Source organism: Limosilactobacillus antri DSM 16041 (assembly GCF_000160835.1).
Lineage (GTDB): Bacteria > Bacillota > Bacilli > Lactobacillales > Lactobacillaceae > Limosilactobacillus > Limosilactobacillus antri.
This window is the reverse complement of record NZ_GG700733.1, coordinates 74,476-122,872: the sequence shown is the minus strand read 5'-3', so window position 1 is coordinate 122,872 and position 48,397 is coordinate 74,476. Positions and strand designations below refer to the sequence as shown.

Sequence of the window (48,397 nt, the reverse complement as noted above, 5' to 3'; positions counted from 1 at the left end):
TTTTTGTTCCATGTGAAACAGCGCGCTTTTCCCCTTGCTTTAAAGGCCGTGATCCGCAATAATTGGTGTAAGGGTTTGCAACGTGAAAACGTGGATGTGTGATTTGGATTGAATTGATGGAGGAATTAATATGAGCAAGATTTTTGCGTTCAGTATCCGGAAAGATGAAGAACCATACTTGAAAGAATGGGCTGCGGCGCACCCAGATGTTGAGGTTGATTATACAGATCAACTGCTGACACCAGACACGGCCGCATTAGCCAAGGGTGCCGACGGAGTGGTCGTATACCAGCAATTAGATTACACTCCAGAAACCTTGCAGGCACTGGCCGACCAGGGAATCACCAAGATGTCGCTGCGGAATGTCGGGGTCGACAACATCGATATGGCTAAGGCCAAGGAATTGGGCTTTGAAATCACCAATGTCCCGGTGTACTCACCTAACGCCATTGCAGAACACGCGGTAATCCAGACGGCACGGGTCTTACGGCAGGCTAAGCGGATGGACGAAAAGATGGCCCACGGTGACCTTCGCTGGGCACCAACGATTGGCCGGGAAGTCCGCGACCAAACCGTTGGGGTAATCGGTACGGGTCACATTGGCCGGGTCTTCATGCAGATTATGGAAGGCTTTGGTGCCAAGGTAATTACTTATGACGTTCGTAAGAAGCCAGAATTGGAAGAAAAGGGTTACTACGTGGACTCCTTGGATGACTTGTACAAGCAGGCGGACGTTGTTTCCCTCCACATCCCGGCGACGAAGAGCAACTACCATATGATTGACGCCGAAGTAATTGCTAAAATGAAGGACGATGCTGTCCTGGTCAACGTTTCGCGGGGACCGTTGGTGGACACTGCCGCGGTTGCTAAGGCGCTGGATGACGGGAAATTGTTTGGCTTCGTGATGGACACCTACGAAGATGAGGTCGGGGTCTTTAACGAAGACTGGACGGACAAGGACTTCCCAGACCCGCTGCTGAAGGACCTGATTGACCGGCCAAACGTTCTGGTAACGCCACATACCGCCTTCTATACCACCCACGCCGTTCGCAACATGGTGGTCAAGGCCTTTGATAACAACCTGGCACTGGTTGAAGGGCAAGAACCAGATACACCGGTGGAAGTTGGCTAAGGAAACGCTGATTTGTCAGCAATTGAACAGCTAGCTACTGCGTTGTATCATTATCAGCTTTAAAATATTCAAACTAAAATGGGGGCCTGCGGCAAAACATAGTTTTGTCACAGGCCCCCCGTTTTTTGTATTTATTTCCGGCTTACCATTGGCCGCATGAAGTCATTGTTGACGTGGTACTCGACCGGCAGGCTATTGGTTGGCAGGTTGAGCTCGTAGGCGAGCCGCGCGGGATCAATTTGATCCTCCACGTTCACCGTGCCCCGGTACTGGAAGTCAAACTTCTGTGCGACCGCCTGCATGGCCTTATTGAGCCGGTGGGTATCGATCCGGAAGTTAGTATAGCCGCGTTCCTGGCCGATAGTGAGCAGGTTGGAAAAGAGGAAGGTGCTGAGGTGCTGGCCCTGGTACTGGCTATTAATCGCCACCCGGTGGATAGTTAGGTAGGGGTTATCATCGTCGTTCCATGTTCCCCCTTGGAGGTCTTGGTAGCTCTTTTCGGGACCGGGCAGCAGGGTGGCGACGCCGACCACTTGCTTATCAATTACGAGGGCCCAGGAAAGATGGTGGGTGATGTCGTTAATAATGGTACGTTGGTCAGGGTGCCCATCTTGCCATTGCGGGCTGCCGGCAGCTTTTAACGCGTCTTTGGCGTCCTTAATAATACGGTTAATGGCAGGCAAGTCCCGCATGTAGGTCCGTCGTAAGTAAATCGTGCTCAATTAAGTCACCTCGTTAGGTATTACTATTGTTATTATCGTTAAATTATGCTGAAGAATCAAGAGCCAGTGTTGGTTCCTGAAATTAGTTTGCGGTAAAATAAAAACCAGGATTGAGAAAGAGGGGGATTAGTGCGATGGGGTTAACCTGGGAAATTACGCGTTGGGTTCTGCTGGCAGTGATTGTCATTAACGAACTGGCGGCCATCTTTACCGTCTTTCGGGAAAAACGAGATATTGCGGCCACTTGGGCCTGGCTACTGGTTCTGACCCTGATTCCGGTAATTGGGTTTATCATCTACGCTTTCCTGGGCCGAAAGCCAACTCACAACCGTTTGAACCGGATTAAGTCGCAGACCCGGCTTAAACTGAAGGAGGCGGTAGAACGGCAGCGAAGGCAGTTTCGCAACCTGCCCAAGCCGAAATATTCGGTGACCCAAATCTACCGGCGGACGATCATGCTCTTCCAGAGTATCGATGAATCCTTCCTCAGTCGGCACAACCGGGTCGCGGTCTTTACCGATGGCCAGCGGCTCTTCAAGCAGCTGTTTGACGACATTGCTGCGGCCAAGGAGAGCATCCACATCGAGTTTTACACCATCTACAATGACCAGATTGGGAACCAGTTGCGGACCCTGCTTGAGCAAAAGGCGGCCGAGGGCGTCGAAGTACGGGTGCTTTACGATTCCTGGGGTTCGATGGGGGTCAAGCCGAGCTTCTATGATAACCTTCGTGACCTAGGCGGCTACGCGACGCCATTTCTGATGACCCGGAGCAACTTCTTTGACTTCCGGATCAACTACCGGGACCACCGGAAAATCGTGGTGGTCGACGGAAAAATCGGCTACGTCGGCGGCTTTAACGTTGGGGACCAGTACCTCGGCCGGGTCGCTAAGTTTGGCCCGTGGCGGGATACCCATCTGCGGGTCGTTGGCGGGGCCATCTTCGGGATGCAGCGGCAGTTTATTGCCGACTGGAACGCTTCGGTGAAGAAGCCCGAATCGCGGATTGAGCACTACCACCCCTACTTCCCCGAAATTGAAGTGCAGGGCGGAACCACGGCGATGCAGACGGTTGCGAGCGGACCCGAGGGAGAATTGGAAAAAATCAAGATGGGCTACCTGCGGCTGATTAACGCGGCCCAGGACCACATCTGGATTCAGACGCCCTACCTCATCCCGGATGACAGTATCCTGGACGCGCTCCGGGTGGCGGCCCATTCGGGAATTGACGTCCGGATCATGATTCCCTGCAAGCCGGACCACCCCTTTGTTTACCGGGCAACCCAGTATTATGCCCAGTCGCTGGCGGCCCAGGGGGTTACGATTTATACCTATCAGAAGGGCTTTTTGCATTCCAAGACGATCACGATTGATGGCCGGATGGCGTCGGTCGGGTCGGCCAACTTGGATTTCCGCAGCTTCAAGCTCAACTTTGAAATTAACGCCTTTATCTATGACTTCAAGCTGACGGACCAGCTTGAGCAGATTTTCGTCAACGACATTCGGGACTGCCGGGTGATGACTGCCGAGCGCTTTGCCCAACAATCGCGGTGGCTGAAATTCAAGCAGTATTTTTCCCGCCTGTTGTCACCGATTTTATAAAGAACAAACCCGCTCTGGCGTCATTGACGCCGGGGCGGGTTTTGTAATAGTTAAGTCATAATTTAAAATACCAGTTGTAAACCCATTGCAAGTTGATGGGCGGCCGGTCGCTGTTGCTTTTTAATTCTGCTTGGACCGCATTTAAGACCCGCCGCAGTCGTGGGGGAACCCTTTGTCCCTGGGAAAGCGTGCCGTCAGGGTCAAAATCGATGTATTTTCTCTTATAATCGTTAAACTCTTCTTTGGAGTAAGCGTAGGACAGCTGGTCACTAGCGATTTCCAGGTAGTCGCCAGGCTGGAAGACGTTCTCTTTGGTAATGGTGGCGTTATGAAAACCATGCAAGCCTTCTTTGGAGAAATTTTGAACATGGTAATTAGGGAGGTCGCCGGCATATTAGTCCGCGCCAGGGCATCGACAAACGGGTATTGATTTTGGGGATGCTTCATGTGAGTGGCGTAGTAATAGTTGTATCTGACGATGTTGTACGCACTATAAGACGGGATGACCATGCTAAGGGCGATACAAAGAAGCGCTATGCCAACCTGAACTTTTGTTTTCATGACTGTTTCCTCCTCAAAAGTGTCGCTTAGAAAAGGGGAGAACGAAACTTGCAGTTTTAATTCTTGCCATTCCTAGTGTTGCTATAACGGGTGACCGCAGCCTAAAACTTTTTCTGATATAGCCAGTTAAAGTACCAGTTATAAATTTTTTGCAGGTTAATCAGTGGTTTTTTACTATTACGCTTTAGTTCGGTTTGAATATCACTGAAGACTTGAAGAAGACCTTTACCCAAATCTTTTTTAGCATAAGGTTCAATGGTTCCATCAGCTGTTGGTCCTGCTAATGCCGTGACCTCGCTATTATCAAAGTTCTTTTTAGAAGTAGCATATGAAATATAGGATGGCCGGATCATTAGATAATCACCTTTTTTAAGCACACTTTGTTTAGTGAGAGTATTATACTCAATATCTTTTTTCTTAAAATATTCAATATGATACTCAGGAAGGTATTTGGAGGGCAGCTTTGACAATTTTAGTGCAGCTAGAAAGGTATATTGGTCACTTTTATGCTTCATATGGGTGGCGTAGTAATAGTTATACTCTTCCAGGTTATAAGGAATGTACATAATTGCCCATAAGCCGAGCAAGGTAAGAATGCTGATGGCAATCCAGAGTTTCTTTTTCATGGACATCACCCTAACTTTTTACGAATTTAGCCAATTAAAATACCAATTATAAATCCACTGTAAGTTAATCAGTGGTCGGTCGCTGTTGCGTTTGAGCTCATCTTGCATATTATTCAGAGTACTGTAAAGGTTTTGGCCCATTTTTTTCTTTTCTGAAGAAGAAAGATGACCATCTTCACTGAAGTCAATAGTAATTCCGTCATAGTCAATCTGGCTTCCTTTGAAAAATTGCGCTTTGGAGAAAGCATATGAAATACCGTTCCTTGTAAGCATTAAATAATCGCCATGCTTAATAACATTCCCTTTTTCAACTGAGATAACAGATAGAGGCTTTTTACTACCATTTAAGATTTTATAATTTGGCAAATAACTTTTAGGCATATTAGTCATACCTAAGGCTGGAATAAATGGATATTGATCCTCAGGGTGTTGCATATGAGTGGCATAATAAAAATTGTATTTGCCTAGATTGTTTGCCCCATAGGAAAATGCCCCGACGATTAGAATAAGGCTAAGGAGGGTCCAAAACCATGTTTTTAATTTCATAATTATCTCCAATTAGTTAGGTCCAGTGTGAATATTAATCGCTGCTTATCGTTTTAAAGTACCAATTGTAAATCCACTGTAAGTTAATTAGCGGTCGGTCGCTGTTACGCTTGAGCTCATCTTGCATATTATTTAAAGTACGGTAAAGCGTTGGGCCCATTTTTTTCTTTTCTGTTTTGGGAAGGTAACCGTCTTCACTAAATTCTATATAGTATGTTCCTCCTGTCTTTTCATATTGAGTTTTAGAATTTGCATAAATGAGGATGCCAGGAATAGCTTCTAAGAAGTCCCCTTGTTTTTTTACATTGCTGATTTCAATCCCTCCGACCCCTTGCTTATTCATATCACCATTATCGACAACATAGCTAGGCAGATAGCTCTGTGGCATAGTAGTCAATGCTAATGCAGTCATAAATGGATATTGATCCTTAGGGTGTTTCATGTGGGTGGCGTAATAAAAATTGTATTTACCTAGATTGTTTGCTCCATAGGAAAATACGCCGACGATTAGAATAAGGCTAAGGAGGGTCCAAAACCATGTTCTTAATTTCATAATTATCTCCAATTAGTTAGGTCCAGGTCGATCCCCGACAAGGTCTTCCCAATATAGGTGATTCGACCGGAATCGCCCCGGTTAAAGGAATAGGCGGTTACGGGTTCGCTTGGATTTTCTTTACCCCAATATGTTCCCTCGTTGATAATGCCGACCGCGTGGCCCTTGATGGGGATAATCTCGGTATCTTCTGTCCAGCCCAGACCGTCCTTGGTCAGCAGGTTATCGTTCGTGAAGTGGTCGGTCTTCACCGTTACCTGAACCGGGTCAAAAACCTCAATCCCGGTAGTGTTGACGTCAGGCTCGCCGTCTACTTTGGTGCTGACGACCTTTGGCGGCTGCTTTTCAGCTGGTGCAGTCGTTGCCGCCGCAGTGGACTGAGCGTTGGTTGCTGGTGCAGTATTATCATCTGCTTGGGCAGAACTTACAAGAAACGATGGTTGTAGGGAAAGATTCTCCTCCTTTTTTGCTGAAATAAGTGTGATATACAGCAGCGCAGTAGCTGGCTGGCAGTTCAAACGCTGATGAATCAGCGCTTGACCGACCCCAAATAGGCTTGCTGCGCGGCGTAGCCATCCTTGCGGAGGTGAGGAGACGAACTCTCATCGCTGGAATTCCTCCCAAATTTCAGTGGTGTTTTTTAGCAAAAATGATTATATCCTAACCGAAATCTCATGTAAATATTAAGATTTGCTAATTTTTCTTCGGGCGAAAATCTGTTCGCCTAGTATGATAAAATGTGGATAGGATTTTTACGCAAAGGGGCGGATTATTGTGGGTAGACTTGGCTTTGTGATTGGTACGGCGGCGAAGGACCACCAGGCGGTCTTAGTTGACCAGCTGGCCGACCAGCTGCGGACGGCACCGGCGGCAGACACCTTCTTTTACATCGTGCCGAACCACATTAAGTTTCAGACAGAAATTACGGTATTAGACCAGCTGCGGGCCCGGGAAGGGAAGGGGAGTGCTGATCGCTTTGCGGCCTCCCGGGTCCAAGTCCTTTCCCTGAGCCGGCTAGCCTGGTACCTCCTGCGTGATACCCCGGCCCTGCAGCGGCCCCGCCTGTCGAAAATTGGCCTGACGATGCTGGTCGCCAAGGTGGTCCAGGACCACGCGGCCGACCTCCAACTCTTTGCCAGCGAAGCCCAGCAGCCCGGCTTTATCCAGAAACTGACCGACCAGCTGACCGAACTAGCCAACGCCAACGTCAGCGCTGACGACTTAACAGCCCTCCTCCAGCAGGCGCAACACGACGAAAATGCCGGCATCAACCAGGCCTGGCTGGCGAAGATGCACGACGTCGAGCTGATTTACCACGCCTATGAAGAACGGGTCCAGGGCAGGTTTTTGGGAAACACCGAGCTCTACCAGCAGCTGGCCCAGTTCCTGCAATCCCAACCGGCGGCCAAGCAAATGCACTTTTTTATTGACCGCTTTGCTCAGTTTACCCCCGGTGAACAGCAGGTGGTCGACGCCATGATCTTAAACGGGGCTTCAACGACCGTTTCCTTTGTCCTTGACCGGGGCTACCCTGACCAGTCCCACCCCGACCAAAGTGCGTTGCCTGGTTCGACGGACCTCTTTTACCCCGCCGCGATGCAGTACCACCGCCTCTGGGACTTTGCCCGCCAGCACCCACAGGAAGTCGACCTGGTACCAAACGTCCTAGTTGCGACCAAGGACCGGGTGAGCCCAACCTTGACGGCAGTCGACCGCTTCTTCGCTGATTATATTAAAAAACCATTAGATTTAACGAGCAGCGATCAACAGGTCGATCCCGCCGACCTGCAGTTCATTACGACGGTCAACCGGCGGACCGAGCTGGAACGGGTGGCGACGATGATTCACCAGCTGGTGGCGACCAAGGGCTACCGCTACCGAGACTTTTTGGTGCTGAGCCGGCACTTGGATAAGTACCAGACCCTACTGGCCCCGATCTTTGCGGCCCACCAGATTCCCGTCTTCAATGACCACGAACGGCGGATGGACAACCACCCCCTGGTGACCCTCCTGACGGCGCTATTTAACCTGCCGCTCTACCGCTACCGGACCGCGGACATCATGCAGCTGCTCAAGACCTGGCTTCTGGCGGAATACAACCCGGAGACCGGCGACTACCAGGCCCTGGACCAGGACGTCGTCTTCGCGACCGAAAATTGGTGCCTCAAGCGGGCGATTGAGGGCCAGCGAGCTTGGGTGGACGCCGCATCGCCATTCTGGCAGGTCGGCGACTCTACGGCTGCCCCGGTGAACCAGTTGCAAGAACAGCTGGAACACGTCCGCACATTCGTGGCCGACCGGATCATTACCTTCTTTGCCGACCTCAAGACGGTAACGACGGGCCGGGAATTGGCGGCCAGGACCTACCAGTTCCTGGTTGATAACGGGGTCGTCAAGCGGCTGACGGACTGGCAAAAGTACCAGAGCAGCCGGAACTTGGACCTCGCCCGCCAGCCCCAGCAGGTCTGGGGGACCTTCTGCCAAATTTTGGACGAATACGTTCAATTGTTGGGTGACACCCCGGTTAACGCCGATAACTTTACCGCCACGTTGACCAACTTTAGCGAACTGCTCCAGGCGGGCTTCGCGGCGGCCCAGTATTCACAAATCCCGGCGACCCTCGACCAGGTGGTGGTTTCCGAAACGGGAATTGTCCAAAACCAGGACCGCAAGATTGTCTTCCTAATTGGCTCGACCGACGACGTCATGCCCGAGGTCCAGCAGCAGGAAAGCCTGCTGACCGACCAGGATAAGGAACTATTGGCTAATTATTTGGACCCGGCGACCCAGTACCTGCCAGCCGGACCGCGCGACCAGCTGCGGACCGAACCGTTTCTCCACTACTCCGGGATGCTGACCGGGACCGAGAAGTTGATTATGATGGCGCCGACCGCCAGTGATGATGACCAGCCGCTGACCCCATCGGCTTACCTGACTGACATGGCCCGCTACTTTGCTCAGCCGGTGACGGCCGTTCCATTAGTTGCCAGTCCGGCCGGCCAGCAGCGGGTGCCGGATTACGTCAGCACCCCCGCGGCGACCCTGAGCCAGCTGGTCCAGGTCGAACGCCAGGCCCGGAATGACCAGCCCAAGGGCCCGATCGTGCTGGCCCCTGGCTGGCAGGCCGTGCGCCAGGCCCTGGTGGATGAAATTGCCCGCCTGCGTCAGGCACCGCAGGCCGCTGACCAGCGCGCCGGCCGGGAATTAGCAGCGCGGCTTAAGTTGGTGGCCGCCGGGTTTAACTACCACAACCAGGTTGATGATCTGGGGGAGCAGCTGGCGGCCGCCCTCTACCTCCGCCACAAGCACGACCAACAGATCCTGTACTCGTCAATTTCCCAACTGCAGGACTACTATGTTAACCCGTACGAGTACTTCTTGAAGTACGGCTTGGGCCTGAAAAAGCGGGATCAGCTGACGATGTCGGTCGACCGGATCGGCACCTTCTTCCACAAGGCGATGGAGTGGTTCGTCAGCGCGGTCAACGCTGACCAGCAGTTGTCTTTTGCCGGCTTGGCTGAAAACCCGGCCCAACTCAACGCCTTCATCACCCGGGCGTTGGCGGCTGCCAAGGACGACCAGCCGGACCTGGCGATTTTAACGGCCAGCTCCCACCAGGCTGCTTTCCAGTACCAGCAGCTGACCGGGATCGTCCGCACCATGCTGACGATTCTCTGCTGGCAGGCGAAGTACACGGCTGCCCGGCCCCTCGACACGGAAATTCGCTTTGGCCGGCTGGGGGCGGCTAGAGAGGACGATCTGCAGCCCCTTGAGTACCCGCTGCAACCCGCCAATACCCACGTTTATCTGCGGGGACGGATTGACAGGATCGACCAGCTCAGCCAGGACAACAAGGATTACCTGACGGTCGTCGACTACAAGTCCGGCAACCGGAGCTTTGACCTGACCACGGCCTACTACGGCCTGTCCCTGCAATTGCTGGCTTACCTGAATGCGATCAGCAGCAACCGTCAGCAGCTGCCGGCCCAACTCAATCCAGCGGCCGCGGACCTGCAACTGGCCGGGGCCCTCTACCTGCACCTGAGCAACCCGGTGATCAACGCCGCCAAGCTCAAAGCCGGCACGGACCTGGATACGGTGCGGATGCAGCAGCACCAGTACAAGGGCCTGCTGCTCAATGATCCAGCACTCTTGAAGCAGCTTGATAAGAACCTCGACCAGCGCCAGTCGCTCCTGTACCCGCTCCGGGAACGGGGAGACAAGATTGTGGGCAATAAGGACGCTCTCCTAGTCACTCCTGACCAGCTCGCCTGGTTGCAAGACCGTAACAAGCAGCTGATTATCGGTGCTGGCAACGCCATTGTTGCGGGGAAGGTGGCCCTGAAACCGTACCGGCTGCTGACCGGGAGCAGCTGGCAAACCGGCCTCGATTACACCGACTTTAGTGATATCTACCAGTTTGATAATATGCTCGACCAGCAGAACTACCGGCAGCTGGACCCCCGCCTGGCCCAGGACGAGTTCGACCGGCTGGCCGCCGATGACGAAGAGAAAGGAGACAAGTAATGGCAGACTTTAAGCCCACCCCGGCCCAGCAGCAGGCCATTAGCGACCGGGACCGGAACATCATCGTATCCGCGTCGGCCGGCTCCGGAAAGACGGCGGTCCTGGTCAACCGGGCCGTGGCCCTCATCAAAGAGGGCCGCGCGACGGTCGACCGGATGCTGCTGGTGACCTTTACCGACGCGGCCGCCAAGAATATGCGGGATAAGATCCGTCAGCGGTTGCAGGAGGTGGCCCAGGCTGAACCGCGGCTGCGGGACCTGATGAACGAGCAGGTCAACCGGCTGGCGGTCGCCGACATCAGCACGATCCACGCCTTCTGTTTGAAGCTAATCAAGCGCTACTACTTCCTGATTGGCCTGGACCCGCAATTCCGCCTGCTGACCGATGATACCGAGCGGCTCCTCCTCCAGGAAGACGTCCTTCGCCAGGTCAACGAGCAGTTTTACGCGTCCGCCGATGAGGAAAGTGACGATGCCGCCTCCTTCGGTCAGCTGGTCCTCAACTTTTCCAGCGACCGGGATGACCAGGGGCTCAATGACCTGGTCCTCAAACTCATGGAAATCGCTAACGCCCAGCCGAACCCGGAGCAGTGGTTAGCCCAGCTGCCAACCAGCTACCAGCTGAATGGCCCAGTGCTGGCCTCGGCCTTTTACCGCGACCAGCTCCGTCCCCTCGTTTTGCAGCAGCTGGCCCAACTCCAGCACGACTTTGCGGAATTGGCCCAGCGGGCTGACCAGGAGGGGCTGAGCAAGGCCCGGGAAGTCTTAGAAGATGACCAGGCGGTCCTGACCCGGCTCCAGGCGGCGCTCGACCCTGCTAACCTTGACGGCGACCAGCTTCAAGCGGTCCTCGGCGGGGTAACGTTCGGCAGTTTTAGCGGGCGGCCGCAAAAGGGGGCCGCTGGCTACGATGAATTTAAGGCCCTTAACCAGGAACGCAACCAGCTAAAGAAAGAGTGGCCGGCCGTGGCCGCAACGGTGGCGGACAAGGAGACCGCCCTGGCCCGGTTGGATCAATTTAGCGCCCGGTTCCAAGAGTTACGGGACCGGGCCGCGGCCGCCCAGCTTGACGGTAAGACCTTGGCGTCCTTAGATAAGGACCTCCAGCAGTTTGCCCAGGCCCGCCGCCTGCTCGTCCCGGATACCTGGAACGCGGTTCGGGCAATCATTCGTGGCGCTAAGTTTCGGACGATGGCGGGGAAGCCCAAGGGCGACCCGGTGGCGGCCGAAGTCTACGCGACCCTGACTGCTTCCCGTCAGGCGCTGAAGAAGCAGCTGACCGGCATTCAGGATAGTTATTTTGCCTACGACGAGGACCAGTTCCAGGAAATTTCCCACCAGTCCCAACGCCTGCTGACCAAGCTCAGCAAGGTAACGGTGGCCTTCCGTCGGGCCTACCAGCAGGCCAAGCTGAGCCGGCACGTCTTGGAATTTAGCGACCTCGAACACTACGCCTACCAGATCTTGACCCCGCCCGCGGACCAACCCGACTGGCAGGAGCTAGTGGCAAACTTGCAACGGCATTACCAGGAAATCATGGTGGATGAGTACCAGGACACCAACCGTTTGCAGGAAGCAATCCTGACCCGGCTGACCAACCCGGACCAGCATAATCTGTTTATGGTCGGCGACGTCAAGCAGTCCATTTACCGCTTCCGCCAGGCCGATCCATCGCTCTTCCTGCACAAGTACCAGCGTTACCAGCAGCCGGGGGCGGGGGACGAAGCGATCGTTCTCGGCGAAAACTTCCGCTCGATGAGCAACGTGACCGACTTTACCAACCTCCTCTTTGCCCAGCTGATGGGGGCGGACGTTGGTGAAATTGAATACGACCAGGCGGCCCACCTGAAATACGCGGCCACCTATTACGAAACGGCCGACAACCAGCCCCAGCCGACGGAGGTCATGCTCTATGACGCCAACGCCGACCAGGCCGCCATCAAGGAGTCACCGGACCAGCACGAGGATGATAAGCTGGCCGGGGAACTGAAGATGGTTGGGATGCGGATCAAGCAGATGGTTGCGAACGAGGAACGGATTTTTGACCCCGCGACCAAACAGCTGCGGCCGGTTAACTATGGCGACATTGTCCTCCTGGAACGGACCAAGAGCATTAACAACACCTTAATGGAGGAATTCAGCAAACTGGAAATTCCCCTGACCGTCCACGACGTCGAAAGCTACTTCCAGGCGACCGAGGTTCGGGTAATGATGGCTCTCCTCCGGCTGATTGACAACCCCCACCAGGACATTCCGCTGGTGGCCGTGCTGCGGTCGCCACTGGTCAGCCTGTCGACCAAGGAACTGGCCTTCATCCGCCTGCAAAACCGGACGGCCGATTACTATGGAGCCCTGCAAAGCTTTAAGAGCAACTACGCCAACGCTGACCGGCACCTGATTAAGCCGGAGCTGTTAAACGCCACGGCGACAGATGACCAGCCCGACCCGGTGGCGGCTCTCTATGACAAGGTCAGCCACTTTTTGGACCAGCTGGCGACCTTCCGCCAAACGGCCCAGCAGCAGTCACTGGTGGACCTGATTTGGCAGATTTACAACGAGACCGGCTACCTGGACTACGTGGGCGCGATGCCCGGCGGCGCTCAGCGGCAGGCGAACCTGCACGCCTTTTACCAGCGGGCCCATGATTATGAGCAGAGCAGCTTCAAGGGGCTCTACCAGTTCATCCGCTTTATTGAAAAGATGCAGGAACACGATAAGGACCTGGGGGTGGCACCGACCCAGCTGGTCAAGAATACCGTCAACGTGATGACGATTCACGGCAGCAAGGGCCTGCAATTCCCGATCGTCTTCCTAATTGACGCGACCCACGGCTTTAACCAGCAGGCGACCCGGGAGACCGCGGTGGTCGATGCGGTCAACAAGGTCGGGATTGAATACACCGACCAGGAGCACGTCCGTTACGACACCCCCCAGCGGCAGGCGATCATTAACGCCGTTCAGCAGGGGGAGCGGGCGGAAGACCTCCGGGTACTGTATGTTGCCCTGACCCGGGCCGAACAGCGCTTGGTCATCACCGGCTCCTTTAATGAAGAAAACCGGCGACAAAACCTCGCCAGCGCCTGGGCACGGTGGCAGAAGGCCTTCCAGTCACCGGCAATCCTGCTTGGTCCCCAGCTCCGGGTCACCGCCCGGTCCTTTATGGACTGGATTGGCCTGGCGTTGGCCCGGTCGGCGGCATTTCGGGCGAAACAGGTGGCGCCAGCAAGGATGGAGCTGGATGAGAGTGCCATGGCTGACTATCAGCACTACCAATCGCTCTTTACCGGCCAGCGCTTTACGGTTGCCAGCTACACCGCCGCGGACGTGGCCCAGCAGCTGGCCGGCCTGCAGGCCCAGCAGGCAGCCCCCGTGGTAACGGATCAGACCGCAATCGATCAGCAGGAGCTGGCCCGGATTAAACAACTACTGGGAGCCCGCTACCCGTATCCGGTCGCGACCAAGACCACGGCTTACCAGTCGGTGACCGACGTCAAACGGCTCTTTGAATACCCCGATAACGCGGTTGAAGCCCAGTGGGACTATGAACAGCAGCAACGGGAAAAGCAGGCGCAGGGGATCTACTTTAACCAGCACTTTGCGGAACCGGCCTTCATCAAACAGGCGGATGAGCAGCCGGCGGCAACGACCATCGGGACCGCGACCCACTTGGTCTTCCAAAAGCTGCCCCTGACCGCGGGACCGGTGACCCCCGCCAGTGTTCAAGCGGAAGTCCAGCGGCTCGTCGACCAGGGGCTGCTGACCCCGGCGGTGGCGGCCAAGATCAACGTCACCGGGGTTGCCGGGTTCTTCCAGACAGCCGTGGGCCAGCAGATCCTGGCGGCCCCTGAGCATTACCACCGGGAAGAGCCCTTTGCGATGGTGATGAACGGTGCGGAATTGTTTAAGGAGATCAAGACCAGCAATAATGAACAGGTCCTCCTTCACGGGATTATTGACGGCTACCTTGAAACGCCGACCGGCATTATCCTGGTGGATTATAAGACCGACCACCTGCGTCCGGGCTTTGGTGTAGCGGAAATTGTTGCCCGCTACCGGGGCCAGCTCAACCTCTATCAAGAGGCGTTGAGCCTGATGAAACCACTTCCGGTTGTTCAAAAGGGCTTATATCTGGTAGAATCAGAACAGTTCATAACAATTTGATTATTAGTGGTGGGGGTAGTTTACTTGTCAACAATTAAAGACATTGCGCAAGCCGCGGGGGTATCAGTTTCGACCGCTTCTCGGGCGTTAAATAACAACCCGCGGATCAGCCTCAAGACCCGGCAGCGGGTAAAGGAGATTGCCGATCAGCTGGGCTATCTGCCGAACTATAACGCGCAGAACCTGACCCGGGGGGAATCGAATATGGTCGGTCTGGTCTTTCCGGTTACCAGCGACACGGCGCCCGCCAACCCCTTTCACATTGACCTGATGCGGGGAATTAGCGTGGCCCTAAAGCCGCTCCACTACGAGATGGTGGTCGCGATCGCACCAACGGCGGCGGAACTGCTGGAGAGTGTCCAGTCGATGGTCAACCAGTCAAAGGTCCATAACTTCCTGGTCTTCTACACGGTCGAAAACGATCCGGTGACGAACTACCTGCGTCAGCACCAGCTGAACTTTGTGGTTATCGGTCACCCGACGGCCCACCACCCTGACCGCTACGTCGATAATGATAACGTGGCGGCGGGGAAAGAGGCGACGGCCCACCTGCTGGATAACCACCCGGTCAGCCACCCGGCCTTTCTGCAATCGACTGATGACTGGGTTTATGAGCACTCCCGGCGGCTCGGTTACGAAGCCTGCTTGGAGGAGCGGGGGCTGCCTGCGTATACCTGGCGCTACCAAGATGCGGGCGCGTCGGTGCTTGACTTCTTAGCGGCCCACCCGGAAGTTGATTCGCTGGTCTGCGCCGACGACCTGCTATTGGTGCGGATCAATGACCAGTTGCAGTCAACTGGCTTTCCGGTCGTCTGCTTTAACAACAGCCGGCTGGTGGGAATGCTGCTTCGCGACAACGAACGGATTGATATGCAGCCGCGGAAATTAGGCCAGGCGGCGGTCAACCTGCTCTTTGACCCGGTGGCCGACCATGAGATTGTTGATTTTACGATCTATGATTAGTCGGGAGGGTGGCCGCGTTTGGCCACCGCTTATGCTAAAATACTAATGATAATTTAATAACCAATGACGTCCGTTGTGGGCAATTGTCCGCAACAGCACGGGGAGTATGGGGGCAGCTATCATTGCGATAGTTGCCCCTTTTTTCGTGGCTAATTACAAGGAGGAAATACTTATGAAACATCCAGCAGATACCATCGAGCCATGGGTAATCGTAGCAATCATTGCGGCCGGGATCATGTCCTTTGCCGGGGTGGTTGTCGAGACGGCCGTCAACATTTCCTTTCCGACCCTGATGCGTGAATTCGGCGTTTCTACCAGCCTGGTCCAGTGGATGACGACAATCTGCCTGCTGACCATTTCACTGACGGTCCCGCTCTCGGCCTACCTTAAACGCCGCTTTAAGACCAAGCACCTCTTTATCTTCGCCAACCTGGCCTTTACCGCTGGCCTGCTGATTGACATCCTGGTCCCGAGCTTCTGGCTGCTCTTGCTCGGCCGCTTAGTGCAGGGGATCGGGACCGGGGTTGCGCTGCCCTTAATGTTCAACATCATTCTCGACTGGGCCCCGCAAAACCGGGTGGGGACGATGATGGGGGTCGGCACGATGATCACGGGAATTGCCCCGGCGATTGGCCCGACTTACGGTGGTCTCTTGGTCAATAACCTCGGCTGGCGGTGGATTTTCATCTTCCTGCTCCCCTTGTTGGTCGCCTCGCTTGTGATGGGGACGCTTACGATTCGCCAGCAGGGTTCGCTGATCCGGCCCCGCTTTGACTGGTGGGGACTGGGCAGCCTGGTTCTGATGTTCGTCGGTCTCACCCTCGGCTTCGCCAACATGGGCAGTCAGCCGTTTTGGTCACTGCCAGTCGGAGGCAGTTTCGTCCTCGGCTTGCTGGGCGCAGGGGTATTCGTGCGGCGGTCATTAGCCGTTGCTGTACCGATCATCAACCTGCGCATTTTCCGGAACCGCCGCTTTGCGCGCTTGGCGGTCGGCTTTCTGCTCTTCCAGCTCGCCGCCCTGGGACTGTCCTTCTTGCTTCCCAATTACATTCAGCTTAGCAACCACGCGACGGCCATGGCAGCGGGCTTGATTGTCCTGCCCGGCGCCGCCCTGGGCGCCATCACCGGGCCGTTTGGCGGCCGGCTGCTTGACCAGTATGGGGCCCGTAAGCCAATCCTACTGGGTTCGGGGCTGAGCCTGCTGGCGGTCATTGGCATGGCGTGGCTGGCGGCGGGAGGCCTTAGTAACGGCCTGATTATTGTCCTCTACACCGGCTTCATGCTGGGGATTGGCCTTTCCTTTGGCAACATTATGACCAGCGCCCTCGCCAACCTGCCGGAGGAGGAAAACGGCGACGGTAATGCCATTTTGAACACCCTCCAACAGTTTTCCGGCGCGGTCGGAACGTCGATTGTATCCGCGATTGTGGCGGCTAGCCAGGCCCACCGCCAGCTTTCCCTGGCCCAAACGACCGCGACCGGGACCCAGCACGCCCTGCTGGTCCTCAGTGTGGTCCTAACGGTCGAATTAATAATCGTGGCACTGACCCTCCCCCGGACTCGCCGGGCCTAATTATTAAGAATTTCTCCAGATCAGGTGAAGGATTTGCAGTTCCAGCGGTAAATCGGTAAACTTTCCTTGTATGAGATCACCTGTGCTTGGAGGAAGAGATTGATGGAAGAAGTATACATTGTGGCAGCTCAGCGGACCCCGATTGGCAAATTTGGCGGGGCCCTGGCAGCCCTGCCGGCAGTTCAGCTCGGGGCGGCAGCGATTAAGGGGGCCCTGACGACCAGCGGTTTGGCGCCGGAACAGGTTGACCAGGTCCTGATGGGCAACGTCGTCCAGGCGGGCAGCGGCCAGAACCCTGCCCGGCAGTCCGCCATCGCAGCGGGCATCCCACAAGCAGTTCCGGCAATCACGGTTAACGACGTGTGCGCATCGGGGATGTCCAGTATCAGCCTGGGGGCGAGCCTGATCCAATCCGGTCAGGCTACCGTAGTTGTGGCTGGCGGGATGGAAAGTATGTCGAATGCACCCTACCTCCTGCAGCGGGCCCGGCAGGGTTACCGGTTCGGGGATGGGCAGCTCATCGATGCCTTGCAGCGTGACGGCCTCAGCGATGCCTGGGGCGGCTACTCAATGGGAATCACCGCTGAAAACGTCGCCGACCGCTACCAGGTCAGCCGCCAAGAACAGGACGAATTTGCCTTAGCCAGCCACCAACGGGCGGTGGCGGCCCAACGCCAGCACGCCTTTGATGAAGAGATTGTCCCAGTAACGGTGCGGACCCGGAAGCAGACCGTGGTGGTGGACCAAGACGAAGCGCCGCGCCCGGACACTTCTCTGGCGGCGTTAGGCAAGCTCAAGCCGGCCTTTAAGCCCGACGGGTCGGTAACCGCCGGGAACTCCTCCGGGCTCAATGACGGGGGGGCCGCCGTTATTCTGGCCTCGCGGACGGCGGTTGAGAAGTACCAGCTCCGCCCGTTGGCCCGGTGGCGGGCTTCCTCCCTGATTGGCTTAGACCCGCAGCTGATGGGGCTGGGCCCCTACTACGCCGTCAATAAGCTCTTCCAGACGACCGGCTTGGCGGCCCAAGACGTTGATATTTTTGAATTAAACGAGGCCTTCGCCAGTCAGACAATTGTCTGCCAGCGCCTCCTTAAACTCCCCGCTGCCAAGGTGAACCCGTATGGCGGGGCCATCGCCCTGGGCCACCCCCTGGGTTGTTCCGGTGCCCGGATTATCGTCACCCTGGTCCACCAGTTGCGCACTTTAAGCAAACGGGTAGGGGTTGCCAGCCTGTGTGTCGGTGGCGGAATGGGGGCCGCAACGCTAATCGAACGTTAAAAAATTGCCGTGGTTCAAACTTGATGACCACGGCTTTTTCTTCGCTTTCATAATGGAAACGGTTCAATCTTTTTTGCGCAAACGGTTGCGCAACCCAAACTTATCTGGTATATTATTATTGCAATTTGACATGAAGCGTTTTCAAAAACGCGTGATAGTTAGGAATTGTTGTATAAAGGAGTTGTTTAGTAATGAGTGAAAAGTCTACTGCGGCTGGATTACCTGCGCTCTCTAAGTCAACCATCTGGATGATTAACTTCGGGTTCTTGGGGGTTCAAACCGCCTTCACTTTGCAAAGTTCGCAAATGAGCCGGATTTTCCAAACCATTGGTGCCGACCCGAACAACCTGGGCTGGTTCTTCATCCTGCCGCCATTGATGGGGCTGGTTGTTCAGCCAATCGTCGGTTACTACTCTGACCGGACCTGGGCACCGAAGCTCGGGGGACGGCGGCTGCCATACCTGCTGCTCGGGATGATCGTAGCCGTAATCGTAATGCTGCTGCTGCCAAACTCCGGGAGCTTCGGCTTTGGTTACGGGTCACTAGCGGCCCTCTGGTTCGGTGCGATCACTGTGGCCTTCCTGGACCTGTCATCAAACGTTGCCATGCAGCCATTCAAGATGATGGTCGGGGACATGGTCAACGATGACCAAAAGAGTTACGCCTACGGGATCCAGAGTTTCCTATCCAACACGGGGGCCGTTTTGGCTGCCATCTTCCCGTTCCTGTTCACCTGGTTCGGGGTTAAGAACATCGCGCCGAAGGGGGTTGTCCCGGACTCAGTTAAGGTGGCCTTCTACGTTGGGGCCGCTCTGCTGGTCATCACTAGTCTCTTCACCGTTTTCCGGGTTCACGAATACGACCCTGCTACTTACGCGAAGTACCACGGGATTTCCGAAGACGACAACAAGGAAGGCGGGAACTGGTTCACCCTGCTGAAGCACGCGCCAAAGGCCTTCTGGACGGTTACCCTGGTTCAATTCTTCTGCTGGTTTGCCTTCCAATACCTCTGGACTTACTCCGCTGGTGCGATTGCCCAGAACGTCTGGCACACCACTAACGCTACTTCTGCCGGCTACCAGGCCGCTGGTAACTGGTACGGGGTCTTAGCTGCCGTTCAATCCATCGCGGCCGTTATTTGGTCCTACGTATTGGCGAAGGTGCCAAACAAGTACCACAAGTTTGGTTACTCCGGCAGTCTGCTGCTTGGGGCCCTCGGCTTCCTGTCAGTCTTCTTCATCCACGACCAATGGACACTGATCCTTTCCTACACCCTGGTTGGGATCGCCTGGGCTGGGATGAACACCTACCCACTGACCATCGTTACGAACGCCCTGACTGGTAAGCACATGGGTACTTACCTGGGTCTCTTCAACGGCTCAATCTGCCTTCCACAAATCGTGGCTTCACTGCTGAGTTTTGCACTGTTCCCACTGCTGGGCGCTTCCCAAGTCAACATGTTCATCGTTGGTGCGGTTGTCATGGCCTTGGCTGCCCTTTCGGTTGGTACGATTAAGGAAACTTACGCCGTATAAGATTAATTTTAGTTGAAAACACGTTATAATGGGGGCGAGACAGAATTCAGTCGGAATCCTGCCTTGTCCACTGTCGAATCAAAAAGACTTGAGAGGTTGAGCTAGTTCCCAGCCTCTTTTGATAGAGAAAGGACTTGAATTGAATGAAACGGACTTTTGACATTGCGCCATGGCACGTTGCCACTAAGAACTGGGATCCCCAAGACAAGCGTCTCCAGGAATCAATGACCAGCCTGGCAAACGAAAACCTTGGGATGCGGGGCTTCTTTGAAGAAGGTTACTCCGGCGACTGCATGGAAGGGGTCTACCTTGGCGGGGTTTGGTTCCCTGACAAGACCCGTGTTGGTTGGTGGAAGAACGGTTACCCGAAGTACTTCGGTAAGATGATCAACGCGGTTAACTTCATGAAGCTGATTATCAAGGTCAACGGCGAACAGCTGGACCTTGCTAAGCAAACGCCAAAGGACTTCAAGCTCGACCTCGACATGAAGCGGGGAGTTCTCGAACGGGAATTCACTGTTGAAATCGGTGGGACCGAAATGTACTTTAACTTTGAACGCTTCGTTTCCGTTACCCAAAAGGAATTAGTCGGACAACGGCTCCACATTAAGAATCGTGGGGACAGCGACGCTAAGGTGGAAATCACCAGCATGATTGACGCCGACGTTTACAACGAAGACGCCAACTACGACGAACAATTCTGGAACGTTCTCAACAAGAGCGCCCAGGGCGAACACGCCGAACTGACTTCCATGACGAAGAAGAACGACTTCGGCACGCCACAATTTACGGTCGGCATGAAGACCACTTCCAAGACCAACCTGGACCACGTCGGTGATGGCACTGATGACAAGGATGCTTACAACACCTTTGCCGGCACCGTCGCTGCGGGCAAGGAAGTCAACTTTGAAAAGCGGACGGTGGTTGTTACTTCCCGGGACTTTGATGGCCAGGAAGCAATTGAAAAGCACCTGGACGAACTGAGCGCCCAGCTCGATTCCCAGAGCTTTGACGACCTACTCGACCCGCACGTTAAGGAATGGGCCGACCGCTGGACGAAGTCTGATGTTGAAATTGATGGTGACGAAGGGGCCCAACAAGGGATTCGTTTCAACCTCTTCCAACTCTTCTCGACCTACTACGGTCAGGATTACCGGCTGAACATCTCACCAAAGGGCTTCACTGGTGAAAAGTACGGTGGTGCTACTTACTGGGATACTGAAGCTTACTGTATCCCGGTTTACCTCGGGGTTGCGAACCCAGAAGTTGCCCGTAACCTGCTGATGTACCGTTACAAGCAGCTCGATGGGGCCTACATCAACGCCCAACAGCAAAACCTGAAGGGGGCCCTCTTCCCGATGGTTACCTTCAATGGGATTGAATGTCACAACGAATGGGAAATCACCTTTGAAGAAATCCACCGGAACGGGGACATTGCCTACGCAATCTACCTGTACACGAACTACACCGGCGACAAGTCCTACGTTCTCCACGAAGGTGCCAAGGTCTTAACCGAAATCTCACGGTTCTGGGCCGACCGGGTTCACTACTCCCAAAACAAGAACAAGTACATGCTGCACGCCGTTACTGGTCCGGACGAATACGACAACAACGTTAACAACGACTGGTACACCAACCTGCTCTGCCGCTGGACGCTCCAGTACACCCTGGAAATCCTCGACCAGGTTGACGAAGACGTTGCCAAGAAGCTCGACGTTTCCGAAGACGAAAAGCGTCGTTGGAAGGGTATCGCCGACAATATGTACCTGCCATACGACAAGCAGCGGGACATCTTCCCAGAAAACGATGGTTTCATGGACAAGGACCTGACCCCAGTTTCCGAAATCCCAAGCGACCAGCTGCCGTTGAACCAAAACTGGTCGTGGGACCGGATCTTACGTTCACCATACGTCAAACAGGGTGACGTTATCCAGGGTCTCTGGGACTTCATCGATGAATTTACGAAGGAACAGAAGAAGAACAACTTCGACTTCTACGAACAGTACACGGTTCACGAATCAAGTCTGTCCGCTTCCGTTTACTCCATCATCGCCGCTGATATTGGTTACGAAGACAAGGCCGTTGAACTGTACGAACGGTCTGCCCGGCTTGACCTGGACAACTACAACAACGATACTTCCGACGGGCTGCACATCACTTCGATGACTGGTAGCTGGCTGGACATCGTTCAAGGCTTTGCCGGAATGCGGGTTCGGAACAACGAACTGCACTACGCACCATTCCTGCCGAAGAAGTGGAACTCTTACCAATTCCGTCAGATGTTCCGTGGCCGGATCCTGAAGGTTAAGGTTGACAAGCACGGTACGAAGATTGACTTGGTATCCGGTGACCCAATCACGATCGACTTGGACGGCAAGAAGCTGGAATTAAAGTAATAGCGGGGGCAGATAGAGAATGAAGTTTGAAGATTTGAAGGGCTTTGCTTTTGACCTTGACGGTGTGATTGCCGATACCGCGCGTTTCCACGGTCAGGCTTGGCACCAATTAGCCGATAAGGTCGGTACTGAATGGACGCCAGAACTGGCGGACAGCCTCAAAGGGGTTAGCCGGATGGATTCGCTGGAGCTGATCTTGAAGGCCGGTGGTCACGAAAATGACTATACCCAGGAACAAAAAGAAGCGCTGGCAACCGAAAAGAACGACAACTACATCAAGCTAGTCGAAACGCTGACGCCAGCGGACATTTTGCCGGGGATGAAGAACCTGCTGGATGAGCTAAAGGACAATGGCTACCACATCGTCCTGGCTTCCGCATCCAAGAACGCGCCCAAGGTTTTGAAGTACCTGCAGATTACCGATTACTTTGAAGGAATCGTGGACCCCGCTAAGCTGAGTCACGGCAAGCCGGACCCAGAGATTTACAGCGAGGCCGCGAAGCTGATGAACTTGCCTGCCAACCAGGTGGCCGGATTGGAAGATGCCCAGGCGGGGGTTGAATCCATTAACCGGGCTGGCGAGGTGTCAATTGGCTTTGGTGCGTCACTCAAGGACGCGGCGGTCAAGTTTGACAATACCAGTGAGGTTTCATTGGCAGCCATCAAGGAGCAAATGGCCTAAGATCCTTTATACAACCTATCAATCACAATAAGTGCGATTTGCTTCTGGCAAACGGGTCGACCGGGTTTCCGGCTGGCCCGTTTTGTCATTTGGGGAGGGACTATGCGGAAAATTAAATTAGTCATCCTTAGCATTATGCTGCTCCTTGCGCTCAATTTACCACCGGTGGGGGCCGATTCACGGCCGCTCACCGACCAGCAGCTGGGCATTCTAGTCGGCTTAGCGGTTGATTCCCACTGGGTCCGGCAAGAAAGTGCCAGTCAGTCGCTGGTCTACGGAATCGTGACCCCGGCTGACCAGGTACCAGCGGGGGTTAGCCGAGATGATAGTTACCTGGTTGCCCGGGATGGCGATGCCCCGACGGTTGTGTACTACCGGCTGGGGGGCCAGCAGGTTTACGTCAGTTATCCGGCAGCTGGCAAGCACCATTTGCGCACGGTTAAGTTCACGGTGCGGCAGTTACGGCACCGCTTTTTCCGAACCGCGGCTCAGCGCCGGCAGGTCAACGCCCTGGTTAGCAAATTACAAACGGAGTAGCGTGAACAGACGGTAGCCCTGGTTGCGAAAAGCGGGCTGAATTCCCAGGCGCCGCGAAAAGTTATATAATTAAAAGTAAGTGCAATGGAAAGGATGATTGTGATGGTTGAACTAAAAAACATTAACTCCCTGTACCGTTTGAATAACGGTGTGACAATCCCCTGTGTCGGCTACGGGACCTTCCGGACACCGGCTGACGTGGCCGAACAAGCAGTTGCGGACGCGATTGCGGTGGGCTACCGCCTGATCGATACCGCGACCGTGTACGGCAATGAGGAAGCCGTGGGCCGGGGAATCAAAGATGCGGGGATTGACCGTCACCGCCTCTTTGTGACCAGCAAGCTCTGGAATGACCACCGGGGCTATGCCAAGGCCAAGCAGGCAATTGACGAAACCCTGGAGCGGCTGCAAACGGACTACCTGGACCTCTACCTGATTCACTGGCCAGCCAACCGCAAGCAATTCGGCGACCAGGCGGCCGAGATTAATGCCGAAACCTGGCGGGCGATGGAGGAAGCCTACCACGAGGGCAAGATTCGTGCGTTGGGGCTGAGTAACTTCATGCCCCACCACGTGGTTGAATTGATGAAGACCGCGGAGGTTGCTCCGGCCGTCGACCAGATCGAGGTGCACCCCGGCTGGCCGCACGTCGAAGAGGTTAAGTACCTGCAAGCCCACAACATCCTGGTGGAAGGCTGGGCCCCGCTGGGTGGTCAGGGCGCGAAGGTCATGACCAACCCGACCATGCAGCAGCTGGCCGCTAAGTACGGTAAGACGACCGCCCATGTCAGCCTGCGCTGGTTGCTTCAGCGGTGGATTTTGCCACTGCCAAAGTCGGTTCATAAGGAACGGATGGTTCAAAACACCCAGCTCTTTGACTTTGAACTTAGCGATGAAGACATGGAAAAGATTACGGCCCTGCCAAACCTGGGCGGGCAGTGTGCGGACCCGGATGAGGTCGACTTTTAGAAGGGACGGTGCGGTCAATGCAATTTATCAAAACGACCCCGAACGTTGAACTGGCAGAGAACATTGTGGAAACGCCCGCCCAGACGGTCACCCACTTGGTAATTCCGGCGGGCAAAGCCGTCCCTAAGCACCACGTTCCCGATGATGTGGTAGTGGTGCCAATCAAGGGCCGGGTGGTCTTTGAAGATGTTGCCAACGGGGACTCACAGACGCTGGTCCCGGGTGATATCGTCAAGCTGGCGCCAAACGAATGGCACGCGCTAACGGCGGTCACGGATACGGAAGTAATGGTAATTAAGTCGCAGCTGGCGGACTAAGCTAATAGTGCCGCTTGAAATTTTCAGCGCAGCTGCACCATAGAGAGTGAACACCAGAAAATCGACCCTGGAGCCGGTTTTCTGGTGTTTTTGTTCCGCTCCGTTCGCAATTGTTTTATGATAGAAGGGAGAGACTTTTTGATAAGGAAATGATGGGAAAATGGCAGACGGGAAGAAAGCGACAATTTTTTCTAGGGACGTTGTGCTGGTCATGGCCGCGGCGTTCTTTTTCATGTTTAGCAATATGTACTGCAATCCGCTGATTAATGGCTACGCCAAGAGCCTCGGGGCCAGCAGCACCTTTGCTGGGGTAATCGTGGGGATGATGAGCATCGTCGCGATGTTTCTCCGGCCGATTGCGGGCAACCTGACCGACCGGTTTTCCAAGTACCAATTGTCCGTAGCGGGCGGTCTGTTATCGTTTATTGGTGTGCTCGGCTATGTCTTTACCCCGAACAGCGGTCTGCTGCTCTTCTTCCGCCTGGTCAACGGGTTGGGCTACGTCCTCTGCACGGTTTGCATGACGACCTGGCTTTCCTACCTAGTGCCGTTTTCCCACGTCGGGGAGGCGATGAGTTTCTACGGCCTGATGAACGCCCTAGCGATGTCGTTAGCGCCGGCGATTTCAATCGACCTCTACCGGGTAATTGGCTACCGGCTGGCGATTGTAATTTCGGCCATCTCCGCGCTGCTGGTGGTCGTGACGATTCAGTTTGTCAGCAACCGGGCCGTACCGGACGCCGCAGCCGCACCAGGTCGGCGCCGGCTCAAGATTATCCAGCGGGATTCCCTGCCCGTCGCGGCGCTGATTGCCCTCTTTGCCTTGCCATACTTTGCGACCCAGGCGGACATCGTCAGCTACGTCGAACAGCGTCATCTGGACGTGGCGGTCGGCGCCTACTTCTTGATTTATGCGGTGGTCCTGCTCGCAATCCGGCTGGTCCTGCGTAACCAGTTTGATACGGTCCGGTTTGGCGTGTGGCTTGTCGGCTGTGCGGTTGCGACCGTCTTTTACCTGGTGATGCTGGCGGTCATGGAGAATAATTGGGAGATGGCCTTGGCCGCGGCAGGGATGGCCCTGGGCTACGGGATTATCTATTCGGTCTGCCAATCGACGGCCATGATGCTCGCGCCGGCAAACGAGCGGGGGCTGGCAAGCGCCACCTTCTTCGTCGGCCTGGACATCGGAATGTCGCTGGGCCCGATTGTCGGGGGGATCATTGACAGCGTGCTGCCGGTAAAGGATTTCTACCTGGTGATGCTGCTGATCGTACCGGTGATTTTGCTAATTTACCTGGCCAACCGGCGGAAGCTGAACCGGGCAGTTATCCAGCACCAGGAAGACATTAACTAGCGGGGGATGAGTGATGAAACAAACTTTAACGGCAGTCTGGCGGCAGACCCACGAATTTAAGCGGCACTGGGTCAGCTACCTGACCCTGTTTGTCAGTGTGGACCTGCTGATCCAGCTGATCTGGATCCCCATTTTCCGGGCTGTGACAACCCTCGTTTTGCAAGCGGCGGAGATCCCGTTTATTTCCTACCAAAACGTGCTGATGATTGCCCGCCACCACCCGCTGGTGATGGTGGCCCTGCTCGCAGAACTAGCCTGCCTGCTGTTAGTGGTGTACGTGCAATTTGCCGCCGTCCTGCTCGGTGTTCGTGATATTTCCCGGGAAATAATCAGCGTCCGGGTCCTGCTCAGGGAACTCGGGCAGGCGCTCCGCCGCCTCCGCCCGGGTTCGCTCCTGGTGCTGGCAATTTATTTTATCCTGGTGATTCCCTTTGCGGACCTGGTTTACCGAACGCCCCTGCTAGCGAAGGTCCAGGTGCCCCAATTTATCCTTGACTATCTGACCCGGAACGCGCTCTTGCTGACTGCCACGGTGGTGCTTTATGGCATTCTTGTCTTCCTCGGGCTCCGGCTGATTTGGACCCTGCCCCTGATGGTTTACCAACGGCAGCGGCTGCGTCCGGCCCTCCGGCAAAGCTGGCGGCAAACCCGCGGCCGGTCATGCTGGGCGCTGGCAATGCAGCTGCTGACGATTGGCCTATTAGCGGCGCTGGTCATGGCCGGCTTTTACGTGCTTGTAATCGGGGCCCAATGGCTGGCTGATTTCCTGCCCCAGCCGATGGCAGCCCTCTTGGCCAACGTCAACTTGCTGGTGATCCAGCTGGGGAGCGAACTGGTGACCAGCTGGACCGGGATGGTCACGGTCAGCCTGCTCTTTCTAGCGCCCGGGGAGCACACCCCGGCCGCCAGTCCACGGGTCGCAACGCGGGGGCAGCGGGTCGTCGTCGGCCTGGCCTTCGCCGCTTTGATAGCGACGGCGGCTGTGGGAAACAGCTTGTACCTGTCAGATAGTCAGTACCACCATCCCGTCACGATCTCCCACCGGGGAGTGGCGGAACAAAATGGGGTCCAAAATACTATTCCGGCGCTGAAAAGGACCCACCGCCTCCACCCGGACTACGTTGAGTTAGACGTCCACGAAACCAAGGACCGCCAATTTGTGGTCCTCCACGATGAGAACCTCAAAGCGCTGGCGGGTGTTGACCGAACGCCGCGCCAGCTGACCCTCAAACAGCTGACCCAGTTGACGGTGCGTGAAAATGGCCACCGGGCAAAGCTGGCCAGCTTTAGCGATTACCTGCGGACGGCCAACCGGCTGCACCAAAAACTGCTGGTGGAGATTAAGCCCAGCCCGGCAGATTCGCCTGATATGGTGGACCGCTTTGTTGCGCGTTATGGGGACGACCTGGTTAAACACCACGCCCTGGTCCATTCCTTGGATTACGGGGTTGTCGAAGCGGTGAAGCGGCGGGATCCCCGGCAGACGGTCCTGTATATCCAACCCTACAATTTTACCTACCCGAATACCGCCGCTAACGGCTACTCAATGGAGTATTCGACCTTGACCACTGACTTTATCACCCTGGCCCACCTGCAGGGCAAGCGGGTTTATGCCTGGACGGTCAATGATCCCAGCGTCATGATGCAGATGATGTACAAAAACGCCGATGGAATCATTACCGATAACCTGGCGGAATTGAACCGGGAAATTGCCGATTACGAGGAACACCGCAGCTATGCACGGCGGCTGCTAAACTACATTCTGGTTGTCCCGACGGCCACGGAGTTCACGCCTTAACATAAATTTAACTACTGGACCCCGAATAAGTTCAAAAAACGTTGTTAAACTAGCTGAAAGATGCAAGGAGTTGAAGTTGTGATGTCGATTTACGGACCTTATGAAGACGCCCTCAACCAGATCCTCGCTGGTGTGGAAGACCGGTTGCGGGAGTGGAACGACCACCAGCTGGCAATGCACCGGCCTAAACTATATGAACATTTGATTGGCCGGGTGAAGACGCCCGCCAGCATGACGGAAAAATGCCGGCGCAAGGGCTATCCAGTAACCACGGCCGCCGCCCTGCGCCAGTGCCGGGACGCGGTGGGAATCTGGCTGGTCTGCAACTTCATCAGTGATATTAACCGTTGCGTGGCCTTATTAGAGCAGGCCGACTGGTGCACGGTGGTCCAGAAAAAGGACTACATCACCAACGCGAAACCGAATGGCTACCGCAGCTACCACTTGATTTTAGATGTCGCCGCGCCTTACCAGGACGTGGACGGCCGCCGTCCGGGGCGCTTCTACGTGGAAGTCCAGTTGCGGACGATTGCCATGGACTCCTGGGCAAGCCTGGAGCACGAGATCAAGTACAAGCACCATGTCGCAGATCCAGAGCGGATCAGCAAGGAATTGAAGCGGTGCGCTGACCAGTTGGCATCGTGCGACGTCCAGATGCAGACAATTCGCCAACTGGTCCAGGAAGGAGAGACGGACGAATGAAAATTTTGCTTGCGGAAGACGAAGCCCAGCTGGCCCGGGTACTAACCATGGCGATGACCACGAGCGGCTACCAGGTCGACGCGGTTGACAATGGGCAAAAGGTTCTCGACCTGGCCGCGGCCAACGCCTATGACGTGATGATCCTGGATATTATGATGCCGGTCAAAAGCGGCTTGGACGCCCTCCGTGAATTGCGGGACCGTGGTGACCGCACCTACGTCATTATGCTAACGGCGATGGCGGAGGAGGACGACCGGGTGACCGGCCTCGACGCGGGGGCAGACGATTACCTGACCAAGCCGTTTTCGCTCAAGGAGTTGCTGGCCCGTCTGCGGTCGCTGGAACGGCGGACCACGAGTTATGATGACCAGGAGCTGGCGTTTGCCGACCTGCGCCTTGATAGTGGTGAGCAGGTGCTAGAAAGCCATAATTCCATCAGCCTGTCCCGGGAGGAAACCCGGATGCTGCAATACTTAATTCACAACGCGGGCAAAGAACTCGCCGCGGCCGATCTCCTGCAGCGGGTTTGGGCTGGCGACCAGGACGCGGATGAAGAGGACGTCTGGATTAACATCTCCTACCTCCGGCACAAGCTGCAGTCGATTCAGTCGGCGGTAGAGATCGTTGGTGAAAAGGGCGGTCCTTACCTGTTAAAGGGGTGAGCCGGAATGATTCAGCACTTTCGCAAGAAATTTATCCTCATTTCGACCTGTGCGCTGGTGGTTGTGATCATTACCATCATTGGCAGCATCAGTGCCGTAACCTACTTTCAAGCGCGGCAGGAGGTCACTTCCGTCCTGACGGTTTTAAGTGACAACGAGGGTCGGATGCCGGCCCGGCAGGTCCCTAGCCAGTCGAACTTCTTTCCCCAGCAGCGACTTACCCGGGAAAGCCTCTCCCAGTACCGCTATTTCAGTGCGACGATCCCGCACGACGGGGGCCCGATCCAGGTCGATAACCAGCACATCCTATCGGTGTCGGCGGCTACGATCCGCCAGCTGGCCCAACGGGTGGAGCGACGCAATACTGACCGTGGCCAGGTCCTCTACAACAGCAGTGTATACGCCTACCAGGTCCGGCGGAATAGCAAGCAGACGCTGGTGGTCTTTTTAGATGAAAGCCTGATGATGTCCCGGGCCCGGAAGATTATCGACCTCGGGATTTTGCTGGGAATGGTCAGCCTGGTGCTCTACACGATTGTCCTGGTCCTGCTTTCCCGGCGGGCAATTCGGCCAATTATCGAAGCTGAGCAACGGCAAAAGGAATTTATCACCAATGCTGGCCATGAGCTGAAGACGCCCCTGACGGTAATTTCCGCCAATACCGAGATGCAGGAGCTGACGAGCGGGGAAACCGAGCTGACGGCCAGCACGAAGCAGCAGGTTAGCCGGATGACCAAGCTGGTCAACTACCTGGTATCCCTCGCCCGGCTGCAGGAACAGCCGCAGATGACGATGATTCCGGTTGACGCCAGTGGGGTGGTTAACCGGGCGGTGAAGAGCTTTAAAAGCGTCGCTGCCAATGCTGACCATCAGTTTGAAACTGCCGTGGCCCCCGCCATTACGGTCCTTGCCGACGAAAACTACCTTTATGAATTGGTAAGCATCCTGATTGATAACGCCAATAAATACTGTGATCCTGGTGGGACCGTCACTGTCCAGCTGGCCGCGGTCAAGAAGAATGCGGTCCTGACGGTCAGCAACAGCTACGCGAAGGGTGACCAGGTCGACACGGCCCGTTTCTTTGAGCGTTTTTACCGGGAAAATAAGGCCCGGACCCTGTCAAAGAACGCGGGGTATGGGATTGGCCTGTCAATGGCCCGGACGATTGTTCACAATTTCCACGGCCGGATCAGTGCCAAGTACACCGCTGGTAAAATCTCCTTTATCGTTAGCCTGCGGCGCGTGACGCCAAAATAAGCAAAGCGACCAGCCCGTCGCCAAACGTGAGTTGGTGGCAGGCTGGTCGCTTTGTTACTGTCTATCCTGTTCTGGCGTTATTAGTAGTCGCCGTTTAAAATTGAGTTTTTGACGATCACGTAGTCAACCTTGCGGAGTGCCTCCAGGTCGCGTCCGCCAGCGTAGGAGATGGCGGATTGGAGGTCTTCCTGCATTTCGCGAAGGGTATCCTTAATCGAACCGCGGAACGGCACTAGCATCTGCTTGCCCTCGACGTTCCGGTAGGCCCCCTTTTGGACTTCCGAAGCCGAACCCCAGTATTGCTTGTACTGCTTGCCGTCAATCGTGATGATGTGACCCGGCGATTCCAGGTGGCCGGCGAGCATGGAGCCGATCATCACCATCGAGGCACCGAAGCGGACCGACTTGGCAATGTCGCCGTTGTGGCGGATTCCACCGTCGGCGATGATTGGTTTGCGGGCGGCCTTAGCACAGAGGCGAATGGCAGCCAGCTGCCAGCCCCCGGTTCCAAACCCGGTCTTCAGCTTGGTGATGCAAGCCTTGCCGGGCCCCACGCCGACTTTGGTCGCATCCGCCCCGGCATTTTCCAGGTCCCGGACCGCTTCCGGCGTGGCGACGTTGCCGGCCGTCACAAAGCTGGTCGGCAGCTGCCGTTTGATGTATTGGATCATTTTAATTACAAAATCCGAATGACCGTGGGCCACGTCAATTGTAATGTATTCTGGAACCGATTGTTCGGCCTTTAACCGATCAATGAAATCGTACTCGGCGTCCTTAATACCTACGGAAATGGACGCGAACAGCTTCCGCTCGTGCATCCGCTGGACAAACGCCAGCCGGTCTGCTGGCTGGAACCGGTGCATGACGTAATAGTAGCCATTTTGCGCCAGCCAGACGGCCAGGTCTTCGTCAATGACGCTTTCCATATTGGCCGGAACCACCGGGATGTTAAAGGTTCGCGGCCCAAATTGGACGCTGGTATCCGCCTCTTTCCTGCTCTTAATCACGCACTTATTCGGAATCAGCTGAATGTCATCATAGTCGAACGTTTCCACGATCACAGCTCCTTTTCGTTAAAAATTCCGTTAGCTATTATGCGCCAAACTTTCTCCTTCGTCAATGATATTTTCGTACGATTTAGTCGTTAATTTTGAAAATAGTTCGATTCATCCTTGACCTTTAGGGTGAACTTCGGTAGGATAGGGAAGTAAAAACGTCTTTTTACGAAAATAAACGATGAGGTGAAAATGAATGTCATCAGTTGTTATTGTTGGTAGTCAATGGGGAGACGAAGGAAAGGGCAAGATGACCGATTACCTGAGTCAGGACGCGGACGTGGTCGTTCGTTCCCAGGGTGGTAACAATGCCGGGCACACGATTGCTTTTGATGGTAAGAAGTTTGCTTTACGGCTGGTTCCCTCCGGTATCTTTGGAAAGGACAAGTTAGCGGTAATTGGTAACGGTGTTGTCATTAACCCGCCGGCCTTGTTGAAGGAATTGCATTACCTCCAGGACAACGGGATTGACATCTCGGGACTGCGGATTTCCAGCCGGTCCCACGTGACCTTCCCTTACCACATCCTGTTGGACAAGTGCCAGGAAGCGGCGAAGGGTGACCACAAGGTCGGGACGACGAAGAATGGGATCGGCCCGACATACATGGACAAGGTTTCCCGGGTCGGCATTCGGATGTGTGATTTGCTAGAAAAGGACACCTTCGAGACAAAGCTGCGCCGGAACTTGGCTGAAAAGAACGAATTGTTCACAAAGCTCTACCACGTTGACCCAATTAATTTTGATGATATTTTTGAAAGCTACTACGAATACGGCCAAGAACTGAAGAAGTACGTTACCGATACTTCCCGGATCGTTAACGACGCCCTCGATAATGGCCACCGGGTACTCTTTGAAGGGGCCCAGGGGGTAATGCTGGACGTCGACCAGGGAACCTACCCTTACGTGACCGCCTCGAACCCGATTGCCGGGGGCGTCTGCACCGGGGTTGGGGTTGGCCCGAACAAGATTAACACCGTCGTGGGGATCTGCAAGGCTTACTCGACCCGGGTTGGTGCCGGCCCATTCCCAACTGAATTGACTGATGAAATCGGCGACCAGATTCGGGAAACGGGTCATGAGTACGGAACCGTTACTGGCCGTCCCCGGCGGGTGGGCTGGTTCGACAGCGTCGCTATGCGGCACGCACGGCGGGTTTCCGGGATCTCCTGCCTGAGTCTGAACCTGCTAGACGTCCTGACCGGGTTGAAGACCGTTAAAATCTGCAAGGCCTACAAGCTGGATGGTAAGGTGATTGACTACTACCCAGCCAGCCTCAAGGAACTGGACCGCTGTGAACCAGTTTACGAAGAACTGCCGGGTTGGGACGAAGACATTACGGGGGTTAAGAAATTTGAAGACCTGCCCGTCAACGCGCAAAACTACCTCAACCGGGTAAGTGAGCTGTCTGAGGCGCCGTTGGCAACCGTTTCCGTTGGTGCCGACCGGATCCAGACGATCATCGTTAAGAACCCGTGGGAATTGGCAGAATAATTAAAGAATTGAGTAAGGTTTTAGCCGCTGGGCCGAAACCTTTTCTTATTTATAGCCAAAAAGCGGTACAATATCATTAAATTAACTGAATGAGGGATAGATATGGCAAACTTGACAATTACGGTTAGTCGGCACTACCTGGACTGGCCGCTCCACCAAACGATTCAGCAGGCGGACCTGGTCCGGCAGCTCGGCATCCGCGTGACCACCAGCAACGGGGAAGACCTGACGAACAAGCTCGTGGTGAACCTGACCCAGGTCGACATTAACCGGCCGGGGGAATACCCGGTAATGCTGAGTGCGATGGATGCCAACGGGCAAACGGCCCAGCGGAGTATTACTCTCCACGTGCGTCCAGAACAGCAAGTGGGCAGTCGTCAGCAGACCACGGCGCCGGCACAACCGGCAAGGGGTAAGAAGCGGCACTGGATCTTGGCGGTGCTGGCAATCATTATCTTGCTGCTGGTGTGGTGGGGAGTAAGTGCCCATCACCGGGCGCAGCAGCAGGAACAGGCAGCCAATAACGCCCATCAGAGCAGCCAAATTTCGGATAACTCCAGCAGTATTGCTAAGCTGAGTTCCGACAACCAGAAGCTGGCCAACCAGGTGGCCCAGCTGAAGGGTGCCGCGAAGTAGTACCAGAAGGACCATGACCAGCAGGCGCTAAATGAACGTTTGGACCAGATTCAGTCCCAAAACCAGCAACTGCTTAACCAGTCCCAGAGTTCAACGGCGAAGGAGCACCTGAATGAGGTGATGAACGTCGTCAACCAGGTGCGGCAAGATCCGGACAACGGGGTCAGCGTTGTCAACGACCTGAAGAACCAGCCGGGCTTTAACGAAATTTGGACGAACGTGTCCCAGCGGCTCTCGACCTGGCTGAGCCGCTTCGGCAATTAAACGATTGACAGTGCATTGGGAGCCAATTACAATAAAATAAATAGTTTCCTTTAAGTGGCCCAGTGAGACCGGCAAGGACCGATGGAATGATTTTCTCCGTTAGTCGCCGGTGCTGCTAACGGAGTTTTTATTTGGAAGAGTGAGTTGGATTAAAAAGGAGTGGCAATTATGGCACATGAAATCGTTGATGGTTCAAGTATGCAACGGGCGCTGACCCGGATTACCTACGAGATTATCGAACAGAACAAGGGGGTTGAAAACCTCGTCTTTGTAGGAATCAAGACCCGGGGAATCTACCTGGCGGAACGGCTCGCCAAGCGGTTAAACCAGTTAGAAAAGGTTGATGTTCCCGTTGCGGCCCTCGACGTGTCGCTTTACCGGGATGACCGCCATGTGCCGGACCACCGGATTGAGCCAACGGTCAACACGAAGCAGCTGGATGTTGACATTACTGATAAGCACGTGATCCTAGTTGATGACGTGCTCTTCACCGGCCGGACGGTGCGGGCCGCCCTGGACGCCCTGATGGATATGGGCCGGCCAAAGCGGATTTCCCTGGCGGTGCTGGTCGATCGGGGCCACCGCGAACTGCCAATCCGGCCAGACTTTGTGGGCAAGAACATCCCGACGTCCTCTGACGAAACCGTTCACGTGGCGGTCGAAGAGTATGATGGGCATGAGGACATTACGATTGAACGGAATTAGGCAAGCGAAAAGCGGTCGAGCTAAATTTGAAGCTCGACCGCTTTTATGTACCCAGAGAATATTTCCCGGGAAATTACTTTTCTTTCCAGTACCGGGCATTGGTTAAAATCTGCCGGGACCGTTCATCCGCCGGGCGGTAGCCCTTGGTGAACAGGTGCCGGAAGTACATCATGTTGTACAGAAAGGCAAAGATGACCGACGGAATTGGGAATTCCAGCAGCCAGTTCAGACCAAAGAACAGGGCAACGAGGGCGTAGTCCAGGTCCAAGACGATGATTAACAAGAAGTTGTAGTAGTCACCCCGAAAAAGTGCCGGCAGCGGGCCGAACCAGAGCGTGGTCCATGAAATGCCCACCTTGGCGATCCGGATGTCACCCTGATCATTAACAATTTTAGCGTAGTTTGGTGGGAGGGGGAGATTATTCAAGTTAAACGGGTTTTGGTCATTATTATTGTTGTTGCCAAATGGGTTTTGCATATCTCTTGTCCACTTCTTTCTGTTAAATAATAATGATAACACATTCGGGTGGCGGACACTACTCTAGCGCCGGAGAGACAGCTTGACGACGGCTTCGCAGCGGGCCGTCTGCGGCATCATGTCAATCGGCTGGATGTAGTCGACGTGGTACACGCTGGTCAGCCGCCGGAGGTTTCGGGCCAGGGATGCCATTCCGCAGGAAACGTAGGCAAACTTGCGGGGCTTGACCTTGAGGATCTGCTTAATCAGCTCATCATCTAAACCCGTCCGCGGCGGATCGACCACCAGGGCGTCGAATTGCAGCCCTTCTGCGAGCCAGCGGGGCATGACCTCCTCGGCCTTGCCCACCTCATAGTGGGCGTTGCTAATTCCGTTCAGCTGGGCGTTGGCGTTGGCATCCGCAACGGCCTCGGGGATGATTTCCATTCCCCGCACGGCCTTAACCCGGGCCGCCAGTGCGAGGCCGATCGTCCCGATCCCGGCGTAGGCATCGATCAGGGTGTCTTCCCGGTCGAGTTCGAGTGCTTCGGCAGCCTGTTCATAGAGGACTTCCGTTTGCTCCGGATTCAGCTGGAGGAAGGACCGGGCGGACAGCTCAAAGTCAAGGCCCATCAGGCTTTCGGTGATGGTCTGCTTGCCCGCCAGGTGGATCATCTGCTCACCCCAGACCAGGGGCGTGTCGCCGGGGTTGACGTTTTGCATGATCGAAACGACTTCTGGCAGCTGCTGGGCGATGGCGGTGAGGAGGGGCCGTTTATGGACCAGCTTCGGGGTGTTGGTGATGAAGGTGAGCTGGAGTTCGCCGGTCGTCCAGGATTCCCGCACAACAATCGTTTTAATAATGCCGCTGTTGTGCGCCTCGTCATATACGGGGATCTGCAGGTCTTCAATTAACTGCACGACTGTCCGCACGACCTTCATCGTCCGCGGCATTTGGACTGCACATTCCTGCATATCAACCAGGTCGTGGCTGTTGGGCTTGTAAAGGCCAGCTGCTACGTGGCCGTCAACCATCCGGACCTGGAACTGGGCCTTGTTGCGGTAGTGGTATTCCTCCGGCGCGGCAATCGTCTGCCGCACGTCGTAGTTGCGGTAGCCGTATGGCTGGAATTTTTCAAGGCTGTCGAGGACCACCTGCCGCTTAAAGGCGAGCTGCTGGGGGTAGGCCAGGTGTTCCAACTCGAAGCCACCAGCCACGTCAGCGTAACTGTCGCGCGGGGCTACCCGGTGCCGGCTGCGCTTGCGAATCCGGTGGATCTTCGCCTCTAAAAAGCGGGGGTGGACCCGGGTGACTTCTGCAACCACGACTTCGTCCGGGAGTGCACCGGGGACAAAGCAGACCTTATGCTTGTAATAGCCAATGCCGTGACCGTTTACCCCTAAGCGCCGAATGGTCAGGGGGAAGCGGTCCCCAATGTTAACGTTAACGTCCGTTGTTACGTGCTCTTTTACCATATTCCTGCTCCGTTCATTGTGATATCTCTTCATTTTACCATCTTCGCCCGGTAAGTGGGGGAACGATGCGGTAGTGATTATAACTAAATCGTTCAAAATTCCCGGTTAAGCGAAAAGAATGCTAATAATTAGTCCGGTTTTGTGTCGCTGGCATTGAAATTATAGTAAAATGACAGTGTGAAATGTTGCATAAATAATTATAAGGAAGTGACAAGTTTGAAGATTGCTGCAATTGCAGGGTCCAATGCGAACCATTCTTATAATCGGATGTTGTTAGAATACATTGCAAAGGATCTTCGGGATACCGATGATGTTGATGTGATCGACATTCGCAAGGTTCCACTTTTTAACGAAAACTATAAGGGAAAAACTCCAGACGTCGTAGCTGATATTGACCGCCGGGTGGCGGACGCCGATGCGGTGATTATCGCCAGTCCTGAATATAACCACTCAATCACCTCTGCGCTAAAGAGCATGGTGGAGTGGCTCTCGTATGAGCTGCACCCGCTGGAGGACAAGCCGGTGATGATTATCGGGGCCTCGACCCACGAACAGGGATCCTCCCGTTCCCAGGTCCAGCTGCGGGATATTTTGATTTCGCCAGGGGTCAACGCCCACGTCTTCCAAGGCGAGGAATTCTTCATGAGTAACGTTGCCGAATTAATGGACGAAGACGGCAACATTACGGACGCGGGCACGATCAGCTTCTTGAACAAGTGCATTCGGGAATTCAAACCATATGCAGAAGCCATTAACGGAATGGTTGCCAAGAAGAAGGAGGCGGCAAAGGACTAATGAAAATTTTAGCTTTAGTTGGGACCAACGCGAACTTCTCGTATAACCGGATTTTGCTCCAGTTTATGAAAAAGCACTTTAAGCAGATGGCCGACATTGAAATTTACGAAATTAGCAAGCTGCCTGCCTTTAGCGTGGATGTGCCATTGAGTGAGCAAACCGAAGTCTGGAAGCTCAAGCAAAAGGTCAAAGCAGCCGACGGGGTCGTGTTCTCCACTCCGGAATATGACCACGGGATTCCGGCCGCTTTAAAGAGTGCCACAGAATGGCTGTCGTACCACACCACGGTTTTGAAGCACAAGCCGGTTATGGTGGTCGGGGTTTCTTATGGCCGCCAGGCGTCTGCCCGTTCGCAGGTGCAAATGCGGCAAATCCTCATCTCACCCGACTGTGATGCCAACCTGCTGCCGGGCAATGAAGTCTTGATTGGTGGGGCGAGCCGGGTCTTTTCCAAGGACGGCCGCCTGATTGATGAAAAGATGCGCGATAACCTTGAACGGTGCTTTACAAACTTTATTGAATACATTCAGGTATTTGAAAACATTGATGAGGAGGAAGTCCATATGTCGATTAAACGCCCAACGATTAGTGATGCTTACATTAACTTCCCAACTGGCCGGTTGTCATTAAAAGAGGTTCAACAGATTTTCAGTACGATCCCCTTTGAAATTGACCTGGTTGACAGTTCAGACCGCTTCGCCTGGTACTCGGACAAGCCGAACCGGGAACATGTGCGGAGCGTGGCGTCCCTGAACGAACCGGTAACGGAATGCCACCCGCCAAAGGCCGTTCCGGTGGTGACGAAGATTATCAATAGCTTCCGTGATGGCGAAAAGGACGTCGTGACCCGGCCGCTGTGGATGAACGGCCACCGTTCACTGATCCAATACTACGCGCTGCGGGACGTTGATGGCCACTACCTGGGTACGATTGAGTTTACCGGGAGTGTCGAATACATCCTGAACCTGTTTGAAAACGGGGGCTGGGATAAGAAGCCGGACGCCACAACCGGTGCCTCTGCCCATGACGAGGGCGGCGACCAAGCGGCAGCGCCCGTCGCCGATGCTTCTACCGGTGCCTCCGAGGCTGATGATGATCCCGCTAGTGAGACCGCCGGTTCGCCGGTAGCTAACGAGGCTGCTGATGAGGACGCGACGACCGGCGCCTCCGAAAGCGGCAGTGTGGATGCCGACGACGAAAGTGCTGACGCCACGACTGGTGCTTCTGAAAACTAGGCTGGCTGATGACGAGTGAATTAATGGCCCAGCAGCACAGCATGGTGCACCGGGCCCTGGGAACTAAAATCGTGCTGACGGTCTACGGGGATGAGTACTTTCCCCTGCTGAGCCAAGCGGTGAAGCTGATCGACGGCTATGAGGACCGGCTGACGGTTAACCGGCCGGTATCTGAAGTGATGGCGGTCAACCAGGCTGCCGGGCGGATTCCCAAGCTGGTCTCGCCGACGACCTATGACCTGATCAAATTGGCGGTTCATTATAGCCGGGAAAACTTTGGCTTTAACGCGCTGATTGGGCCGCTCGTGAAGTTGTGGAAGATCGGCTTTGCCGGGGCCAACGTGCCGAGTGACCGGGCGATTAAGGAGCGGCTCCAGTTAATTGATCCCTACCAGGTGCTGCTGGATGACGATCACCGGACCGTTTACCTCGAACGGCCGGGGATGGAGCTGGACCTGGGCGGAATTGCCAAGGGCTACATCGCCGACCGGATTCGGGACTTTTGGCAATCCCGGGGGGTGCCGGCCGGGATTATTAACCTGGGCGGCAACCTGGTCTTTGTCGGTCGGTCACCCCGGCGGACTGATGGGCAATGGATTATTGGTGTCCAGGACCCGCAGCTAAAGCGGGGCCACGACTTGGAAACGGTCCGGCAGCCGGCCGGCTCGGCAGTGACGTCGGGGATTTACGAACGCTTCCTGGTGAAGGCCGGCCGGCGGTACCACCACCTCCTAGACCCCCGCACCGGCTACCCGCTGGAAACTGACCTTAGCAGCGTGACGGTGTTCACCGACCAGTCGGTAATGGGGGAAATCGAAGCCAAGCGGCTCTTCTTTAACGGCGCCCCACTCGTTGGCTGGACGGAGCAGCCGGGCAACCGGGGGGCAGTCTTTATCCATAACGACGAACGGGTCGAAAACGTAAATATTTAACTCCTGGGACGCGGAAGCGAGGATTAACTTGCGCGTTGCGGAGGTCCCTAACATTTGGGTTAAGCTGAATGTTGGGGACTTTTTTTATACAAATTTTGATTGGCCCTAGCAGTCCGTTATCGCATTTTCATTTTCATGATGATAAAAAGATTGGCGTCACGATGGGGGTTAAGCATGATGAAAATGTCATATTTTTTCTAAAAAAGGAAACGGGTGGAGCCCACACGTTAACTAAATTCAAGAAACAAATTTATTTATTAAACAATCCCAATTTGAAAAAAAAAAACCGGATATAATTATGGCGGACGATAAATAATGTTATGGAGGACAGATTATGTTATCGAGAAGTAATTGGAAAGAACAACTTCGGCAACATGAGGCGAAAAAACAACGGTTCGCAATTAAAAAGCTAACCGTGGGAGTTGCCTCAGTGCTGATTGGTTTTACCTTTATGGGAATTGGGACCGCTGCTAACGCGGATTCAAGTGTTGCTGATAACGGTAGCGCGTCAACCGCCACTGATCCGGCTGCCTCAAACAAGCAGACGGTGACCCTTTCGCAGACTGCTGGTGCCGCCAACGGCGCTGCCACTACGGAGAATAAGGCGAATACTAATTCGCTAAATACTGCTGCTCCTGCGCCAGTGACTGCCAACCAGGCTGCGGAAAGCAAGGCTCCGGTACAAGCGCAGGAAGTAACTGATTGGCAAGGCTTTGTCAACGCAATGAACGATGCCAATGTTGGGACCATTACCCTCAGTGGCGACATTACCGTGGCCAATCAGGGGACTAACGTTAGTGGCATTAACCGGCCGAACCCGGTCACCAATGGCGGCAAGATGAACCTAACCGGGGAGAACATCGCGCGAACCCTGACGATTGATGGCCAGGGCCATACGATTAATTTTGGGGCCAACTACCTCAGCTTCACGACCGCTAACCAGCAGAAGAGTACACCGTGGAACCTTACCTTTAAGAACATCACCATCAATGCCGATGGCTATGATAATTCCTGGTCTACGTTTGGCGGGGCATTTAGCCCAATTTACATGGGCGGTGACGATATTAGGACGGAGCTCTTAGCGAAGAATAAGGTTACTTTTGAAAATGTTACTGCTGACGTCAAAAACGGGGCCTTCTACAACACCACGATGGCGCAGCAAATTACGGATAATCCGTATACCACGGTAACCTTTAAGGGCAATAACCAGATTACTTGTGAAGCGGTGAATGTCGCTGGTAATCAGCTGTACAACTACTCAAGTGCCGTTTCCGCTGCCCACATTATCTTTGCTGATGGTACTAACACTGTCTTTAACGTCAGCACCGCTAAGACTAACAACGACCAGAACGCTGGTGGCAATATTCTCCGGGCCAACGTCGAAGACCCAAATGATTCTGCGCCCGCGATTGATGTCCAGCAGGGAGCGACCGTGACCTTAAATGGTCAGTCGACCGACGTCAAGGGAATGCTGGTTAACCGGGCGATCACTGGAACGGTCCAGGTCGACGGTAACTTGAACGCCAACATGGCTGATGGCCACTCCGTTGCGATTTGGGCCGGTAACTTAAATATCGGCAAGACCGGGGTGGTTAATATCCAGACCCGGGAAAGCAATGATGGGACCGGCGCCAACGGGGTCACCAACTACAATGGTTACCACTTTGCCCCGATTTCATTAGGGGTTGGCTTTGCCGCAAACGTTAGCAATGCGGGTTCCAACCTCCTGAACAATGCCGGTAAACTAACGATTGTCCGGACCGGGACGAATTCGACTTCGCCATTGATTTCGTTTGGCTCCGGTAATGGAACTGGTGGCCAATTTACGTTGAACGTCCAGGATGGGGCGACGCTGGACTTGCAAGACGGCGCTACCTCTTCGATCAAGGGGTCCTTTACCAACACGCCGAACATCGGCTTAGTAACGATGTGGGGGAACGGTGGCGTAAATTCAGCCACGTTTGCCAAGGTCAACATTACTAATCCTGGTTACGTTAACTTCCAGCGGACGGGGTCACAAACCGGGACCCTGCTCCGCCTGGAAAATATGAATAACCACGTCAACATCTCGGGTAACGGTGGTGTATTGCCATTAGCTTACTGGGATGAAGGCAATAAGGGCGGCGCATCATCCTACTGGTACATCAAGAGCTTAACGAACCAGAATAACTGGGGAAACAACGCCATTTCTGGCTTTACCGCCGCTGGTCAGACGATCGGGCAAAATCAGAATGGTGAAATGAAGTTCTTACACTCGAACGGAACGGTCACCTTTGCCGGGAGCCAGGCCGGGTTGAACAGTTACCAATATCAAGATGGCACGGTAACTACGGGCCAGCCGACCCCAGGAGTGGACTACGAAACGCCATACCTGAATAACTTCCTGAACACCTTCAACTGGTGGACGCCACAGCGGGTTGCCATGGGGACTTCACTGGCGACCGCGGCCCAGCCGACGGATGCGGATAAGTACCAGCCAGAGGTCCAGACGATTAACGCTACTACGAAGCAGCACTTGACCGACCTGAACGTTCAGAATGGGATTAAAGACCTGATCGACCAGACCGGGGCCGTTGTTCCGAACGGCTTAGCGAACATCGATTGGAACAAGTCCCACTGGTATGATGCGGCTCAGGAGAACGTGGTTAACGGTACCAGCCAGACCGACCAAGCGATCTGGCAAGCACAATACGGCACCGGTGCGGATGCCCAACAGCCAGTTTTGCCAGCAACGAACGCCAACGGCACGTTAAAGCAGGGGCAAACTGCCGCCACCGCCACGATTGTCTATAACGATGGCTCGGTCGACTTTGTAACGATCCCGCTTGCGGTGACTGACCAAACCCTGGCTAGTCAGTACGCACCGGCTGGTGGTTCGATTACCGTTCCCGAAGGCCACCAGCTGACCCCAGCCGATGCGGCAAATGCGATTACGAACAAGGGCCAACTGGTCGATCAAAACGGGCACTCGGTCGTTGCCGGCACCAACGGCTACACTTGGCACACTGCACCCGCCACTGATGTACCCGGGGTTAAGAACGGGCTGGTAACCGTTACCTACACGGACGGCTCCACGGACGAGGTTCCGGTTACGGTTAACGTTGAATCGCAAGCGGATCAATACACTCCTCAGGGCCAGCCGGTTTCAACTTCGGTTGGGACCGTTCCGCCAGCCCAAGCCGGAATTGCCAACCCTGGCGACCTGCCGGCGGGGACCAGCTACACCTGGAGCAAGGCCCCAGACGTTTCCAAAGCGGGAACCGTTCCCGGAGTGATTAACGTCACTTACCCGGACCAGTCAGTCGACCAGGTTCCGGTTAAGGTAGTGGTCGGCAACCCAACGACGCCTTCGACGACCCGGACTGACGCTGAGCAAAATGATCCCCAGGGTCAGACAGTGACGACCACCATCGGGACCCTTCCTGACGCCGCTACTGCTGTGACCTGGCCAGCTGGGCAGCCAACGGGCGGCACGCCAACTTACACCTGGTCACAGACACCGGACGTTTACTCGCAGGGCCAGCATCCGGGGGTTGTTCAAGTAACCTACCCTGACGGCTCGGTTGACTACGTTCCAACGACGGTTACCGTAACTAACACGCCAACCGGCAAGGACGTTACTACGCCGAAGGGGACGCTCCCTGACGCTTCGACAACGGTTGACTGGGGGCAAACGCCGGCTGGACAGCCCCTTTCCCAGCCAAGCAACACGACGGTAACTTGGGGAACTGAACCGGATGTGTCCCAGCCAGGTGATTCGCAGGGAACCGTTAAGATTACTTATCCGAATGGCGAAACCACGACGGTCGTGGTTCCGGTCCACGTTACTGATCCAGACGCCAATAACGGCTTTGCTCCTTACGGTACGACCATTCGGGTTGCCTATGGCCATGATTTAACCGACCAGGACGCCCAAAGGGCCATTGCCGGCGGGGTTCCAAGCGACGCGACGGGGGTAACTTACACCTGGTCAGCTAAACCGGCCACCAGCGGCGACGGAATTTCTAACACGACGCAGCAGGGTTACGTCACGGTTAAGGGGACGCTTAATGGCCAACCAGTTTCCAAGGACGTGCTGGTTTACGTTCACGTTGGCGATCAGGCTGACAACTACGCACCGCAAGGCAAGAACCTAACCGTCGAGAAGGGGGCTTCAGTACCAGCAGCGGCAACTGCCATCACCAACCAGGATACTTTGCCGCAAGGTACGAAGTATGACTGGGCCTACACGCCAGATACCAGCGTGGTTGGAACCCAATCGACCCTTGTAAAGGTTACCTACCCTGATGGCTCGGTCGACTACGTTCCGGTCAACGTCACGGTTACCGAAACCGCTAAGGACAGTGACCAGTACCCGGTTAACTACGGCGGGCTGGAGATTGAACGGCCAACGACCGCTAGTCCGGCAACGAAGTCTGAACTGCCGACGACCACCACGGGGATGCCGGCGGGGACCATCACCGGCTATGCCAAGGGGACGTTTACTGATCCTGCCGGGGTCACGACGGCAATCAACCCAACTACTGGGGAAATTACGGTTACCGTAACTAAGGACGCCAGCCGGGGAACCTTCAACGTTCCGGTTGCGGTTCGCTACCAGGACGGCACGGCGGCGACAGTCTATGTTCCCGTCAGTGTCACGGGACTGACGGTCGACCCTGACGGCCACACCACGTACTACGGCAACCAAACCAATACGGACTTCTCCGCGGACCCAGCGAATGTGCACAAGACAAGCGTTGATAACGTTCCGGCAGCCGCTAACAGTGGCTTTAACACGATTACCTACAACTACGACTGGGATGGCACAAGCGGCAATGGCAACTACCGCAAGCACACCACCTACAAGCTGAATGCGGCGGGGACCGAATTTGTTAATATTGCCGACCCGAGTGACAAGTTTGCCGCCAGCGACATCAGCTACACTTGGCTGAATGGCTACGCACCAAACACCAACTTTGGCGATAATACCGCAACCACCCTGGCAAACAGCCCGCTGGAAAAGACTGGCCAAGGCGATAACCTGCCGGGCAACTCGAAGTACCGGTACAACTTCACCGTTTCCAACGCCAACGGCACGGCCACTGAATTAGGTCTGGGCTATGGCGACTATCAGGGCTGGTGCAATGTCTTCTTCAACTTCTACGGTGCGAAAACTGGCGAAGCCTTAACCTTTAAGCAAAACAGTGATATTTCCAACCTGACCCAGGACCAGTACCGGCACCTGATTGACGTTACGGACCTCGGTGCCGCTGGCTGGAACGGGCAGAACGCTAACCCGAATGCCCCACAGGTTTTGGCGTACGTACCGGGAACCGACACCGCGAAGACGTTTACGATGACCTGGGCACCAAGTGGTCAGCCATCAACCGCCAATGTCGCCAATGGCGTGGCGGGCACGGTTCGGATTGCCTTTAATGATGGGACCTACCTTGATGTGCCGGCAACCATTAACGTGGTCAAGGATGAGGATTCTGGCAAGCAGGACCAAGATAAGACCGCGTTCACGCAAAAGATCGTTTACACTTACAACGGCAAGGAAGTTGCTTACACGACAATTGACAACATTGCCAAGGGTGCGAACTTAACGGCTGCCCAACTGAAGAATGCCATTGACAGCAATGTTCCGGCGGACTACACGGTGGTAAGCAACTACACTTATCCGGCGGCACGCGATAACATTACGGCGACGCCAGCCGAGATTGTGGTACCGTTGGCATTGAAGTCCAGCGCACATTTTGATGCTCAGGGCCAGATTGTTTACCAAACGGCCGACGGCACCCAAGTTGGTACCGGGGACCAGATTAAGAGCAAGGTTGGCGACACCCTAACGGCCGGCCTGCTCCGTGACTTGGCTAACCAAAAGGTTCCGGCAGGCTACACGATTGCTCGGTACCCAGGCTCATACAACGTCACCGCGGATCACTTTGTTATCCCGGTTGAAGTCGAACTGAGCAGCACAGCCACAACCACCTACTACTTCTACTCTCAGGTTACGGTTAAAGCGCCAGATGGCACAACGACTACGAAGCCGCGGCAAGAGCTGCGCTTCACTTATGCGGGACTGCCAACCGATGCTGACGTAAATGTTGCGTTCACCAATGTTACGATTCCAAGCTATGCTGGCTACACGCCAGAAGTAAGCCTGACCCCGGTTTCCGCTGACGGGACTCCAATGGCAACGCTTGAAAAAGATGCAGATGGTAATTGGGGATTGAAGCTGCCAAAGCCGGTCTTGGCATACTCGCAGTATAATTACACGGTTAGCTACCGGAAGTCCGGCGAAGCAAAGCAGGGCGACGTGGTAATCACCTACGTTGACCAAAAGAACCCAAGCACGGTTCTGGGGACCATGACCGTTACTGGTCAGCTGGGCAGCACCGTCGACGTTGCCACGACCATCAAGGACCACGTTCCCGCAAATTGGACAATTGCTTCTGACTACCAGGTACCAAGTACGGCAGTTGTTCCAGGCGCCGTAACGGTTCCGCTGGTTCACGCAACCAAGACGGTCAACCCTGGCGATCCTGGTGTTAACCCAACGGACCCGCTTTACCAGGGGATGTTTAAGACGGTGACCCGGACGATCATCGTCAACCATCCGGACGGTACGACGAGCCTGACTACGCAGCCGGTCCACTTTAACCGGAGCGAAACGATTGATAAGGTTACGAACCAGGTTCTTTCCTATGGCGCCTGGACGCTGGCTACCGGCTCCGCAGCTGATTGGGGCGAATTCAACGTGCCGCAGCTAGCTGGCTACACTTCCTACGTTGATGGCACGGCAGCAACGGATGTAGCTGCAGAACAGGTTACACCGGAAACTGCCGACGTCACGGTTGAGGTAACTTACCAGGCAGCCGACCACCATGATGGCGGGGGCAATGACGGTCACACGACGCCAACCACCCCTGACCAGCACAACAATGGCAACGGCGGGAACGGCAACCCAGGAACCCCAACGAACGACCACGGCAACATCATTGGCGGCCGGCAAAGTGCTAATAACGGCCAGCACGCCGCACAGCTGCCGCAGACCAGTGACACTAAGAACATCGCTGCCGTTGCCGGATTGGGCCTTGCTAGCCTAACCGCAATGCTTGGCCTCGGCGGCTTAAAGAAGAAAAACGATTAGCTCCCGATTAGATAATCTTCCCCCTAAAAATAACTGAACGGCGACACTAATCAGAGGCAAAGGCCTCGCGCACTTGAACTCATTCAAATGTGCGGGGTCTTTGTGCTGCCGTTAAGCGGTCACGCTTTGCTAATTTTTCTTAAATTTCGATTGCTTAATTCGGCTAAATGTAATATGATAGTGGCAAATTAAAACACGGAAGCATTTCAAGTAGGTCATCCAGAGAGGCCGCGGCTGGTGTGAGCGGCTGACCGAAACTCCGGTGCTGTTAAATGTGGGCGGGTAATGCCGCACGGCGGATGGCCGTTATCCATCACGAGGGTGACATTATTTAATGTCGAACTTGGGTGGTACCGCGGAACTAAGAGCCATTTCGTCCCAAAATTTTTTTGAGGATGGAATGGCTCTTTTCGTTAGGAGGAATTCAAATGCTAGATATTAAGAAGATTCGGCAAAACCCTGATTTTTACAAGCAAAAGCTCGCGACCCGCGGCGTTCAGGCGGAGGAAATCGATGAAGTTCTGGCCCTTGACCAGAAGCGGCGCGACCTCTTGCAGCAGACGGAAACGATGAAGGCGCAACGAAACGACGCATCAAAGAAGATCGGGGCGGCAAAGCGCAACGGTGAATCCGCGGACGAAGCGATCAAGGAAACCCGGGAGCTTGGCGATAAGATCAAGCAGCTGGACGAACAGGTCGAAGCCAACGACGAAGAGCTGCACGACAAGATGTCCCGCCTGCCGAACGTTCCGCACGATGGGGTTCCGGTCAGCCTGACCGAGGACGGGGCCGTTGAATTACGCAAGGTCGGCAAGATCCGTGACTTTGACTTTGCGCCCAAGCACCACTGGGACGTCGGCGAACAGCTGGGCATCCTTGACTTTGACCGGGCCGGCAAGGTTTCTGGCTCCCGCTTTGTCTACTACCTCGGTTTAGGGGCCCAGCTAGAACGGGCCGTTTATAACTTCATGCTCGATGAACACATGAAGGATGGCTATACCGAAGTGCTGCCGCCGTACATTGTCAATGCGGACTCCATGTACGGCACCGGGCAGTTCCCGAAGTTTAAGGAAGGGGTCTACCAGGTTAACGGCGAAGACATGACCCTGATCCCGACGGCGGAAGTGCCGTTGACCAACTACTACCGGGGCGAAGTCATCCCAGCCGAAGAACTGCCGGTTTACGTGACCGCTTTGACACCGTGCTTCCGTTCCGAAGCCGGAGCCGCTGGCCGGGATACCCGGGGCCTGATTCGGATGCACCAATTTAACAAGGTCGAAATGGTGAAGTACACCAAGCCGGAGGATTCATGGGACGAGCTCGAAAAGATGACGGCCAATGCCGAAAACATCCTGAAGAAGCTGGAAATTCCGTACCACGTCATCACACTGACGACCAGCGATATGTCCTTTACCGCCTCCGAAACGCACGACCTGGAGCTGTGGATGCCGGCCCAGGAGAAGTACCGGGAAGTTTCCAGCTGTTCTAACTGCCTGGACTTCCAGGCCCGGCGAATGCACACCCAGTACCGGGACGAAAATGGCAAGCTGCAATACGTACACACCCTGAACGGTTCAGGACTGGCGGTTGGCCGGACCGTTGCCGCAATCTTGGAGAACTACCAAAACGCCGATGGTTCCGTCACGATTCCAGAAGTGCTGGTTCCATACATGCACGGGGTAACCAAGATTACTAAGGAAAACGCAGTGCCGTTTCGGAACAAAAAGTAAAGCGTAATTTAGGGAGACAAACCGTGAAGCGACT

36 protein-coding genes are annotated in these 48,397 nt (G+C 55.0%); 27 read left to right on the top strand and 9 right to left on the bottom strand.

From position 1 onward, the window contains the following. Positions 1 to 130 precede the first annotated feature (130 nt). On the top strand, positions 131 to 1,132 hold the full coding sequence (locus HMPREF0494_RS04150) for a D-2-hydroxyacid dehydrogenase (protein ID WP_007123682.1): 1,002 nt from the start codon (positions 131 to 133) through the stop codon (positions 1,130 to 1,132). 131 nt (positions 1,133 to 1,263) lie between these two features. Here the strand turns inward: HMPREF0494_RS04150 and HMPREF0494_RS04145 are convergent, their stop codons facing one another. Continuing rightward, a complete protein-coding gene (locus tag HMPREF0494_RS04145) occupies positions 1,264 to 1,854 on the bottom strand; it encodes a GNAT family N-acetyltransferase (RefSeq protein ID WP_040458783.1) in 591 nt (196 codons plus the stop codon). A gap of 134 nt (positions 1,855 to 1,988) precedes the next feature. Between HMPREF0494_RS04145 and cls the strand changes: the two genes are divergently transcribed. Next, the gene (cls, locus tag HMPREF0494_RS04140; protein WP_007123680.1) at positions 1,989 to 3,455 is read left to right on the top strand and encodes a cardiolipin synthase; all 1,467 of its coding nucleotides are present in this window, start codon (positions 1,989 to 1,991) and stop codon (positions 3,453 to 3,455) included. Positions 3,456 to 3,510: 55 nt separating this feature from the next. Here cls and HMPREF0494_RS11615 read toward each other — a convergent pair whose 3' ends face one another. From HMPREF0494_RS11615 to HMPREF0494_RS11610, 5 genes are all read right to left on the bottom strand, one after another. Continuing rightward, positions 3,511 to 3,798 carry a hypothetical protein gene (locus tag HMPREF0494_RS11615; protein ID WP_007123679.1) on the bottom strand — a complete coding sequence of 96 codons (288 nt, stop codon included), beginning with the start codon at positions 3,796 to 3,798 and terminating at the stop codon, positions 3,511 to 3,513. 319 nt (positions 3,799 to 4,117) lie between these two features. Further along, positions 4,118 to 4,642, bottom strand: coding sequence for a hypothetical protein (locus HMPREF0494_RS04130; RefSeq protein ID WP_040458781.1), 525 nt, complete (start codon positions 4,640 to 4,642; stop codon positions 4,118 to 4,120). Positions 4,643 to 4,660: 18 nt separating this feature from the next. Then, positions 4,661 to 5,188 carry a hypothetical protein gene (locus tag HMPREF0494_RS04125; RefSeq protein ID WP_007123677.1) on the bottom strand — a complete coding sequence of 176 codons (528 nt, stop codon included), beginning with the start codon at positions 5,186 to 5,188 and terminating at the stop codon, positions 4,661 to 4,663. Positions 5,189 to 5,222: 34 nt separating this feature from the next. After that, the gene (locus HMPREF0494_RS04120) at positions 5,223 to 5,741 is read right to left on the bottom strand and encodes a hypothetical protein (protein WP_007123676.1); all 519 of its coding nucleotides are present in this window, start codon (positions 5,739 to 5,741) and stop codon (positions 5,223 to 5,225) included. Between the two features lie 2 nt (positions 5,742 to 5,743). Beyond that, complete coding sequence (locus HMPREF0494_RS11610; RefSeq protein ID WP_007123675.1) at positions 5,744 to 6,259, bottom strand: hypothetical protein; 516 nt, start codon at positions 6,257 to 6,259, stop codon at positions 5,744 to 5,746. Positions 6,260 to 6,515: 256 nt separating this feature from the next. Here HMPREF0494_RS11610 and HMPREF0494_RS04110 point away from each other — a divergent pair, with 256 nt between their 5' ends. The 16 genes from HMPREF0494_RS04110 to HMPREF0494_RS04035 all read left to right on the top strand — a co-directional run bounded on the left by HMPREF0494_RS04110 (position 6,516) and on the right by HMPREF0494_RS04035 (position 30,451). Further along, positions 6,516 to 10,268, top strand: a complete 3,753-nt coding sequence (locus tag HMPREF0494_RS04110; RefSeq protein WP_007123674.1) for a PD-(D/E)XK nuclease family protein — start codon at positions 6,516 to 6,518, stop codon at positions 10,266 to 10,268. Beyond that, positions 10,268 to 14,428: a helicase-exonuclease AddAB subunit AddA gene (gene addA / locus HMPREF0494_RS04105; protein ID WP_007123673.1), complete on the top strand. Its 4,161-nt coding sequence runs from the start codon at positions 10,268 to 10,270 to the stop codon at positions 14,426 to 14,428. The genes HMPREF0494_RS04110 and addA overlap by 1 nt, the downstream gene beginning before the upstream one ends. Positions 14,429 to 14,452: 24 nt before the next feature. Beyond that, positions 14,453 to 15,391 carry a LacI family DNA-binding transcriptional regulator gene (locus HMPREF0494_RS04100; protein WP_040458780.1) on the top strand — a complete coding sequence of 313 codons (939 nt, stop codon included), beginning with the start codon at positions 14,453 to 14,455 and terminating at the stop codon, positions 15,389 to 15,391. Positions 15,392 to 15,563: 172 nt separating this feature from the next. Continuing rightward, positions 15,564 to 16,964, top strand: a complete 1,401-nt coding sequence (locus HMPREF0494_RS04095; protein WP_040458779.1) for an MFS transporter — start codon at positions 15,564 to 15,566, stop codon at positions 16,962 to 16,964. 102 nt (positions 16,965 to 17,066) lie between these two features. Next, positions 17,067 to 18,242 (top strand): thiolase family protein, encoded by a 1,176-nt coding sequence (locus HMPREF0494_RS04090; RefSeq protein ID WP_007123670.1) that lies wholly within the window; start codon positions 17,067 to 17,069, stop codon positions 18,240 to 18,242. 191 nt (positions 18,243 to 18,433) lie between these two features. Further along, positions 18,434 to 19,777 (top strand): SLC45 family MFS transporter, encoded by a 1,344-nt coding sequence (locus HMPREF0494_RS04085; protein WP_007123669.1) that lies wholly within the window; start codon positions 18,434 to 18,436, stop codon positions 19,775 to 19,777. A gap of 143 nt (positions 19,778 to 19,920) precedes the next feature. Beyond that, entirely contained in the window at positions 19,921 to 22,173 is a 2,253-nt protein-coding gene (locus HMPREF0494_RS04080) for a glycoside hydrolase family 65 protein (protein ID WP_007123668.1), read from the top strand. A gap of 19 nt (positions 22,174 to 22,192) precedes the next feature. After that, positions 22,193 to 22,855 (top strand): beta-phosphoglucomutase, encoded by a 663-nt coding sequence (gene pgmB, locus HMPREF0494_RS04075; RefSeq protein WP_007123667.1) that lies wholly within the window; start codon positions 22,193 to 22,195, stop codon positions 22,853 to 22,855. Between the two features lie 102 nt (positions 22,856 to 22,957). Continuing rightward, entirely contained in the window at positions 22,958 to 23,392 is a 435-nt protein-coding gene (locus tag HMPREF0494_RS04070; RefSeq protein ID WP_007123666.1) for an Lreu_0056 family protein, read from the top strand. A gap of 102 nt (positions 23,393 to 23,494) precedes the next feature. Next, complete coding sequence (locus tag HMPREF0494_RS04065) at positions 23,495 to 24,361, top strand: aldo/keto reductase (RefSeq protein WP_040458778.1); 867 nt, start codon at positions 23,495 to 23,497, stop codon at positions 24,359 to 24,361. Positions 24,362 to 24,378: 17 nt separating this feature from the next. Beyond that, on the top strand, positions 24,379 to 24,678 hold the full coding sequence (locus HMPREF0494_RS04060) for a cupin domain-containing protein (protein ID WP_007123664.1): 300 nt from the start codon (positions 24,379 to 24,381) through the stop codon (positions 24,676 to 24,678). Positions 24,679 to 24,838: 160 nt separating this feature from the next. Then, positions 24,839 to 26,032: an MFS transporter gene (locus HMPREF0494_RS04055; protein WP_007123663.1), complete on the top strand. Its 1,194-nt coding sequence runs from the start codon at positions 24,839 to 24,841 to the stop codon at positions 26,030 to 26,032. Between the two features lie 13 nt (positions 26,033 to 26,045). After that, complete coding sequence (locus tag HMPREF0494_RS04050; RefSeq protein WP_007123662.1) at positions 26,046 to 27,830, top strand: glycerophosphoryl diester phosphodiesterase membrane domain-containing protein; 1,785 nt, start codon at positions 26,046 to 26,048, stop codon at positions 27,828 to 27,830. Between the two features lie 81 nt (positions 27,831 to 27,911). Continuing rightward, the gene (locus tag HMPREF0494_RS04045; RefSeq protein WP_040458777.1) at positions 27,912 to 28,532 is read left to right on the top strand and encodes a GTP pyrophosphokinase; all 621 of its coding nucleotides are present in this window, start codon (positions 27,912 to 27,914) and stop codon (positions 28,530 to 28,532) included. After that, positions 28,529 to 29,194, top strand: a complete 666-nt coding sequence (locus HMPREF0494_RS04040) for a response regulator transcription factor (RefSeq protein ID WP_007123660.1) — start codon at positions 28,529 to 28,531, stop codon at positions 29,192 to 29,194. The genes HMPREF0494_RS04045 and HMPREF0494_RS04040 overlap by 4 nt, the downstream gene beginning before the upstream one ends. 6 nt (positions 29,195 to 29,200) lie before the next feature. Further along, positions 29,201 to 30,451: a sensor histidine kinase gene (locus HMPREF0494_RS04035; protein WP_007123659.1), complete on the top strand. Its 1,251-nt coding sequence runs from the start codon at positions 29,201 to 29,203 to the stop codon at positions 30,449 to 30,451. Positions 30,452 to 30,531: 80 nt separating this feature from the next. Here the strand turns inward: HMPREF0494_RS04035 and HMPREF0494_RS04030 are convergent, their stop codons facing one another. After that, the gene (locus tag HMPREF0494_RS04030) at positions 30,532 to 31,506 is read right to left on the bottom strand and encodes a GMP reductase (protein ID WP_040458776.1); all 975 of its coding nucleotides are present in this window, start codon (positions 31,504 to 31,506) and stop codon (positions 30,532 to 30,534) included. 196 nt (positions 31,507 to 31,702) lie between these two features. Between HMPREF0494_RS04030 and HMPREF0494_RS04025 the strand changes: the two genes are divergently transcribed. The 4 genes from HMPREF0494_RS04025 to pyrR all read left to right on the top strand — a co-directional run bounded on the left by HMPREF0494_RS04025 (position 31,703) and on the right by pyrR (position 34,603). Continuing rightward, positions 31,703 to 32,998, top strand: a complete 1,296-nt coding sequence (locus tag HMPREF0494_RS04025) for an adenylosuccinate synthase (RefSeq protein WP_007123657.1) — start codon at positions 31,703 to 31,705, stop codon at positions 32,996 to 32,998. Positions 32,999 to 33,100: 102 nt separating this feature from the next. Next, on the top strand, positions 33,101 to 33,634 hold the full coding sequence (locus tag HMPREF0494_RS04020) for a DUF5011/hyalin repeat domain-containing protein (RefSeq protein WP_007123656.1): 534 nt from the start codon (positions 33,101 to 33,103) through the stop codon (positions 33,632 to 33,634). Between the two features lie 39 nt (positions 33,635 to 33,673). Continuing rightward, positions 33,674 to 33,898, top strand: a complete 225-nt coding sequence (locus HMPREF0494_RS11605) for a hypothetical protein (protein WP_007123655.1) — start codon at positions 33,674 to 33,676, stop codon at positions 33,896 to 33,898. Between the two features lie 168 nt (positions 33,899 to 34,066). Further along, positions 34,067 to 34,603, top strand: coding sequence for a bifunctional pyr operon transcriptional regulator/uracil phosphoribosyltransferase PyrR (gene pyrR / locus HMPREF0494_RS04015; protein ID WP_007123654.1), 537 nt, complete (start codon positions 34,067 to 34,069; stop codon positions 34,601 to 34,603). Positions 34,604 to 34,676: 73 nt separating this feature from the next. Here pyrR and HMPREF0494_RS04010 read toward each other — a convergent pair whose 3' ends face one another. Both HMPREF0494_RS04010 and rlmD read right to left on the bottom strand, forming a co-directional pair. Beyond that, positions 34,677 to 35,081 (bottom strand): hypothetical protein, encoded by a 405-nt coding sequence (locus HMPREF0494_RS04010; protein ID WP_007123653.1) that lies wholly within the window; start codon positions 35,079 to 35,081, stop codon positions 34,677 to 34,679. Between the two features lie 63 nt (positions 35,082 to 35,144). Beyond that, entirely contained in the window at positions 35,145 to 36,536 is a 1,392-nt protein-coding gene (rlmD, locus tag HMPREF0494_RS04005; protein WP_040458775.1) for a 23S rRNA (uracil(1939)-C(5))-methyltransferase RlmD, read from the bottom strand. Between the two features lie 216 nt (positions 36,537 to 36,752). Between rlmD and HMPREF0494_RS04000 the strand changes: the two genes are divergently transcribed. The 5 genes from HMPREF0494_RS04000 to serS all read left to right on the top strand — a co-directional run bounded on the left by HMPREF0494_RS04000 (position 36,753) and on the right by serS (position 48,363). Next, positions 36,753 to 37,331, top strand: a complete 579-nt coding sequence (locus HMPREF0494_RS04000; protein WP_040458774.1) for an NADPH-dependent FMN reductase — start codon at positions 36,753 to 36,755, stop codon at positions 37,329 to 37,331. Further along, complete coding sequence (locus HMPREF0494_RS03995) at positions 37,331 to 38,566, top strand: NAD(P)H-dependent oxidoreductase (RefSeq protein WP_007123650.1); 1,236 nt, start codon at positions 37,331 to 37,333, stop codon at positions 38,564 to 38,566. The genes HMPREF0494_RS04000 and HMPREF0494_RS03995 overlap by 1 nt, the downstream gene beginning before the upstream one ends. An 8-nt stretch (positions 38,567 to 38,574) precedes the next feature. Beyond that, positions 38,575 to 39,498, top strand: coding sequence for an FAD:protein FMN transferase (locus HMPREF0494_RS03990; protein WP_007123649.1), 924 nt, complete (start codon positions 38,575 to 38,577; stop codon positions 39,496 to 39,498). Between the two features lie 334 nt (positions 39,499 to 39,832). After that, entirely contained in the window at positions 39,833 to 46,633 is a 6,801-nt protein-coding gene (locus HMPREF0494_RS03980) for a Rib/alpha-like domain-containing protein (RefSeq protein ID WP_007123647.1), read from the top strand. 428 nt (positions 46,634 to 47,061) lie between these two features. Continuing rightward, on the top strand, positions 47,062 to 48,363 hold the full coding sequence (gene serS, locus HMPREF0494_RS03975; protein ID WP_040458772.1) for a serine--tRNA ligase: 1,302 nt from the start codon (positions 47,062 to 47,064) through the stop codon (positions 48,361 to 48,363). Positions 48,364 to 48,397: the final 34 nt, after the last annotated feature.

Bases quoted from the DNA above. Each gene is read 5' to 3' on its own strand.
- HMPREF0494_RS04060 (WP_007123664.1), top strand. From the start codon at position 24,379: ATGCAATTTATCAAAACGACCCCGAACGTTGAACTGGCAGAGAACATT.
- cls (WP_007123680.1), top strand. From the start codon at position 1,989: ATGGGGTTAACCTGGGAAATTACGCGTTGGGTTCTGCTGGCAGTGATT.
- pgmB (WP_007123667.1), top strand. From the start codon at position 22,193: ATGAAGTTTGAAGATTTGAAGGGCTTTGCTTTTGACCTTGACGGTGTG.
- HMPREF0494_RS04065 (WP_040458778.1), top strand. From the start codon at position 23,495: ATGGTTGAACTAAAAAACATTAACTCCCTGTACCGTTTGAATAACGGT.
- addA (WP_007123673.1), top strand. From the start codon at position 10,268: ATGGCAGACTTTAAGCCCACCCCGGCCCAGCAGCAGGCCATTAGCGAC.
- HMPREF0494_RS04150 (WP_007123682.1), top strand. From the start codon at position 131: ATGAGCAAGATTTTTGCGTTCAGTATCCGGAAAGATGAAGAACCATAC.
- HMPREF0494_RS04130 (WP_040458781.1), bottom strand. From the start codon at position 4,642: ATGAAAAAGAAACTCTGGATTGCCATCAGCATTCTTACCTTGCTCGGC.
- HMPREF0494_RS04085 (WP_007123669.1), top strand. From the start codon at position 18,434: ATGAGTGAAAAGTCTACTGCGGCTGGATTACCTGCGCTCTCTAAGTCA.
- rlmD (WP_040458775.1), bottom strand. From the start codon at position 36,536: ATGGTAAAAGAGCACGTAACAACGGACGTTAACGTTAACATTGGGGAC.
- pyrR (WP_007123654.1), top strand. From the start codon at position 34,067: ATGGCACATGAAATCGTTGATGGTTCAAGTATGCAACGGGCGCTGACC.
- serS (WP_040458772.1), top strand. From the start codon at position 47,062: ATGCTAGATATTAAGAAGATTCGGCAAAACCCTGATTTTTACAAGCAA.
- HMPREF0494_RS03990 (WP_007123649.1), top strand. From the start codon at position 38,575: ATGACGAGTGAATTAATGGCCCAGCAGCACAGCATGGTGCACCGGGCC.
- HMPREF0494_RS04090 (WP_007123670.1), top strand. From the start codon at position 17,067: ATGGAAGAAGTATACATTGTGGCAGCTCAGCGGACCCCGATTGGCAAA.
- HMPREF0494_RS04010 (WP_007123653.1), bottom strand. From the start codon at position 35,081: ATGCAAAACCCATTTGGCAACAACAATAATAATGACCAAAACCCGTTT.
- HMPREF0494_RS04120 (WP_007123676.1), bottom strand. From the start codon at position 5,741: ATGAAATTAAGAACATGGTTTTGGACCCTCCTTAGCCTTATTCTAATC.
- HMPREF0494_RS04125 (WP_007123677.1), bottom strand. From the start codon at position 5,188: ATGAAATTAAAAACATGGTTTTGGACCCTCCTTAGCCTTATTCTAATC.
- HMPREF0494_RS04035 (WP_007123659.1), top strand. From the start codon at position 29,201: ATGATTCAGCACTTTCGCAAGAAATTTATCCTCATTTCGACCTGTGCG.
- HMPREF0494_RS04025 (WP_007123657.1), top strand. From the start codon at position 31,703: ATGTCATCAGTTGTTATTGTTGGTAGTCAATGGGGAGACGAAGGAAAG.
- HMPREF0494_RS04070 (WP_007123666.1), top strand. From the start codon at position 22,958: ATGCGGAAAATTAAATTAGTCATCCTTAGCATTATGCTGCTCCTTGCG.
- HMPREF0494_RS03980 (WP_007123647.1), top strand. From the start codon at position 39,833: ATGTTATCGAGAAGTAATTGGAAAGAACAACTTCGGCAACATGAGGCG.
- HMPREF0494_RS04095 (WP_040458779.1), top strand. From the start codon at position 15,564: ATGAAACATCCAGCAGATACCATCGAGCCATGGGTAATCGTAGCAATC.
- HMPREF0494_RS04080 (WP_007123668.1), top strand. From the start codon at position 19,921: ATGAAACGGACTTTTGACATTGCGCCATGGCACGTTGCCACTAAGAAC.
- HMPREF0494_RS04045 (WP_040458777.1), top strand. From the start codon at position 27,912: ATGTCGATTTACGGACCTTATGAAGACGCCCTCAACCAGATCCTCGCT.
- HMPREF0494_RS04040 (WP_007123660.1), top strand. From the start codon at position 28,529: ATGAAAATTTTGCTTGCGGAAGACGAAGCCCAGCTGGCCCGGGTACTA.
- HMPREF0494_RS04020 (WP_007123656.1), top strand. From the start codon at position 33,101: ATGGCAAACTTGACAATTACGGTTAGTCGGCACTACCTGGACTGGCCG.
- HMPREF0494_RS03995 (WP_007123650.1), top strand. From the start codon at position 37,331: ATGAAAATTTTAGCTTTAGTTGGGACCAACGCGAACTTCTCGTATAAC.
- HMPREF0494_RS04055 (WP_007123663.1), top strand. From the start codon at position 24,839: ATGGCAGACGGGAAGAAAGCGACAATTTTTTCTAGGGACGTTGTGCTG.
- HMPREF0494_RS04050 (WP_007123662.1), top strand. From the start codon at position 26,046: ATGAAACAAACTTTAACGGCAGTCTGGCGGCAGACCCACGAATTTAAG.